The sequence below is a fragment of the Bacillus sp. FSL E2-0195 genome (genome assembly GCF_038003645.1).
In the GTDB taxonomy this organism is placed as follows: Bacteria; Bacillota; Bacilli; order Bacillales; family Bacillaceae_G; genus Bacillus_A; species Bacillus_A mycoides.
This window is the reverse complement of the sequence record NZ_JBBOPN010000001.1, coordinates 305,001-362,671: the sequence shown is the minus strand read 5'-3', so window position 1 is coordinate 362,671 and position 57,671 is coordinate 305,001. Positions and strand designations below refer to the sequence as shown.

Genomic DNA, 57,671 nt, shown 5'->3' with positions numbered 1-57,671 from the left:
GGAGAGAATAGACGATACTTTCACTGTGAAGTTTGGACGATAATCTATGTACAAAGAGAACCCTAATTCATTAGGGTTCTACTTTATTTCATTCCACAATCTAAAGTAATAACTAAACCGTCATCTTCCAACTAGATAACGCTAACCAGTTTTCCATTTCCTTATAATCAGGCATTATCTTGCCAACAAGACGCCAAAAAGAGCGATCATGATTTAAATGAACCATATGACACATTTCATGAACAACTACATAATCAATTACCCTTTGAGGTGCCATTGCTAGCTTCCAATTAAACGTTAGCTGTAGATTTGAATCACAAGTTCCCCACGTACGACTACTATCTGTAATACGAATAGAACGCGGTTTTGTTTTAAAGTTACTTTGATGCGCTTTAATACTCTTCTCTACTAATGCCTTGCACTGCTTATAGTAAAATCGTTTTAAAGCCTGCTGGATTTTCTCATTCTTAAGCTCATTCACGTAAATGTGTAGCTTATCCCCTTCAAAAACTGCATTGTCTTGCGTAATACTTGCATCTTGAGAAATCTGTATCGGATACGTATTCCCTAAATACAGAAAGCCCTCGCCTTGATCATAATCCTTTTCCTGTGGTCCAAGCGCTCGCTCCTGCATGTCCTTACGTGTTTTCTGAATCCAATCCCATTTCTCCTCTAGCAGCTGGACTAAGTATTCAACAGGTGTTCCCTTTGGAGCCTGCACTTCCACATTTCCGTACGAATCTACAAAAAGACGCACCGACTTTTTCTTCTTATAAGTTATATGAAAATTAATTGTCTCATCTAAATATGTATGTACCATTTCATCACCTAGTGTATTATTTTACAAATAAAAAAGAATAGGACACAAACGCCCTACTCTATCTATTATATCATTTACTGTTTCACCGAACTTATTATCCTCTGTACTTTACACCTAATCCCTTAATGAAATTCCTTGCGTATCTATCGCCGCACTCTTTGTAATGCTTATGGCCTTTCTTTCTTAATAAAGCGCCTAACTCTCCTTTTGTTACGATAACTCCTACGCTGTCTAATATATCAAGCACATCTTCACTCGTTAAAGATAGTGCTATTTTCATTTTCTTTAAAAGAAGGTTATTGGCACTCTCCTTGCTCTGTACAGGTGCCGGTTGCCCTGGTTTCGGATCTTGCTTCCCTCTTTTTAAAGTAATAAATCCATTTAAAAATGCCTCTAGCATCATCATGTCGCATGTTAATACGTACTCATCTTCGATTACATCATCATTTTCAGCTTCATGTTGTGGACTTCTCTTTACTTTTGTAAGCATATCAAGTACGTCCTCTTTCGTTACTTCCATCCCGCCAAGTTCAAAGATTTCTACCATATCTATATCTCTTATATCTAAAGCGTACCTTACTCTTTTTAATATATCGTTGTTGCTCATTGCCATTGTATTTCCTCCTGAAATGTTGATTATAGTAATGCTTTTAGCATGTATAAATTAATATCGTTAAGTTACTACTTTAACATTTTAGAGGTAGGTTTTGTAGTCTTAGGTGGATTAATGCTTTTGGGGATGATTTTAAAACAGCAAAAAAGGATGGGATAATCGCGCAAAATTACGGATGGGGATTTACTATTAATTAACACACTTAAAAATGGACTAACCTGATATAGGTTAGTCCATTTCTTTTTATGCAACTCTAATTTAGTGGGCAACTCAAACATGAATGTTACGCAAAATTCAGGTGAAATATATTGATTGTGTTTACTTAGGTTTTCCTTTTTATTTGTGGTACGGTTCACCGTAACTAATCTAAATGAGGTTATTGTTTATTATTTTCATAATTAAATTTAACAAAAAAGGTAGTGCCTTCCGAGCCTGTTTGAATTTCTATTTTCGCATTATGCCGGGTAGCAATAGCATAACATACGCCTAATCCCAATCCAGTTCCATTATCTTTGGTCGTGTAAAATGGAGTACCCAGTTTCTCTAATACTTCAGGCCTGATACCTTTTCCTTGATCCCGCACTGCAAGCACCACACAATTTTGACATTCCTTGTAGGTGCTAATGGTTAGAATTTTCCCCGTGCTCATCGCTTCTAAGCCATTACGGTATAGGTTTATTAATAATTGCCGTATCTCATTACGATTTAAAAGTAATTCTGGAATGTCATTTGTATCGACTTGAATATATTTATTTTGATTATACGTATCAATCTTTATTAAAGGAATAATATCGTGGATAATTGAATTTAAATCTAACATCTGCAAATCCGATTTCTTTGTATTACCCATTGAGAGAAATTCAGTAATAATAGAATTGGCACGGTCAAGTTCTTCAATCATTAATTTAAAGTACTTATTATGTTTCTCATAGGTGTGCTCTTCTTTTAATAACTGCAAAAACCCTCGTACTGTTGTCATTGGATTTCTGATCTCATGGCTGATACCTGCTGCCATTTGTCCTATTAAATCTATGTTGGATAACCTTTTCAATTCCTGCTCATATTGCTTTTTTTCCGTTATGTTTTTAAAAATACAACAAATACCATCATCATACGGGTATGCAATAACTTCGTGCCAATATTCATCAGAGATAGAAAAAAATTCGAAATGAACTGTAACTCGCTCTGACATTGCACGATGAAATTCCTTATACATAACTGCGTCGACGCTACTCGGGAAGACCTCCCATATATTCTTACCTAATACATCTTTTGCTGTTTTTCTTTGTGGAAAATATTGATGCTTATTTACGTACGTGAATTCCCATTTATTATTCAAAGTAAAGAATCCATCCGTAATAATTTCAATCACACTTGTAACTTTTTCATTAGCAGCAGCTAGTTCTCTCGTTCGCTCTTCCACCATGCTTTCAAGTTGATCCATATATAACAAGTTTGAAAACGTAGGAGCTGTGGCATCAACGATAGATTTTGCCAGTTGAATTTGGGAATTATCGTAATTGTGAGCTTTTCCCTCTTTGCCCACGACGATTACCCCTAATACTTCTCCCATTGAAACCAATGGAATCATCAGTAGACCCTTACTATCTATATTTTTTGTTTGAATAACCTCTTGGATCTTGGCTTCATAGCTTTTCTCCATCCAATCCGCTTCTGTCCAATCACAGTCCTTGCTTAACTTCGTTGTTTTAATCGTTGTTTTGTCTAGCGGGTCTAAAAGGTGGGCAGCCATGTTTTTACTCTCTAAAATCTGTCCTAAGTAAAAAAAACATTTATCAAAACTCTCCTGTATCGAGGAACACATTGATAAATCACAGGTAACATCTAGTAACAGCTGCTTCTCGGCAATAAGGTTTTCCTTTTGTGTTAAATTATTTGCGTTTTGAATTGCGACCGCAGCCATATTTACATAAGCTTCAACACTTTGAATCTCTGAATCTGTTAAGTTCATTGGAACTCCATAATCAAATAAAAAAACCAGACCAAATAACTCTTGTCCAAATGAGATAGGCAGGGCTAATAAGGACTTAATTTTGAACGCATCAACTGGTCTTGGATCCGGCCGATGATCCTTTGAGGTATCAGGGATATAGATGGTTTTTTTTGTTTCAATAACTTCTTTTGCCAGTAAGTCTATTTCAGGATCAATTACCTGAGTATCGAGCGTTACGCCATTTATGGTCTCTGGTTTCCCTGCAAACCCTCTAAATGTTCCATCTTCCTGGGGTAAATAAATTCCAACAGCGTTGCACCTAACAATCTCCTCTGATATCGCCATTGTTACACGCTGCAATACTTCACGTAGTTCTAATTTTGTATTTATTATTTTTGTTATATTCGCGAGCCTAGAATATCTCGTCTGATCACTTAACATTCACATAGCCTCCAAGTTATAGGCATAATAAAATAAACATGATAATATCAGTGAAAATCAAGACCAACCTGCCATTTTCAATTTTCTCCTGTATTCTTTTCTTACCCTTGTTTTACATAGAATACCTCACTTACTTATGATACGGTTCACCTTAATTAAAATGGAACAAACACTCATAAAATCGCTACACCCTATCCCCTCTAACTTTCAAAAGTTACACTGTTTCACTATCTCCATCCTTATCAACACTCGCCTCAAACTTATCAAGCAACGCGCGCACTTCATCAGTTGATTTCGTGTTCATCAATTGATTTCTTAGTTCAGCAGCTCCAGGGAATCCTTTTACATAAATTTTGAAGAAGCGATGAAGCCCTGTGATTGAACGTGGTAGTACTTCTGCATATTGATCTTGAAGGTCAAGCTGCAGTCTTAAAAGGTCAAGGTGTTCTTGACTGCTATGCTCTCTCGGTTCTTTTTCAAAGGCAAACGGATTTTTAAAGATTCCTCGTCCAATCATAACGCCATCAATACCGTATTTTTCAGCAAGTTCCATTCCAGTTTGACGGTCAGGAATGTCTCCATTGATTGTTATTAACGTATTTGGTGCGATACGGTCACGTAACTTTTTAATTTCCGGAATTAGTTCCCAGTGCGCATCTACTTGGCTCATTTCTTCTCTTGTACGTAAGTGAATAGAAAGGTTCGCAATATCTTGTTTGAAAATGTGCGTTAACCACTCTTCCCACTCACTTAACTCTTTAAAGCCAAGTCGTGTTTTTACGCTGACAGGTAGTCCGCCTGCTTTTGCTGCTTGAATAAGTTCTGCCGCAACGTCTGGACGTAGAATAAGACCACTACCTTTTCCTCTTGATGCTACGTTCGGTACAGGGCAGCCCATATTAATATCAATACCTTTAAATCCTAACTCTGCCATACCAATACTCATTTGACGGAAATATTCAGGATTATCTCCCCAAATATGCGCCACTATCGGTTGCTCATCTTCTGTAAAAATTAAACGGCCACGTACACTTTTCATACCTTCTGGATGACAATAGCTATCCGAGTTTGTAAACTCTGTGAAGAATACATCTGGGCTACCAGCTTCACTTACTACGTGACGGAAAACAACGTCTGTCACATCTTCCATGGGTGCAAGTACGAAAAATGGTCGTGGTAAATCATTCCAAAAATTATCTATCATTTCAAATTCAAATCCTCTCAATATGAATACAATTTCAAACTCTCAATTTAAAAATATAAAGCCAAATAGCAAAAGTACATTTGGACATTTATATTTTGTGAAAATCAGCAATATTCATTTTAACTAAAATCGTTGCTGAATGGTATTTTTATAAACCAAAAAGCAGATGGTATAGATTTTTCTATATCAACTGCTTTTTTATTATACCAACTTAAGCCAAGTCACACACTCTACATGAGTCGTATGCGGGAACATATCAACAGGCTGTACTTCCTGTGTTTTATATCCGCCTTCTTCTAGCACTTTTAAGTCGCGTGCTAATGTTGCTGGGTTACACGATACATATACGACGCGCTTTGGCTTCATGTCGATGATTGTGTTTAGTAATGCTTCATCACAGCCTTTACGCGGTGGGTCTACGACCATTGTGTCGGCGATTACGCCTTCTTTGTACCATTTTGGAATGACTACTTCTGCTTCTCCTACGCCAAATTCAGCGTTTGTCATGTTGTTTAGTGCTGCGTTTCGGTTTGCGTCTTCGATTGCTTCTGGGACGATTTCAACGCCGTACACTTTTTTCGCTTTTTGTGCTAGGAATAAGGAGATTGATCCAATTCCGCAATAGGCATCAATTACTGTTTCGTTACCATTTAATTTTGCGTATTCTAACGTTTTATCGTATAGCACTTTCGTTTGTTCTGGGTTTACTTGATAGAATGAACGTGCTGAAATCGCGAATTTAATGTCACCGATAAAGTCATAAATATATTCTGATCCGTACAGTACTGTCGTTTTGTCTCCGAAAATAACGTTTGTACGTTTCGTGTTTACGTTTTGAACGATTGATTTTACTTCTGGGAATTTCGCTGCGATTTCTTCAATGATTGCTTCTTTATTTGGCAATTCAGCTGTACGTGTAATAAAGACAAGCATAATTTCCCCTGTTACTTGTCCGTAGCGAGCCATTACGTGGCGAAGTGTTCCTTTGTTACGCTCTTCATTGTAAGCCGAAATACCGTGCTTTTCACAAATACGTTTTACTTCTTGAATTAATGTATCGTTTTCTTCCGCCTGAATTAAGCATGATTCCATATTAATGATGTCATGCGTTCCTTGACGATAGAAACCAGCTACAAGCCCACCTTCACGTTCTCCAATTGGCACTTGTGCTTTATTGCGGTATACCCACGGGTTTTTCATTCCAAGTACAGGATGAACAGGAACATCACTTAATCCACCGATGCGCTGCATAACGTCACGTACTTGTTTTTCTTTCGCTTTTAATTGTCCTTCATATGTTAAGTGCTGAAGCTGACAACCGCCGCACTCGTTGTACACGGGGCATTCTGCATCTTTACGATATGGACTTTCTTGATGAAGCTTCATTAAACGACCAAACGCGAAGTTTTTCTTCACTTTAATAATTTTAATTTGTGCTTCCTCACCTGGTAATCCGTTTTTTACGAAAATAGGATATCCCTTCACTTTCGCAACACCGGCACCATCATGTGTTAAATCTTCAAACACTACATCTATAAACTCGTTTTTTTCAACTGGTGGCGTCATTTTTGTACTCATTTTCCGACCTCTCTTTTTCATAACACTGCGTTACATTTTATCATACTTATATGGTCTATTTCTATTGGAAGAAAAAAAGCTATTGACGATAGTTCTCTAGTAATGTTACGCTACTACTAATTTAATACGGACGATGTTACCTCATATATAGTCGATAATATGGATCGAGAGTTTCTACCCGGCAACCTTAAATTGCTGGACTATGGGGAAAACTAATGAATATTAGCCTATGTATAAAAAAGACTCCTATTGATTAGCTTTCTCTCATAGATGAAAGTGAATCCATAGGAGTCTTTTTTTATTTTTATTTTTCTAAAAGGTCAGACATCTTACGTATGACATAAAACCTCTATTACTTTATTTTTAGTAATATAACGAGCGTTTTATGTAAAAACTTTATACGAACTTCTGAAAGGGGCAACTACATGCAATATGTAATGAGCATTATCGGTATTCTTGTCGTTTTAGGTTTATGCTTTGCTTTGTCAAACAACAAAAGTAAAATCAACTTCCGTGCAATTGCTATTATGATTGGTTTCCAAATTTTAATCGGTTGGTTTATGTTTGGCACAAAAATTGGTCAACAAATTATCATCTTCATTAGTAAAGTTTTCAACAAACTAATTAAACTTGGTACGACAGGTGTCGATTTTCTCTTTAATGGAATTCAAAGAGATTTTGTCTTTTTCTTAAATGTATTATTAATTATCGTATTTTTCTCAGCACTACTTTCTATCTTTAGTTATTTAGGTGTTTTACCATTCATCGTTCGCGTTGTCGGCGGTGCAATTTCAAAAATTACTGGTTTACCACGCGTTGAATCATTCCACGCAGTAAACTCTGTATTCTTCGGTTCAAGTGAAGCGTTAATCGTTATTAAAAACGATTTACAGCATTTTAATAAAAACCGTATGTTTATCATTTGTTGTTCTGCGATGAGCTCAGTTTCTGCTTCTGTTACAGCATCATACGTAATGATGTTAGATGCGAAATATGTACTAGCAGCTCTTCCACTAAACTTATTCTCAAGCTTAATCGTTTGTTCGTTATTAACACCAGTTGATACGAAAAAGGAAGATGAAGTGATTCAAAAATTTGATAGAACTCTATTCGGAGACAGCTTTATCGGCGCAATGATTAACGGTGCGCTTGATGGTTTAAAAGTAGCTGGTATCGTTGCCGCATTAATGATCGCCTTTATCGGTGTTATGGAAGTTGTAAACTACGTAATTAGCGCTGCTTCAGGTGCAATGGGATATGCTGTTACTTTACAACAAATCTTCGGTTATATACTTGCTCCATTCGCATTCTTAATGGGTATCCCAACTCATGATATTATCCCAGCTGGTGGTATTATGGGTACGAAGATTGTATTAAACGAGTTTGTAGCAATCCTTGATTTAAAAGGCGCTGCTGCAACATTAGATCCACGTACAGTTGGAATCGTTACTGTATTCTTAATTAGCTTTGCAAGTATTAGCCAAATTGGTGCAATCGTTGGTACAATCCGTGCCCTTTCTGAAAAGCAAGGAAGCATCGTATCAAAATTCGGTTGGAAAATGCTATTTGCATCAACACTTGCTTCTATTTTATCTGCAACAATCGCTGGATTGTTTATTTAATAAAAAATCACCTTACTTGTTTAAGTAAGGTGATTTTTTGATTCCTTATGAAATAGAACGGAATTCAATTACTTCCTCTTTACTAATAAGTTTTCCTTCGTGTATACCTTTTACTGAAATATCAATAATGGATTTATCCTCCCCTTCAAGCTTACCCAAAGAAAATATATAAATTAAATTTTGTTCTTTTAGTATCCATTGCTTGCCATGCCAAGGCCCCGTTATCTTTTGTTCCAAAGATGTTTTTTCTTCTCCAACATACTGACATTCTCCAAACGAAGTTTTTACTATATTTTTCTCCGTATCAATTACTATATTTCGAAATAGCTCTAAGTTTTTGCTTGAAACAATTTCTATCTCATGGTTACTTTTTTGTTTAAATTGCAGTTTTCCATCACTTGTATTAGATAAACTACTATTCTCAACGGCGTTCCTAAAAAAGTTATATTCTTCTTCTGTAATACCAAAATTAGGATGATATGACTTCACCTGTTGATCTATATGTCCCGATATGTAGTTTACATACCACTCTTTATCATTTTTCACATGATCACTCATTTTTTTAGTAATAGCCTCTACTTTTTTACGAGTATCACGATCCATCTCAATCGTCATAATATCCGCCGTCACTTCCGCATTCATAAGATGCGGTGGAATATACTCCTCCACACTATTCGCTTTACTCACTTCACTTTGACAACCGACTATGAATAGCGATATGAAAAGGATATATACTAGTTTTTTATATTTCATTTCTGTTCTCCACTCCGTACATCATTCTTACTTACATTTATAGCGGTTCTTATTATAGTCCAAGATCCTGATATTTTAATAGAAACTACTCTATATATGCAAAATTGCATATTAATAAACCTTTCTCTTACTTTAAAATTAACTTAAATTATTTACCAAAATATACAAATTACAAATGAACAATGTTATAATTTGTAAAAAATATATTGGAGGATATTATGAAAGCTCACGCCCTTTTCGACTTCTTACACTTACTAGTTTTAAGCATGAAAAGCTATTATGTATGGGGAATGCCAATCTATGTATTCATTATCCCTCTTATTTTTGTAGTAGGTTATATCATTATCAAATCAAATAAGAAACGCAAGAATACCTCTATTCAAAGTCACTAACCTACCATTCACCTAAAAATGATATGATGAACAAGGGTATATCCCCACCTCTCTTATAGCGGTGGGGATTTTAATGCAAGCATGCAACATAATACACAATAGAAGGTGATTTTATGAGAAAATACGCAGCGATTGCTTTATGTACATCTGCTATTCTAGTAAGCTGTAATACTAGCAATGTAAGCCAAGAACCTAAAAAAGAGAAAAAGGTACAAGAGGTCAAAAAACAAGAAGAGACGGTGCGGGAACAAGGTAAAATTTCTTATAATCCAATTACGCACGAATCTACAAACGCAAATATTCATATTACAGACATAAAAGATTCTTTAACCGAAGTACAATATAAAATTTGGCGCACTGCTGATGGAAAGGAAAGTGCTAAATCCTTTTCTTCTAAAGAGAAAAATCAACAATTTACACTTCCCTTTGATATAAAAGAATTTGAAGGAAAACGCGGTGAATATCAAATTGAAGCTACAGGAACAACAGAGGGCGGAAAAACTATTCCACTTACGAAATCTACTATTACTTTCGAGCAAAAAGTTCCTGTTCTTATGTACCACGCAATTGATGATTATCACGGACAAGGTATTAAAGATTTATTCGTATCGCCTGCTAACTTTGAAGCACAAATGAAGTATTTAAAAGAAAATGGTTATACTTTTTTAACGTTTGAACGCTGGAGCGATATAAATAAAGTAAACAAGCCGATTTTCGTTACATTTGATGACGGTATGAAAAATAATATGAATGCATTTCGCATTTTACAAAAGCTAAAAGATGATACTTTTAAACCAGCAGCAACGGAATATATGATTGTTGATAACGTTGATGTAGAAGGCGCCCTTTCTACATCTGAAATAAAAGAAATGGTTGATTCAGGTATTTTTTCTGTACAATCTCACACAGCAACACACGCAGACTTGCCGAAAATTACAAACTATGATGAAGAGTTAAAAGGATCAAAAGAAAAGCTAGAGAAAATAACAGGTAAGCCTGTTATCGCAATTGCTTATCCTTTCGGTCATGTAGATGATAAAGTTGTCGCAGAAACAAAGAAACACTATCAGTTTGCAACAACAACGAAGCCTGGACAATTCATTACGAAGGGTGAACCTGATGAGTTGTTAAAAATGAAGCGTGTTCGCATACACCATACAACGACTGTAGAACAATTTGCTTCTTCGATTAAATAACTATTAGAGCTCAATACATTTTGAGCTCTCTTTTTACGTTATATTTATATATATTTTTAGAATTTTCTTGTATTATATATAGTAAGAAATCTTTCAAACTAAAGGAGATTATACATATGTCATTTGAACAAACGTTAGAGAAATATGCTGCCCTTGCAGTCAATGTTGGTGTTAATATTCAACCCGGACAAACTTTATCAATCAGTGCACCTCTTGAGGCTGTACAGTTTGTACGCCTAGTTACAGAAAAAGCATATAAATCTGGTGCAAAACACGTATATGTTGATTGGAATGATGAGACGTTAACACGCTTAAAGTTCGATCTAGCTCCTGAAGAAGCTTTCTCTGAATTCCCTTCTTGGAAAGCACATGCTCGTGAAGAATTAGCAAAAGAAGGCGCTGCATTTATGTCCATCTATGCAGAGAATCCTGATCTATTAAAAGGTGTAGAACCAAAGAAAATTGCAACAGCTCATAAAGTAGCTGGAGAAGCGATGAAAGTATACCGTGATTATGTACAAGCAGATAAAGTAAGCTGGTGCGTAATTTCTGTTCCTACGAAAGAATGGGCTGCAAAAGTATTCCCTGACGTAGCGCCAGAAGAACAAGAAACAAAGCTATGGGATGCTATCTTCAAAGCTACTCGTGCTGATTTAGAAAATCCTGTGGAAGCATGGAAAGAACATGATGAAACACTACATACAAAAGTAGATTACTTAAACGAAAAACATTATAAAGCTCTTCACTATACAGGCCCTGGAACAGACTTAACAATCGAACTTCCAGAGAAGCATGTATGGGCTGGTGCTGGTAGCTTAAATGAAAAGAACGTAGCATTTATGGCTAACATTCCAACTGAAGAGGTATTTACAATGCCTCTTAAAACAGGTGTGAACGGCCAAGTATCTAGCACAAAACCGTTAGCATTTGCAGGTAATATTATTGATAACTTTACATTAACATTCGAAAACGGACGTATCGTAGACTATAAAGCTGAATCTGGTGAAGAGGCTTTAAAACATTTAGTAGAAACAGATGAAGGTTCTCACTTCTTAGGCGAAGTAGCTTTAGTACCTCATGATTCACCAATTTCAAACACAAATATTTTATTCTACAATACGCTATTTGATGAAAATGCATCTTGCCACCTTGCAATCGGAAATGCTTATGCATTTAACTTAGTTGGCGGAAAAACAATGTCTAAAGAAGAACTTGCTGAAAATGGCGCAAACGCTAGTATTACACACGAAGACTTCATGATTGGATCAGCTGAGCTTGATATCGACGGCATTACAGCTGATGGAAGACATGAGCCGATCTTCCGTAAAGGTAACTGGGCGTTTTAATAAAAATAAAAGGCTATCTTCCACGCCGGAAGATAGCCTTTTATGATGCCGATGACACTTTCAGTCCAATTACTCCTAAAACAATAAAGAGAATACAAAATGCTTGGAATAAATTAATATGCTCTTTAAAAAAGTACACACTAATGATTGTAATAAGTAGCGTTCCCACACCAGACCAAATTGCATAAGCAATGCTTAAATGAATCTTTTTAACAACGATAGCAAACACGCTGAAACAAATTCCATAGAATACGAAAATAAGTACACTTGGAACAAGCTTTGTTAAACCGTTCGATAACTTCATCGCAATCGTTCCAGCTACTTCAAAAATAATTGTTACGAGTAATAATAGCCAATATACCATACTAGAATCTCCTTCTCTGTTACCTTATAGAGATTCTAGTATACTACTTATAGTCCTAACGAAATATATTTAATTTCTAAATATTCCTCGATACCGAAATGGCCTCCTTCACGGCCGATACCACTTTCTTTAAAGCCTCCAAATGGTGCTTGTGCAACTGATGGAAGGCCATCGTTTAAGCCGATAATTCCGTACTCTAACGCTTCACTAATTTGGAATGCTTGGCTAATATCTTTTGTGAAAATATAAGCAGCCAAGCCATATGGTGTATTATTTGCTCGTTCGATTACTTCTTCAACTGTTTTAAATTTCGCAACTGGTGCAACCGGTCCAAATGTTTCTTCATTCATACAAAGCATCGTGTCATTTGCCAATCCAATTACTGTTGGCTGAATGAAATAACCATCTAACTCTGCAAATTTATGGCCACCGTATAAAACTTCTCCGCCCTTTTGAATTGCATCTTCAATATGTTCTTGTACTTTCGAAACTGCATTCGCATCAATAAGTGGACCTACAGTTGTTCCTTCGCCGAATCCATCTCCGACTTTAAGCTGCTCTACAGCTGTTGTGAACTTCCCTGCAAATTCTTCATACACTTCTTCTTGAACAAAGATGCGGTTTGTACATATACACGTTTGTCCTGCGTTACGGAATTTCGAACCAATTACCGCTTCTACCGCCTTATCTAAATCAGCATCATTCATAACAATAAATGGAGCGTGACCACCTAATTCAAGCGAAACCTTTTTCATCGTTTGCGCAGCGCTAGCCATTAATTCTTTTCCAATTTCAGTTGATCCTGTAAAGGAAACTTTTCGAACGCGCTCATCTTCCATCCACGTATCAGCAATTGCTTTTGCACTACCTGTTACAATATTTATTACACCTTTTGGAATATCTGCTTCATGTGCTAATTCAACTAACTTCAATGCAGTTAATGGCGTTTGACTCGCTGGTTTCACAACTGCCGTACAGCCTGCTGCAAGTGCTGGAGCTACCTTTCTCGTAATCATAGCAGCCGGGAAATTCCAAGGCGTAATAGCTGCCATAACCCCAACTGGTTGCTTCATAACTAAAATACGCTTATTCGGATGAGAAGCAGGAATCATTTCACCGTATATTCGCTTTCCTTCTTCTGCGTACCATTCAACAAAACTATTTGCATAATTCACTTCACCAAGTGCTTCTGCAAACGGCTTCCCTTGCTCTCTCGTCATGATTGCTGCAATTTCTTCTTTATTTTCATCAATGAGCGTGAACCATTTTTTTAACTTTACTGCGCGATCCGCTGCCGTTAATTTTGACCATAATTTAAAAGCCTCATGTGCAGCATCAACTGCTTGCTTTGCCTCTGTAATCCCGCCCTTTGGTACAGTTGCAAATACTTCCTTTGTCGCTGGATTATTCACTTCGATTTGTTCTTGCAGTGTAATCCACTCACCATTTATATACATCGCTTTTTTATCTAAGTTTACGAACGTCGCTTTTTTATCCAATGTTTTCTTCCTCCTCTATAAACTTCTTAATTTTCCTAGTAGCAGCAGATTGACTTATTTGCAAAAACTCAGCCACTTTATAACTTGATCCATACGTTTTATACGCTTTAAGAATAATATTTCTCTCTACCTCTTCCAGCATTCTATAAAGACTTTGTCCAGATTGTTCAACTGTTGCCTCTTGCATAGATAGTGGCAAATCTTCTACCGTTACAAAATCATCAGCAGTGATAACAATTCGTTCAATTACATTTTCAATCTCTCTATTATTTCCTTCCCAAGGGTACCCTACAAACATTTGTAACGTACTAGGTGCTAACTTCACATCACGTCCGTACTTTTTATTAAAATGCTGTAAATAATGATAGATGAGCGGCAAAATGTCTTCTGTTCTCTCCCGAAGTGGCGGAATTGAAATTGGAATGACATTCAGACGATAGTATAAATCTTTCCGGAATTTTCCTTGTTTCACCATCGTACTTAAATCTCTATTTGTTGCCGCTACAATTCTAACGTCCACCTTTTTTAATTCTCTTCCGCCTATAGGACGAAACGTTTTTTCTTGCAATACTTGCAAAAGCTTCGCTTGAATTTCAAGCGGCATTTCACCAATTTCATCTAAGAAAAGAGTTCCTCTATGCGCTGATTCTAATAGCCCCTTTTTCCCTTCACGATTTGCACCTGTAAAAGACCCACCTGAATATCCAAAAAGCTCAGATTCGATTAAATTCGTCGGCAATGCCGCACAATTAATTTCATAGAAACTTTCATTCTTCCGGTGACTCACTTCATGCAAATGGCGTACTAATCGGCTTTTCCCCACTCCAGTCTCACCTAATACGAGAACAGTACTATCTACTACTGATACTTTTTTTATTGTTTCGATTATTTTTTGCATAGCGATACTTTTAAAAATAAGTCCTTCGTGTTCATATGTTTCTCTTAATTCTTTTTTATATGTTTTTAACTGATTATCCATTTCCTCTACCTTTTGACGTAATTGATAGAGTTCTGTAAGATCACGAGAATAACTAATCACTCTTCTTAAATTTCCCTCATCATCAAATACAGGCCTTGTACGAACATGCAAATACTCTCCTGATTTCGTTGTTTGAACAAGTTCAACTGGCCTTTTCTTTTCAATTACTTCTAACGTTGCAGACGGATAAAAAATCCCTTCTTTTTGTAGTTCTTTTACATGCTTTCCTACTAATTCCTTAGCAGAGAGCTGGTAATGTCTTTCACACATGCTATTTACACGTACAACGATTCCTTTATCATCCGTAACAAAAATTTCGTCAAATGCATATTCAAATACATCTTGTAAATCCATCAACACTCGTTCCTTTTCTGCAACCATCCTAGCCACCCCTTACTTTAAATCCATCGATTCACTTCACTACCTTTATTATAAAGTGAATTTTCTGCATTTTATATAGAGTAAGCTAGAATGTTTTCAATTTGTTATTTATACAAATCTATTTATATTTTTCAACACATAATTCGCTGCCTTGAAAAATACAGAATGCCATCGCAACCACACCCTCACTTTGTTTTAGCTTGGCATGGGGCAGGAAAAGGGGCTGATCGATTCTATATATGACCAGATGCTCTCTTCCGCCTAAAAAGAAAAGCTTTATGCCCTTTTTTAAGTTATCCCAATTCTTTAAACACGAGCGATATTTGCTTGCTCATAACAAGCTTGCAATGATTCTTCAATTATTGTTAAACCTTCCTCAAGTTGCTCATCTGTAATCACTAATGGCATTAAAACACGAATAACATTTCCATATGTTCCTGCTGATAGTAGAAGTAATCCATGCTTATTTGCTTCTGCACATAAATTAGACGCTAGTGTTTTATCAGGCGCTTTCGTCTTGCGATCTTGAACGAGCTCGAATGCACACATTGCCCCTAAGCCGCGCACATCACCGATGCAATTATATTTGTTTTTCATCTCTTGGAATCGGTTCATTACGACTTTCCCTACTTCTATCGCTCTATCATTTAATTTCTCTTTTTCTATTACATCAAGCACAGCTAATGCAGCCGCACATCCTAGTGGGCTTCCTGCATATGTTCCGCCCAGTTCTCCCGGTGCAGACTCATTCATAATTTCTTTACGCCCAATGACACCACTTATCGGTACACCAGCACCTAATGATTTAGATACCGTAATTAAGTCTGGAACGACATCATAATGATCAATTGCAAAGTATTTTCCGGTACGACTAAAGCCTGTTTGAATTTCATCAGCTACAAATAAAATACCGTGCTCTGAACAAATGCTGCGTACTTCTTGAACGAATTTCTTACTTGGAACGATAAATCCGCCTTCCCCTTGAACAGGTTCCATTACAACTGCTGCAATTGTTTCTGGTGCTACTTCTGATATGAAGAAGTTCTTAAACTCTTCAATGATAAAATCATCATACTGCTCTTCTGTTAAACCTTCTGGGCGACGGTATTCATATGGGAATGGTGCTTTATATACTTCTGGAGCAAATGGGCCAAATCCAAATTTATATGGTTTTACTTTACTTGTCATCGTCATTGTCATTAATGTACGCCCATGAAATCCTTTAGAAAATGCGATAATTCCAGGTCTCTTCGTATATTTACGAGCAATCTTCACTGCATTTTCAACCGCTTCTGCCCCACTATTTAAAAACAGCACTTGTTTATCGAAATTACCTGGCGCTAATGCGGCCAGCTTTTCTGCCAATTCAATATACGGCTCATACATCATCACATTAAATCCAGTATGAATATATTGATCTACTTGTTTATGAAGCGCTTCTTTAACAGCTGGATGACAGTGTCCTACATTAATTGTCCCAATTGCTCCTGCGAAATCAATGTACTGATTTCCATCCACATCTGTTACGAGTGCACCATTTGCAGACTGTACAAATGTTGGAATACCATTACTTACTCCTTTTGGTACTATATTTTGGCGGCGTTCTAATAAAGACGCTGCTTTCGGTCCTGGAATTTGTTCATTTACTTTAGCAAATTTTTTTGTGTTCACTGTGTACCCCATCCTTTTCTATACAATGTTTTCTCTTTATATTGCAAGATGTATGCCAACTTCCTCTTTCTAGTATTCATCCCATTCTCTTACTATCTCGGCATAAAAAATAAGTCTATAAAGACTCATATAGAGTCCTTATAGACTTATTCATTTATACATTAGACTTTCCTTGTTCCCAAATAAACTCACCTGAATGAGAAATTAAATCTTCAACAGATTGTAATACTAAATCTGCAAGTGGTTCTAGCGTTTGACGATCACCCGTACCAGATAGTACGCCAATCGCATAACAGTCGCCACCATTTTTCGCTAAATATAAATCCGTCGGTGTATCCCCGATGACTGCTACTTCACATGTCTCTAAATTAAATCTCTCACAAAACGATTCTACAATTTTTTTATCTGGCTTCTGTGCTGGAAACGTATCTGAAGCTACAACATAATCAAAAAAAGACTCTAATTGATACTGTTTTAAAAATAATTCTGTCGGTGCGAAATCATCAGCTGTAACAACACCTAAAATAAATCCTTTATCCTTTAAACCTTGTAAAATTCTCGGTAAATCCGCAGTCATTTTCATATAGGAACGATGCTCGTACATAAGAGCAAACAACTTTTCACTCACCCATTGATGCATCTCTTCTTCTCTAGATGATGCAATATACTTACAAAGCCCCTTGGCCACATCAAGACTCGTTCCAGCAGCGAGCGCACTACGCGGATGAACAAATGCTCCATCTACGCCAATCTCTTTTAATAAAGCCTGCTGCATTGATTCTGGTAATTGATATAAATTTATACATTCTGCAACAAGCTCTTCAGCTACTTTTATCCAAATTGAATGAAAATCCATTAATGTCCCATCTTTATCAAATAATATTGCTTTTACCTTCTCCATAGCACCCTACCTCTCATTTCTTATCTCTTCCAGTGTATCAATAAAATATGGATATAAAATAAACGGATTGTAAAAATACCATAAAAATCAAACTAACTTACAATTTACAATTCATCTGCACATAGAGAAACTTTAATCAGTGGGGGAATCTTATTGCTCGCAAATAGTGAGGTGAAAGCAAAAAAAAGATGCCTTTACAGGGCATCCTCTTGATGTTCAGGAACAAATAGTTCCAGACAATGATATATATTTTCAAATTCCATTGGTGCATCTCCGCCATATTCACCATCTAAGTTGATCATTAATTTATCAGGTGAATGCACTTTAATACGATTCGCTTGTGTATATAGCACTTTCGGATTGTTAATATGTTCCCCACGCTGTGCTTGTGTTGCTGCTTTAATTAAATCAGCGATAGAACCTTTTTTCAGTACTAATAAATCAAATAATCCATCGTTAATAGATGCATATGGTGCTACTTTTTCGAATCCACCAACTGAACGAGTATTCGTAATTAAAAACATCGTAATTTCTTCTTGTAGCAACTTCCCATCATACTCAATTTCAACATATGTTGGATGTAATGATGGTAACATTTCGATTCCTTTTAAATAGTAAGCAAGTTGGCCTAATACCGTTTTTAGCTTGCTTGGTACTTCATATGTTAATTCTGTAATACGGCCACCACCAGCGATATTAATGAAATATGTATCATTTGCTCTACCAAGATCTAACGGTACCGTTGTTCCTTCACAAATAATATCCGCAGCCTCTTCAATAACACGAGGTACACCGATCGCACGCGCAAAATCATTTGTCGTTCCAACTGGAATAATTCCAAACTTTGGACGATGCTCATGTCCTACTAAACCGTTCACTACTTCATTTAACGTACCATCACCACCAGCTGCGATAACAACATCAAACTTACGATCCGCAGCTTGCCTCGCTGCCACAGTCGCATCTCCAGGACCAGTTGTCGCATGACAAGACGCTTCATATCCAGCTTGTTCTAATTTTTGTAATACTTCTGGTAAGCTCTTCTTAAATAGCTCGCGCCCAGAAGTAGGATTATAAATAATTCTTGCTCGCTTCATCATTTATTAGCACAGGAAATTCCTTATTCATTGAAAAACGAATACACCGAACCCTTATTCAGTATCCCTATGCTTACCTCCTCTCATCTTCCTATCCTTCTTTAATTCCGCTCAAACAGGCAGTAAGAACCCGATTCGTGTAGCTCATCAAAAGTAACTATTCACTCCTGATAGTTTTGCTTTATTTAACCAAGAAATTTATCCCGCTATTTGCAGGCAGTAAAACTCCCACTGATTAAAGTTTCACTTTATGTCTATCCATTCTCTCACATCAATTTACATATAATGAATAATAATTATCTATTATTTCATGAGATGAAAAACTCTCTATGTCTAGATTTATCATTATTCCCACCTTTTTGCAACTATCATACCATAGTTGCTATACAAACATTTTTTCACTTTTGACAGTTAATCAAACGTTTGTTTAAATTATTTTTCACCATTTAAACAAACGTTTGATTAACTCAGAAAAAACACCCAAATACGGGTGTTTTTTCTGTTTAATCTTTAAGAATCTATACTATTTTAGCGTTCAAAAATAAGAATTCTTCTCTTTTTTTAGCGCTTATTAATCTCTTCAAGTAAGATTTTATTAACAAGCGGTGGATTTGCTTGTCCTTTTGTAGCTTTCATAATTTGACCAACTAAGAAGCCAATTGCACGGTCTTTACCGTTTTTAAAGTCTTCAATAGATTGCTCATTATTATCAAGAATTTCTGTTACAACCTTACGAAGTGTTCCTTCGTCAGAAATTTGAACCAGACCTTTCGCTTTAACGATTTCTTCTGGGTCTCCACCTTTTTCAATTAATTCATTAAATACTTTCTTCGCGATTTTAGAAGAAATTGTACCTTTTTCAATTAATTGAACCATTTTAGCTAAGCCAGCTGGCGTTAATGCAACGTCTTTTAATTCTTTTTGTTGTTTGTTTAAGTATGCAAGTACTTCACCCATTAACCAGTTTGATGTTAATTTCGCATCAGCACCGTCTGCAACTGTTGCTTCAAAGAAATCAGACATCTCTTTCGTTAATGTCAATACATGCGCATCATAAGCTGGTAAGCCAACTTCTTCAACATAGCGAGCTTTACGTGCATCTGGAAGTTCTGGAATAGAAGCACGAATTTCTTCTTTCCACTCATCGTCGATGTAAAGTTCAACTAAGTCTGGCTCTGGGAAGTAACGGTAATCGTCAGATCCTTCTTTTATACGCATTAAGATTGTTTTCTTCGTTGCTTCGTCATAACGACGTGTTTCTTGTTGGATGATACCACCAGATAATAATTCTTTTTCTTGGCGCACTTGCTCATGCTCAAGACCTTTTTGCACGTAAGTGAAAGAGTTTAAGTTTTTCAGTTCTGCTTTTGTACCGAACTTCTCTTGTCCAACTGGACGAAGTGAAATATTCGCATCACAACGAAGAGAACCTTCTTCCATCTTACAATCAGATACACCTGTATATTGAATGATTGATTTTAACTTCTCTAAGTACGCATATGCTTCTTCTGGAGTACGCATATCTGGCTCAGATACGATCTCGATTAAAGGCATCCCTTGACGGTTGTAGTCTACTAATGAACCGTCAGCTGCATGCGTTGATTTACCAGCATCTTCTTCTAAATGAAGACGTGTAATACCGATACGTTTCTTTTTACCGTCTACTTCGATTTCAATCCAACCATTTTCACCAATTGGCTTATCAAATTGAGAGATTTGGTAAGCTTTCGGATTATCTGGGTAGAAATAGTTTTTACGGTCGAACTTCGTTTCCGTTGCGATTTCACAGTTTAATGCCATTGCGGCTTTCATTGCAAAGTTAACTGCTTCCTTATTTAAAGTAGGAAGTACCCCTGGGTATCCTAAGTCAATTACACTTGTTTGTGTATTTGGCTCCGCTCCGAATTCTGTTGGACTCGCAGAGAAAATTTTCGAATTTGTTTTTAACTCAACGTGAACCTCTAAACCAATAATTGTTTCTAAATTCATCTATGCTCGCCTCCTTACAGACTTGCTTTTTTTGTATGATAGTCTGTTGCTTGCTCAAACGCATGTGCAACGCGGTAAATCGTCGTTTCATCGAAGTGTTTACCAATGATTTGTAGACCAAGTGGCATGTTGTTAGCACCGAATCCACATGGAACAGAAATCGCTGGAACACCCGCTAAGTTTACTGGAATTGTTAAAATGTCATTTGCATACATTGTCATTGGATCGTCCACTTTTTCGCCCACTTTAAATGCTGGAGTTGGCGTTGTTGGTCCAATAATAACATCGTAGTTAGCAAATACATTTTCAAAGTCATTTTTAATTAATGTACGTACTTGTTGTGCTTTTTTGTAATATGCATCATAGTAACCAGAGCTAAGAGCAAATGTACCAAGCATAATACGACGTTTTACTTCATCACCGAAACCTTCGCTACGTGTGTTTTTGTAAAGATCTAATAAGTTATTTACATTATCAGAACGAACACCGTAACGTACGCCATCAAAGCGTGAAAGGTTCGCAGATGCTTCAGAAGAAGATAATAAGTAATACGTTGCTAGAGCGTATTTAGAGTGCGGAAGAGATACTTCCTCCCAAGTTGCGCCCATACCTTCTAATACTTTTAAAGCAGCTAGTACTGACTCACGAGCTTCTTCGCCAACACCTTCGCCTAAGTATTCTTTCGGTACAGCAATACGTAAACCTTTAACATCACCTGTTAAACCAGCTAAGTAGTTTCCTACTTCAACGTTTGCAGAAGTTGCATCCATACGGTCAATACCTGAAATAGCTTGTAATAAGTATGCATTGTCTTCTACTGTACGTGTAATCGGTCCGATTTGGTCAAGTGAAGATGCGAATGCTACTAATCCGTAACGAGATACGCGTCCGTAAGTTGGTTTTAAACCTACAACGCCACAATATGCAGCTGGCTGACGGATAGAACCACCCGTATCAGAACCTAGAGAGAATAATACTTCTCCTGCTGCTACTGCTGCTGCAGAACCACCACTAGATCCGCCTGGAACGTAATCTAAGTTCCATGGATTTTTTGTAGCGTAGAAGCCTGAGTTTTCATTTGAAGAACCCATTGCGAACTCGTCCATATTTAATTTACCGATTGTAACTGTGTCAGCAGCTTTTAGCTTTTGTACAACTGTCGCATCGTAAATTGGATCGAAGTTTGCTAATATTTTGCTCGCACAAGTTGTACGAAGACCGTTAGTTACAATGTTATCTTTTACACCAATTGGCATACCGAATAATAAACCATTATCCTCAGCACCAATCTTTGCATCTAATTCTTTCGCTTTCGCGCGTGCATTTTCTTCATCTAATGTAAGAAAAGCTTTTACGTTATCTTCAACATCCGAAATACGTTTGTAAGATTCTTCTACTAAATCCGTAACGGAAATTTCTTTGTTGTTTAACTTCTTATGTAACTCTGATACAGAATGATCAAATAATGACATCGAAATTCCCTCCTCTATTCTAATACTGCTGGAACACGGATTTGATTATCTTTGTGATCCGGTGCATTTTTTAATACTTCTTCTACTGGTAAACCTTTTTCTGGCACATCTTCACGCATAACATTTTTCATAGTTAATACATGAGTTGTTGGTTTTACATCAGTTGTATCTAATTCATTTAACTGTTCTGCAAATGTAACAATTGCATCTAGTTGTTTTTGAAATTTTTCTGCTTCTTGATCAGTAATTGCAAGACGTGCTAAATGTGCTACGTGCTTTACATTCTCAACGGAAATTCTTGACACGGCTAGGCCACCTCCATAATATATCGTTCAATCTACAATACTATTGATGATACCAAATTTTCAGTACTTCAAGCAAGTCAACACACGGCACTTACGGCATTTTTACATAAAAAAAGAAAGGCAAGTGCCTTTCTTTACAATTTACTCTTTATCTAACGATTTATTTTTCGGAAATCTTTCATTATCTTCCTCATTATCACGAATTGTTTTTTGTAATACAAAACAAGACATCGTTAAAAATAATGTTCCGATTAAATAGTACCCTTTTACACTAAGCGTTTCATCTAACGTGTAAATCCCAATTAGCATTCCTGAAAGCGCACAAACAAATGAAGTCCATGCTAAAAACGTGAACGCTTGCGTATTTCGTCTTCTCATCGTTCTCCCCCTCGTTAGCTGTACACCTATTATAGATAAATATATTTATCACAATGGTTTTTTATGTAAAATCATTTTTCTATTTATTAATCTATCACAAAAAATTTCTATTTTGAAGATAATTTTCTTTCTAATCTGAAAAAACAGTTAAAAACATTGACATTTATTTCAATTCCACATAAAATAAAAACAAATATTACGAACCTCGAAATATACGGGAGTGGAAATAATTGTTACAATATGAACATTTTTTAGACTTACTGCTAGATAACGCCAAGAAACTTTTCTATCCTGAAGAATGGGTAAGTCTTGATTTAACACTTTCCAAGACAGAAGTATTTTGTTTACTTTGGATGGAGCGAAATACGGATATTACAATGACAAAAATTGCTGATCTTCTTGATATACCGATGAGTACAACAACGGGCGTTGTAAATCGCCTTGTAAAAAAGGGATATATTGAACGCTACCGGAATGAAAGCGATCGACGCATTGTATTAATTCGTTTAACAGAAAACGGCGTAATGCTCGTTCAAGAAGTAAAACAAAATGCGGCCCATTACTTTAGCCTAGTGACAGATGCATTGTCAGAAGAAGAAAAAGCATTCTTACTACAAATATTCCAAAAGATCATGAATCACATTGCTACGTCACAGCAAAAAACAGAAGAAAAGGTTTCTACACCTAAAATGAAAAACATTCCGATTGAATAAGACCCTAGTTGGGTTTTTATTCAATTAAATATTTCGACACTCGTAATATTCGACATTCGAAACAAAGGGGATATTAATGATGAGAATTATTCTGTATACAGGTAAAGGCGGCGTTGGAAAAACTAGCATTTCAGCAGCAACAGCAATCCAAAGTGCAAAACAAGGATTAAAAACATTAGTAATGAGTACAGATCCTGCTCATAGTTTAGGGGATTCATTTGGCATAAAACTATCTTCTGAGCCACTAGAAATTCGCGAAAACTTGTGGGCACAAGAAATTAACACTATTTATGAAATGGAAAAAGGCTGGGGGAAATTGCAGAAATATATTACACTACTCTTCACTTCCAAAGCAGCTGATGATATTACAACAGAAGAATTAACGATGTTCCCTGGTATGGAAGATTTAATTAGCTTACTTCGAGTACTCGATTACTATAAACACAACACTTACGACGTCATCATTATTGATTGCGCACCGACTGGAGAAACTTTAGCAATGCTTAGCTTTCCAGACATGCTCGGCTGGTGGATGGAAAAACTCTTTCCTATTAAAAGGAAGATTTTAAAAGTTGTTCGTCCTGTAGCTCAACCACTTCTTGGTGTCCCCCTTCCAACTGATGATATTATGGACGAATTAACGAATACGCTTGAACAACTTGGAGAAATGAGAGATATTTTATCAAACCGAGAAGTAACGAGTATTCGCGTTGTTGTAAATCCTGAAAAAATGGTCATTAAAGAAGCTCAGCGTAGTTTTACTTATTTAAACTTATACGATTATAACGTAGATGCCATTATGATTAACCGCGTCATCCCTAACACTGTTACCGACCCTTACTTTCAGGCATGGAAAGATACACAAAAGAAATATAAGGCGTTAATTAAAGATAGTTTTCAGCCACTTCCTATTTACGAAGCTCCCATGTTTGAACAAGAAGTTGTTGGTTTACCTATGTTAGAGCGTGTAGGAAATGCTTTATTTAAATCAGACCCCTCTCCTACTGAAGTGAAATTTAATGGCCGCACACAATATGTAAAAAAAGATGGCGATGAGTATATTTTCGTTCTGTCCATTCCCTTCTCAAACAAAAGTGAACTTTCATTAAATCAAAAAGGTGATGAACTTATTATTCGAGCCGGCTCTATGAAGCGAAATATCACCTTACCAAAAACATTAACACACCTTTCTATTCAAGGCGCTAAGTTTGAAGATGATGTACTAAACATTCGGTTTGGAGGTGTAGTACATGCATGATGAATTACTAAGAAAGGTAATTCGTACAAAAATAAAAATCGGTATGCGTATATTAGAAGAGCTACCGAATCCGATTCAGCAATCAGCTAAGCACGCACTAAATATTTTGCAAGAGGAGCTCTCCTCTTATGCTGAAGAACAACCGCAACCTGAGAGTAATTTAAAAAGCATCATAATTGAATAACTATACCCTTGTAGAAAGCCTTTTCTTATAGGCTTTCTATCCCTTTATTGGAGCTGATATAAGTTGATAAAAACATCTTCAACAAGACATTTCACCACTAATACAATCTGGCTAATCCCCCTTCTATTCTTTTTTCATAACCTTGAAGAAGCTTTCCAAATGCCACAATATATCGCTAATCGATTTTCGATCCATTTTATAACTAACAAACAATTTTTCATTGCAATTTCCATATTAACAACCTTCGTCTTACTCATAGTCATTCTATATCAATTAAGCATCATATCTTCTATTTATTTGATCATTTTTATACAGGGCTGTATCTTCTTTAACGCCGTTCAGCATATTATCTTGTATTTCATTTATCGTTCTTATAATCCAGGAGTAATCTCAGCATCTATCATTATCCTATTTTCTCTTTTCTTATTTTCATCAAAGAAACTATTAATCCCTAAAAAGAAATTAGCAAGTACACTCATTTTTAGTTTAATCTCTTATCCAATCATAATTTGGATTTCCTTATTATTAGCCAGCTGCTTTAATTAAAAAAAGACCAGGAAAACTCCTGGTCCATCACTCTACTTAACAAACATTGGATTCTATGTTATACAAAATTAGAAGGTACAGAATTAGGGTTTTGTTTGTTAAGTAGATTATATGTTGAACGAGCTAACAGCGGAGGGATTCCTACTGTTAGTCGTTAAACTCAATAATTATTTTACGATTTTTTCAAGCTCATCAAGTGAAAGATCTACTGAAATTGAACCATCATTTGTTTCTTTCTTAATTGCATCTGTTACTTCTTTTGAATGGTATAACTCAATTACTTTTTTCAGTGTTGGATCATTTTTATCTTTCGTACGAGCTGCGAAAATATTAATATAAGCCTTTGCATTTTCATTATTTGGATCTTCTAAGAAAATTGGATCCTTCGCTGGGTCTAGTCCAGCTTGACCAGCAACACCGTTATTAATAACTGAAGCCGCTACATCTTTTAACACACGAGGTGTTTGCTGTGCGATAACCGGTGTAACTTTTAGCTTCTTCGGATTTTCAGCGATACCGCTTGGATCCCCAAATAGACCAAAATCTTTCTTAAGCTTTAATAAGCCAGCTGCATCAAGAAGTTTTAATGCACGTGCTTGGTTCGTTGGATCATTCGGAATAGCAATTTCCGAACCATCTGGGATTTCATTTGCTTTCTTATATTTTTCAGAGTATAAGCCCATCGGTGCAATTTGCGTTGTACCAACAGCTGTAATATCTAACTTATGCTCCTTTTTAAATTGCTCTAAGAAAGCAATGTGCTGGAATGAGTTTAGTTCAATATCTCCATCAGCTAACGCTTTGTTGGGTGTTGTGTAATCAGAGAACTCAACCAGTTTAATTTTAATCCCTTCTTTTTCAGCTTTTTTCTTTAAAATTTCCCAAACGTCTCCATCTGTTCCAGTTACACCGACGCGAACTACTTTCTCTTTCGCTCCTGCACCTGTGTCTCCACCTGAGCAGCCGCTTAATGCTGTAATTCCTACGATCGCTGATAATGCAAATGCTAAAATTTTCTTCATTTTCTTTTCCCCTCTTCCTTTTTATGATCTGCGTAAAAAGACTTTCGCAAAGTAGTTCCCTAAATTTTGAGCCACCTGTACAAGAATAATAAGTAAAACGACCGTTACAAACATAACTGACGTATCAAAGCGTTGATAACCATATGTCATTGCTAAGTCACCAAGACCGCCACCACCGACAAGTCCTGCGACTGCAGAAAATTCAATTAAACCGACCGTCATAAACGTGACACCTAGGATCAATGGTGCTAAAGCTTCTGGTACGAGGATTTCAAAAACAATTCTAAGTGGTGAAGCGCCCATTGCTTGTGCTGCTTCAATTACTCCTTTCGGAACAGAAACAAGATTGGTTTCAACCATTCTAGCAATACCAATTGATGCAACTAACGTCATTGGGAAGATTGCTGCAGCCGTTCCAATCGTCGTTCCAATAACACTTCTTGTTAGTGGGCTTAAAGCTACTAAAAAGATAATGAATGGAACCGGACGAATTGTATTAATTATGATATTAAGAATAGAAAAGACCCATTTATTTTCTAAAAAATTCCCTTTTCTCGTTACATACAATAGTAAACCTAGAGGTATACCAAGAATTATAGCGAATATAAGGGTTACAATTACCATTAAGAGGGTATCCCCCGTCGCATCTAATATGCGAGGCCAAAATATACTCCAATCAACTCGCATGAGCTTCTACCTCCTTCAGCTGCACTTGCAGTCTTAGATGTTGTAATGCTTTTTGAATTTCTTTCTGTTCACCTTGTAGTTCTACAAGAAGATTTCCAAATAGCACATTTTGGAGTTCAATAATATTTCCATAAAGAACATTTACATCGACGTTATAGTTTTTCGCAATATATGATAGTACAGGCTGTCCTGTCTCTTCCCCAGTAAAAGTCAGGCGATAAATCTGACCTCCGTTTTGAATTTTCGCTAGAACACTTTCTGGTAAGTGATCATTAATAACAGAGCGTACAAAATTTTGAGTGGTCTTTGTTTTTGGTTGTGTGAAAACGTCAAACAGTTTTCCTTCCTCAATTACTTTTCCTTTTTCCATAACGGCTACACGGTGACAAATTTCTTTCACAACGTGCATTTCATGTGTAATAAGTAGAATCGTTAAATTGTACTCTCTATTTACTTTCTTTAATAAATTTAAGATTTCTGTTGTTGTTTCCGGATCTAAAGCTGATGTTGCCTCATCACATATGAGAATATCAGGTGATGTCGCAAGTGCTCTTGCAATCCCAACACGCTGCTTTTGTCCACCTGATAACTGTTCTGGATAATAGTTCGCTTTATCTTCTAAACCAACAAATTTTAGTAGTTCATTCACTCTTTCTTTTATCTCATTCTTCGGCAATTTCGCTAACCTTAATGGATAAGCAATGTTCCCAAACACCGTTCTTGAATTAAATAGATTGAAACTTTGGAAAATCATCCCAATTCTTTGTCTTAGTTTCCGTAATTCTTTCGCCGATAATGATGTAATATCTTTATCATCTATTGAAATTGTTCCTGCAGTTGGTCTTTCTAACATATTTACTAAACGTAATAACGTACTCTTTCCAGCACCACTAAATCCGATAATGCCAAAAATTTCGCCCTTTTCAACTGACAGCGTTACATCCTCAACCGCATGAACAGATTGCCCACCTGATTCATATACTTTACTTACATTGTTAAAAGAAATCATTTTCTTCCCTCCTATATGCTGTAAAAACTTGAAGTAGAGCTTTCGAGGTAAAATAAAAAGTGCTCTCCTTCTTATCAGTAATAAAAGATAAGAAGGAGAGCACTTCTATATGTACTCATTCACATCTTCTCATCTTCCAAGCCTTTATAGGCTTGCTGGAGTTAGCACGGTATTAAAAAACCCGTTGCTGAGGTATCGTAGGGCCAGTCCCTCCACCTCTCTGGATAAGAGTGTATCGATTTAATTGTCGTTTAATTAAGTCTTATTATAGAACTCAGAATAATGAGAGTCAATACATTTTTCGGAAAAATATTAATTATTTCTCTATTTGAATTTTAAAATAAGAAGTAACAATACAATAGTGATTTTTAAAGTTATGTAAAATCCTTCTCACTCATACTTTTAAAAAGGAGAATCTTCTCTATTCATTGAATAACATTATTTGAATATGAAATCGGAGGAAGATAGATATATGAAAACAGCTCTTTTGCTCGTCGACATTCAAAATGATTATTTTCCAAGCGGAATGATGGAATTACGTAATCCAGTAGAAGCAAGTGAATATGCTAGTCAGCTACTACAACATTTTAGAATAAGAAACGAACCTATTTTTCATATCCAACATGTAGCTATAAAAGATAGCGCTACTTTTTTCCTACCCAATACAGAAGGTGTCCATATTCACGAAAATGTCCGTCCACTTAGAGAGGAAACCGTTATCCTTAAACATTATCCAAATAGCTTCCGAGAAACTGATCTTCTAGAACAATTACAACGTTCAGGAATTGAGCATGTCGTAATATGCGGGATGATGACCCATATGTGTATTGATGCTACAGTAAGAGCTGCTTTTGATTTTGGCCTTCACTGTACCGTAATACACGATGCTTGTGCTACAAAAGATCTTTCATTTAAGAATGTTACTATACCAGCTGTTTATATTCATAATACAATTTTGGCGAGTTTAAATGGAGTATACGCAAATATAATGAGTACAGAAGAATTTTTAGCGACCTAAAAAAGCACTCCTTTCAGTTAGCAAAGCCGAAAGGAGTGTTCTCTTGTCTAACCATAGATTTTCTTTCAAATTGTATTATACAGGAAATCCTCAAAATGAATACTAAAAAATATGACTAATAAGTCAATTTTTCTCGCTGTTTTGTTTCTATTTTCATGTTTATCCCGATATTAATAGGGTTTAACTAATTCAAAAGAACAAATAGTAATATTTGGAAACCTTTTCTTGATTGAAATTAACTAGCTTCTATAAAATCGATTGCTTCTGCTATAGAGAGTTTCTCAAAAAGAAAAGATCTTCACAGTCTGTGAAGATCTTTTCTACTATTTCTTATAAAGTTTCAGAAGTAGTTTTTGCTTGCATGTGAAGCGCTAAGTAATCAGGGCCACCAGCTTTAGAGTCTGTACCAGACATGTTAAAGCCACCGAATGGTTGGTAACCTACGATTGCACCAGTACATCCACGGTTGAAGTATAAGTTACCAACGTGGAAGTCTTCACGTGCTTTTTCAATATGGTCACGGTTGTTAGTAACAACTGCTCCTGTTAAACCGTATTCTGTATTGTTTGCAATTGCAAGTGCATGATCAAAGTCTTTTGCTTTACAGAATGCTACTACTGGTCCGAAGATTTCTTCTTTCATTAAGCGAGCATCTTCTGCAACGTCAGCAACGATTGTTGGTTGGATGAACCAGCCTTTAGAATCGTCTCCTTCGCCACCTGATACGATTTTACCTTCTTCTTTACCAATTGCAACATAGCTCATTACTTTATCGAATGCAGCTTGGTCATTAACAGGTCCCATGTTAATATCTTTTGCATCTGGGTTACCTACTGTTAATTCTTTTGTTAATTCAACAGCACGATTTAATACATGATCGTATACATCTTCATGGATTACTGCACGAGAACATGCAGAACATTTTTGTCCTGAGAATCCGAATGCTGATGCAACGATAGATTTAGCTGCTAATTCAAGATCTGCCTCTTTATCAACAACGATTGTATCTTTACCGCCCATTTCAGCGATAACACGTTTTAACCAAATTTGTCCTGGGTTTACTTTTGCTGCACGTTCGTAAATACGAATACCTACATCGCGAGATCCAGTGAAGCTAACGAAACGTGTACGAGGGTGATCTACTAAATAGTCACCAACTTCAGAACCATTACCTGGAACGAAGTTTACTACGCCAGCTGGTAAACCAGCTTCTTCTAATACTTCCATAAATTTCGCTGCTACTACAGGAGTTGTACTAGCTGGTTTTAGTAATACTGTGTTACCAGAAACTACAGCAGCTGTTGTCATACCTGCCATAATTGCGAATGGGAAATTCCAAGGAGAAATGATAACACCTACTCCTAATGGAATGTAAGAGAAACGATTATATTCAATTGGACGGCTTTCTACTGGAATACCGTCTTTTAATTTCAACATTTGACGAGCATAATATTCCATAAAGTCGATTGCTTCTGCTGTATCAGCATCTGCCTCATTCCATGGTTTACCTGCTTCTTTTACAAGAATAGCAGAGAACTCATGTTTTCTACGACGAACGATTGCTGCAGCACGGAATAAAATATCTGCACGCATTTCTGGTTTTGACTTTCTCCAAGTTTGGAATGTTGCATCCGCTACTTGCATTGCTTTTTCAGCTAATTCACGGCTTGCTTTTGAAACACGACCAACAAGTTCCTCTTTATTTGCAGGGTTTACAGAAACAATTTTGTCTTCTGTAGTGATTTTTTCTCCCCCGATAATTAATGGATAGTCTTGTCCAAGATAAGATTCTACTTTCTTTAAACCCTCTTCAAACGCTAATTTGTTAGCCTCTACTGAAAAATCTGTAAATGGCTCATGTTTGTATGCTACTACCATCTTTTTAGCCTCCCCTTAGAAAAACGTTTACATTTTACAACATTATTCTACACGATAATTTAGATTTATTCAAATATTCCTAGACTTATATTTTAAAAATTAATAAATTTTTAAAATATAATAAAAAAAAGAGATTCATACATACGTATGAATCTACAAAATATGAGTATATTCCAAAACATTTTTCCCGATTAATAAAATAGTAACTAATAAAAATAAAGTCCTTACATATCCAACACCTTTTTGAACCGCAAACTTCGATCCAAAATAAGCACCTAAAATCATTGATAATCCCATAATTATACCGTATTCAAAATGAATCACATCTAAAAATAAAAAAGTAATTAAAGATACGATATTACTAACGAAGTTCAAAAGTTTTCCAGATGCTGCCGCTTGAATAAAATCCAAGCCAATTAATAAAAATGCAAAAATTAAAAAGGATCCTGTCCCTGGTCCAAAAAATCCATCATAAAATCCTATCATTAAAATAACAAAGAAAAACATTAATGTTTTTCCTTTTGTCATCTTTTTATAGGTAGATGCACTTCCCCAATCTTTTTTCGCAATAATATAAATGGCAATAAAAACCAACATTACGAGCACTAGTGGACGCAAAATATCAGGTGGAATAAACTTTACTACTAAAGCCCCTGCGACTGCTCCAATAATAGTTAACGGGATTAACTTTCCTACAATCCGAAAATCCACCTTGCCTGATCGAATAAAATAAATTGTACTCGTAAGCGTCCCCATCGTTGCAGCTAATTTATTCGTTGCGATTGCCGAAGCTGGTGATAAACCAACAAACATAAGTGCAGGAAGCGAAATTAACCCCCCTCCTCCAACAACCGAATCAATAAAAGCAGCTAAAAACCCGAATGCAATTAATAAAATAATGACTTGAAAGCTTAGTTCTTCCATGACTTTGCCCCTTACCCCTTTATTTGTAACATTTAAAATTATAACAAAATTTTTCAAGAAAAAAAGCTGTTCCTTTATGGAACAGCTCTCATCTTTAATCTAAAATTTTCACAAACGGTTCATCTTGCTTTGCTTCACGTATAATAATTGCTTCTGGACGTTCTACAGATTTAATTGTTACTTGTACTTTCATATAATTCGGGAAGTATTCCATAACAAGTCCAGCTACATATTGTGTAAAACCAATTACTTCAGCTTTCCCATTGAATTGGACAGGAATATCGAGCTTCATTTCTTTTAATTCATCATCTCTATACATTCCAGTACCGATAACAGCTGTATAATCGCCTTGGAAATACTCGCTTAACTTCGCTTTAAAGTTTGAAACCCTCGCAAGGTCTTCACGTTTATTATCCGCTTTCGCTTGTTCAGACGGGAACAAATAATATTTCTCATTGATTGGTTTCCAATCCTCAACCGTTTCACTGCCTTTTTCTACCTTAGCATAAGAAACAAAATTCCCTGGTACAAGCGAAGACTTTGGACTTTGACGATAAATTGCAAATGTTATCGGAACATTTTTTGTCGCAGCGTCGTTTTGATGCATGAATTTCAAGATTTCTTGGGCCATTCTTTTCCCTTCAGCTAACATTTTTTCATCTGGGATTGCAGCCTCACGCGGATAACCATGCTCTTCCTCATAATATTGAACAGAATTCATCGCTAATCCAACTACAATGCCACCACGTTCAACATCGTTCTCACCTTTTTGCACGTAGTAATCATGCTCTAAAATATTTGAGATATACATTGGATGTTTTTTATTTTTCACTTCTAGTGACTCCGAACCTTCACTTAAGGCTGGATTCAGTCCGATATTCGGAAATTTAACTGCATCTTTTTTCAACTTATCCTCTAGCTCTTTTTGTTCAGCATCTGTACGCTTCCTTTTTACAAGCATTTGTATATTTTGAGCCTCTAGAACCTTTCCGCCTTTAAAGAAATAATCTTTCGTACTAAATGATTCTTTGGCAATGCGCATTAATCCTGTTTCAAATTCATCTACATCTAGACGACTATTTAAACCTTGTACAACTAAACCACGTGCCTCACCTGGATCAAATTTAACCGTTGTCTTATAATATTCATCCGAAATCGAGTATTTCGGGATAACTGCTTGTTCTTTCGCTTTCCCCGATTTCTCAACTGCTTTTTCATCTTTATTGGAACCCATACTACACCCACTTACAAGTAGGCTAAGACTTAATACCGCTAACGCTATTTTTTTCATCGTAAGTTTGCACCTCTTACTTATTCAGCTCTTGTAAGAACCTCTCTTCATTCCAAACTTCAACATTGTGCTTCTCTGCTTGCGCTAATTTCGAGCCTGCAGCTTCACCAGCAACAAGTAAATCCGTACTTTTACTAACACTTCCTGTTACTTTTCCACCTAATGCCTCAATTTTCTTCTTCGCTTCACTGCGGCCCATAACTTCTAATTTCCCTGTTAAGACGACAGTTTTTCCTGCGAAGTACGATTCAACATTTTGTAAATCAGCAAATTTTATACCTTTGTATGCCATGTTCACGCCATACTCTTTAAATTGTTGTAATAGCTCTAATACGTCTTCATTATCGAAATACGTTACAACGGATTGAGCCATTTTTTCACCAATCTCATTAATTGTTTTTAATTCTTCTTCCGTCGCTTTCACAAGCTCATCCATCGTTTCGAAATGCTCAGCAAATGTACGTGCCGCTTTCGCACCGACATGACGAATACCAAGACCGAATAATAATCGCTCTAATGAGTTTTCCTTAGAATTCTCAATTGCTTGGACTAAATTTGTTGCTGATTTTTCACCGAAACGTTCTAGTTCTAATAATTGCTCTTTCGTCAATGAATATAAATCAGCAAACGTACGAATATAATCCGCATCAAAGAGTTGTGTAATTACACGTTCTCCAAGTCCATCAATATTCATTGCATTTCTTGAAACGAAATGGATTAATCCTTCACGAATTTGAGCTGGGCAAGTCGGATTTATACATCGAAGTGCTACTTCTTCTTCTAAACGAACAAGTTCACTCTCACATGCTGGACAATGCGTTGGCATATGATATTCTTCTTCCTCACCAGTACGCTTATCAAAAATAACGTTCACAACTTCAGGAATAATATCTCCAGCCTTTTTCACAACAACGTAGTCACCAATTCGAATATCCTTTTCACGAATTAAATCTTCGTTATGTAAAGAAGCACGACGGACAATAGTTCCGGCTACTCGCACTGGCTCCAGCTCTGCAGTTGGTGTTACAACTCCTGTGCGGCCGACACTTAATTCAATCCCTGTTAATCTCGTCACAACTTCTTCAGCTGGGAATTTATAAGCTATTGCCCATCTTGGACTCTTTGCTGTAGTTCCTAAGCTTTCTTGAATAGCAACATCGTCTACTTTTATAACGATTCCGTCAATCTCATAATCAAGATGCGGGCGTTTTTCTTGCCACTCTTCTACATAGGCTATTACGTCTTCAATTGTTTCACATGTACGACGATTTGGATTCGTCTTAAATCCAAGCTCACCTAAGAAATCCAGTGATTCACTGTGGGATGGAATTGTTTTTTCTTCTACATTAGCAAGACCATACACAAACATAGATAAGTTACGCTTCGCTGCAATTTTCGGATCAAGTTGGCGTATCGATCCTGCTGCCGCATTACGTGGATTCGCAAATACATCTTCACCATTTTGCTCTTTTTCTTCATTTAATTTAACGAACGAACGCTTCGGCATATAAGCCTCGCCTCGTGCTTCTAACGTTACTTCTTCATTTAAACGCAGCGGGATAGCTTTAATCGTTTTTAAGTTTTGGGTAATATCTTCACCCGTTATACCATCACCACGTGTTGCTCCTTGAATGAAGCGTCCTTTTTCATAATGAAGTGAAACAGCAAGTCCGTCAATTTTTAATTCGCATATATATCTTACATTCGCATCATCAATTCCCTGATGTACTCTTCGATCAAAATCACGCAAATCTCCTTCATTAAACGCATTTCCTAAACTTAACATTGGTGATTTATGCGTTACCTTTTCAAATATATCAAGAACAGTCCCCCCAACGCGAATGGAGGGAGAGTCTTCACTCATAAACTCTGGGTTCTCTGCTTCTAATTTTATAAGCTCCTGCATATCACGGTCATATTCCGCATCAGAAACAGAAGGATTGTCTAATACGTGATATTGATAGTTAAATGTATTTAACAAATCACGCAGTTCTTCTATACGTTTTTTGGCTATCTCTTTTGACATATCCTCAGTCCTTTCCTATTGTTTCGTCACAGGTGCAAATTTTGCTAATAAACGTTTAATACCAATTGGGCTTGGGAACGCAATATCTAATTCTTTTGAATCTCCTTCACCCTTTACACTTACAACTGTACCGACTCCCCACTTCTGGTGAGCAGCTTTATCGCCTATTCCCCAGCCAATTTGCTCGCCACCTGTCGTCTTAACAGCCGGACGCGCGAAAGCTGAACGAGAGCGTGTTGTAGTTACGCTTGTCGTTCTTCCTTTTGCACCAAACGAAGTTTCACGCTTCGGTGCTGTTTCGTTTAATGGTTCTACTAATTCTGCCGGAATTTCTGTAATAAATCGAGATGCTGCATTCATACTTGTTCTACCAAATAAAGTACGCATTTGAGCATTAGATAAGTATAGCTCTTCTTCTGCACGAGTAATACCTACATAGGCAAGACGACGCTCTTCTTGCATTTCATCCTCTTCCATAAGAGAACGAGTATGCGGGAATATCCCTTCCTCTAAGCCAACAATAAAGACAACTGGGAACTCTAATCCTTTTGCTGAGTGCATCGTCATTAAAATAACTTCTTCACCAGCAGTTGGATCTTCATCTACACGATCAATATCCGCAACAAGAGCTAAGTCTGTTAAGAATGCAACAAGGCTCTTATCTTCGCTTTGGGATTCAAATGTTTGTGTAACAGATAAAAACTCGTCTAAGTTTTCTAAACGACCTTCTGCTTCTAAAGAACGCTCATTTTTCAACATATCGCGATAGCCTGTCTTCTCAATAACTTCTTCTACTAATTCTGTAACAGATAAATACTCTTGCATATTTACCCAGTTGTGTAATAAACTTGCGAATTCTTTTACTGCTTTTGTTATTTTTGCACTTACACCAACATGCTCAATCTCATCAAATACAGCAGTTAATGAGATTCCGTTTTGCACACCATAATTAATAATTTTATCTATAGAAGTCGCACCAATCCCGCGCTTTGGCATGTTTATAATACGTGCAAAACTAATCTCATCATCTGGATTCCCAATTAAACGTAAGTACGCCAAAATGTCTTTAATCTCTTTACGGTCGTAGAACTTAGTACCTCCGACGATCTTGTAAGGGATATTAGATTTCAGGAAAATCTCCTCGACCATACGAGACTGGGCATTTGTACGATATAACACTGCAAAATCAGTATATTTTCGTTTCCCCATTTGAATATCATCACGAATTTTTTTCGCAACAAAATACGCTTCGTCCTTTTCAGTTGCAGCACGATAATACGAGATTTTGCTTCCAATTTGATTGTCTGTCCATAATTTCTTCGGTTTACGGTTTGAATTTTTTTCAATTACAGCATTCGCTGCATTTAAAATATTTTGTGACGAACGATAATTTTGTTCTAACAAGATAACTTGCGCATTCTCATAGTCTTTTTCGAATGACAAAATGTTAGAAATGTCAGCCCCGCGCCAGCGGTAAATAGACTGATCAGAATCACCTACAACGCAAAGATTTTTAAAACGTGCTGCTAAATGTTTAACAAGAAGGTACTGAGCTTTGTTCGTATCTTGATACTCATCAACGTGAATATATTGGAACTTACGCTGATAAAACTCTAGTACTTCTGGAACACGTTCAAATAGCTGAATCGTTGTCATAATTAAATCATCAAAGTCTAATGAGTTATTTTTCAAAAGACGTTTTTGATATTCTGTATATACATCGCTCGTTAATTTTTCATATGGGTCAGCGATTGTAATTTTTTTTGCATATTTATCTGCAGATAACAGTTCATTTTTCGCATTACTAATACCGGCTAAAATAGAGCGCGGCTCAAATTTCTTCGGATCAATATTGCGCTCTTTCATAATTTTTTTGACTACAGTTAACTGATCGCCTGAATCTAAGATTGTAAAGTTACGATTAATACCAATACGATCGATATCACGTCGTAAAATACGTACACACATAGAGTGGAACGTAGAAATCCAAATATCTTCTGCTTCTGGTCCAACAAGTTTATCAATACGCTCACGCATTTCACGAGCAGCTTTATTTGTAAAGGTAATTGCTAGTACATTCCATGGCGCCACACCTTTTTCACCAAGTAAATATGCAATACGGTGTGTTAACACACGTGTTTTCCCACTACCTGCGCCTGCCATTAATAGAAGTGGTCCATTTGTTGTTTGTACTGCTTTTTGTTGCTGCGGATTTAAACCATTTAATAACTTATCTGTCGTACTCATATGCGCCTGCACCTACTCTCCTTTTACTGCTTTAACTGTTTTTAATGCCGATTTTATATCATCATAAATAATATTTCCAACAACTACTGTATCAGCATACTGCGCCATTTCTTTCGCTTGTTCTGCATTAGAAATACCACCGCCATAATATAGCTTAGCTTGTTTCAATTCTGCTTTTACATTTTTAACAAGCTCAATGTCTCCATACGTCCCGCTATATTCTAAATAGAATATCGGTAAATGTAATAGCTTGTCTGCTAAACGCGCATATGCAATAACATCATCTTCTGTTAAATCACATTTTGCATCTGTAAGCTGGGCTACTTTCGCTTCTGGGTTTAAAACACAATACCCTTCCATGTAAATTTCGTCCCAGTCCATAATATCCCCAAATTCTTTCAATGCCTCATGATGAACACCTGTTACCCATTCTACTTTTCGGCTATTTAAAACACTTGGGATGTAATAAAAATCAAATCCTGGTGTAATTGCCTCCACATCAGAAACCTCTAACACACAAGGCACTGCATATCTACGAATGCTAACTAGCATGTGTAATACGTTATCAATTGTCACTCCATCACTTCCGCCTACAATAACAGCATCCGTTCCAGATTCACAAATCATTTCTAAATGTTCGTCACTTAACTCCTTATTTGGATCAAGCTTAAATACATGTTTCCATTTGGAAATATCGTACATGAAAACACCCTTTCTTTTCTCTAGTTATATAATTTCTGTTCAAAATAACAGTTAATTTTTATCAAGATTTTTTACATTCCTTGCTATATCTTTACCGGACTGGCGTATGCAACGATGAAATGCGACAGCTATCTTTACCGGACTTTTTGAACTTCCTTTTACGCATTCTTTCATTATAACAAAAAAAGCTACCTACACACACGCCCAATCCAACATCTTTTTCAACGTCAAATGTTGGATTACATATCAAAAAACTTATACGGAATACTAACAAATGAAATAGTATTTTCTATTTTGAAGTTAATTAAAAAGGAGTGTTTTTCTAATGAAGCAAAACATCGGCACAATTAGTGCTCTAATTCGAATTACACTCGGACTCATCCTCTTCGGTTGTAGTACAGCTAAACTCGTACGTAAACCTTGGTGCACTTGGTCTAAAGTTTTGCTATGGATTGGTGCCATGAAAATTGCGGAGGGAATCGTTCGTTTCTGCCCTATTGTTGAAGCCTGTAAGTTTGGAAAATATATGAATATGAGCGCATTTAAAATGCCTAGCATGAATTTCACTGAAAAAGGACATAATAAAGAAGAAGTTAATTCAGCTTCCAGTCATGACAAGCCAAAGTCAAAGTCAGATGGAAGTTATGACACTTCTGACAAAGAGATTGAGTCAGCGATTGAAGAATTAATCCTGGCAAAACCGCTTTGAATCATTTGTCACGATGCAAGATGCTCTCAAAGGGACTTAGCTGCTGCAGTGGGCAGCTAAGTCTTCTTTATTTTACCACGAAACAGAACGTACATTCTTGTTTTCACCCTTAAAACGTACATAAAAGATATCAAACAATAAAATTCAGAAAATTAGGTGTAACCCTCTTGCATGTAATGATATAAAAGTGATATCATTTTTATATCAAGGAGGCGATCATATGAAAGAAAAACAAGTATTTTATGTTAATGGATTTCTCGGCGTTATTGGAATTTTAGTTTTAGCCGCTATCGGTGTATTTTGCCTTGTACAAGAAATGTTTGTAATAGCTATTTTAGCTCTCATATTAGCATCTGTTTTAGCTACAGGTATCGGTATCGTTCAACCGAATCAAGCGAAAGTTATTACGTTCTTCGGTAGTTATTTAGGAACAATTCGTCAAAATGGTTTATTTTTAACAATTCCATTCGCGTTTCGTCAAACTGTATCTTTACGTGTTGAAAACTTTAACAGTAAGAAATTAAAAGTAAACGATGTTGAGGGCAATCCAATTGAAATTGCAGCCGTTATCGTATATAAAGTTGTTGATTCCGCAAAAGCAATGTTTGGTGTTGAGCATTACGATCGATTCGTAGAAATTCAAAGCGAAACAGCAATCCGCCACGTTGCTACAAAATATCCTTATGATAATTTCCAAGATGAAACTTGTATCACGTTACGAGGAAATACTGAAGAAATCTCTGAAGAATTAAAGCGTGAGTTAGAAGCACGCCTTGAAATCGCTGGCGTAGAAGTATTAGAAACTCGTTTAACGCATTTAGCTTACGCAACAGAAATTGCCCATGCAATGCTCCAACGTCAACAAGCAAAAGCAGTATTAGCTGCTAGAAAAGAGATTGTTGAAGGTGCTGTGAAGATGGCGAAAGATTCAATCCATATGTTAGATGAAGAAGGCGTACTGGAACTCGATGACGAGCGTAAAGCAAATATGGTGAACAATTTATTAGTTGCCATCGTTTCAGATAAAGGTGCGCAACCAGTTATTAATACAGGAAGCCTATACTAAAGGTTGTAAGTGATTATGGCCAAAAAGAAAAGCTTTCCATTACGTATTGATCCTGAATTACACGCAGTCATCGAAAAATGGGCGAATGATGAGTTTCGTAGCGTCAATGCACACATCGAGTATTTACTTCGAGAAATGGCAAAGCAAAAAGGGAAATTAAAAAAAAATAAAGATGCATAAAAATCCCGCTGAGAAATCAGCGGGATTTTTATATATTAGCTTTTCGTCATCTCATGCCCAATTGCACGATATCCTATATCACTTCGGTAAAATAAACCATCACTCTCAATTTTACCGATTTCTTTATAGACCTTATCTTTCGCTTCTAGTAAACTATTCGCCTTACAAGCAACAAATAATACACGGCCACCGTTTGTTACAAAGTCACCATGTTTCATCGCTGTACCCGCATGGAAAACTATTACATCTTGCAGTGCATCTAATCCGTTAATAATTTCACCTTTTTTATATGCTTCTGGATATCCTTTCGAAGCAAGTACGACACCAATAACTGCTTCCTTTGACCATTGTAACGTTAATTCACTTTCATCTAATACAGCGTTACATACATCAACTAAATCATTTTCTAAGCGTGGTAATACAACTTCCGTTTCAGGATCGCCAAAGCGTGCATTGAACTCAATTACCTTTGGACCATCATTCGTTAAAATAAGCCCCGCATATAAAATTCCTGTAAACGAACGATTTTCTTGGATCATCGCTTTAGCAGTTGGATGTAATACTGTTTGAATCGCTTCTTGAACCGCTGATTCCGGAATTTGTGGTACTGGGGAATATGCACCCATTCCGCCTGTATTAGGACCTTTATCACCATCAAAAGCTCGTTTATGATCTTGAGCAATTACCATTGGATGCACAGTTGTTCCATTTACAAATGCCATTAATGAAAATTCTTGTCCATCTAAAAACTCTTCAATAACGACCTTCTTGCTTGCTGGGCCGAATTTCACATCTTGTAGCATTTCTTTCACAGCTTGCAATGCCTCTTCAAGCGTCATTGCTACGGTTACACCTTTACCAGCAGCTAACCCATCTGCCTTAATTACGATCGGTGCACCAACTTTCTGAATGTACTTTACTGCCTCTTCATAGTCTGTAAAAGTTTCATATGCCGCAGTTGGAATATCATACTTTTTCATCAATTCTTTTGTAAAAGCTTTACTACCTTCAATAACAGCAGCCGCTTTATTAGGTCCAAATACACGAAGTCCCTCTTCCTTAAAGCGATCAACGATTCCATTCATAAGTGGAATTTCTGGTCCAACGAAAGTTAAGCCTACATTGTTTTCTTTTGCGAATAAGACTAATGCATCAAAATCATTCTCATCAATATCAACTGGTGTTGCAACGTCTCGCAAACCTTCATTACCTGGCGCTACATATATTTTTTCTACCTTTTCAGATTGTGCAAACTTCCAAGCTAAAGCATGCTCACGTCCACCACGGCCAATTACTAAAACATTCATATTTCATCCCCCAATAATTAAATAAGTACAAACTAGAAGCTATGCTCCTAGTTTGTTTTCATATCAATAAAAGTTTAAAAAGGAGGATCAAGAGAACCGAGCAGGTCGAGGCGCATTTGCCAGGAGGACACGGAGTGTAGCTTTCCTACATGAGTACCGCACTGGCTATGCAACGACGACATGCGACAGTTATCTTGACCGGACTTTTTTAACATCCTCTATTAGTGTTTGAAATGACGTACGCCAGTGAACACCATAGTAATCCCATACGCATCTGCCATTTTAATAGAATCTTCATCACGAATCGATCCGCCTGGTTGGATGATTGCTGTAATTCCAGCTTTTGCTGCTTCTTCTACTGTATCTGGCATTGGGAAGAAAGCATCAGATGCAAGTGCGCTACCTTGTGCTTTTTCGCCAGCTTGTGTAATTGCGATTTTTGCAGAACCTACACGGTTCATCTGTCCCGCGCCTACACCAACTGTCATGTTATCATTCGCTAAAACAATTGCATTTGATTTCACATGCTTTACAACTTTCCAAGCTAGTTTTAAATCTTTCCATTCTTGCTCTGATGGTTCACGTTTCGTTGGAATTGAAATTGCGTCCTCATCTAATGATAACGTATCTTCTTCTTGAATAAGAAGACCACCTTGTACAGAAGTTAGTTTTTTGCTTGCACTTGTCGCTTTTTCAATATTTACAGTTAGTAAGCGTAAGTTCTTCTTACTTTGCAACACTTCTAAAGCTTCTTGCGAGAACGAAGGAGCGATAACAATTTCTAAGAAAATTTCGTGTAACTTTTCTGCTGTAGCTTTATCAATTTCACGATTTGCTGCAATAATACCGCCGAAGATTGATACTGGATCCGCTTCATAAGCACGAGTATATGCTTCGTGAATATCAGTTCCTACTCCAACACCACATGGATTCATATGTTTTACCGCTACTACTGCTGGTTCTGTAAATTCTTTCACGATGCTAAGTGCCGCATCCGCATCGTTGATATTGTTATAAGATAATTCTTTACCATGTAATTGTTCTGCGTATGCAACAGAAGACGTTGCTGCGAATGGCGCTTTATAGAATGTCGCTTTTTGATGTGGATTTTCGCCATAGCGTAAATCTTGTTTTTTCTCAAATGTCACCGTTACTGTTTCAGGGCTTTCTTCGCCCATTTGCTCTGTTAAGTAGTTAGAAATTAATGCATCATATGCTGCTGTATGACGGAATACTTTCGCTGCTAATTTACGTTTCGTTTCCTCTGTTACTTCACCGTTCTCTTTCAGTTCTGCTAATACAACATCATAATCTACTGGATCTACAATTACCGACACAAATTTATGATTTTTCGCAGCAGAGCGAATCATTGTTGGGCCACCGATATCAATATTTTCAATTGCATCAGCAAATGTTACATCAGGCTTAGCGATTGTTTCTTTAAATGGGTATAAGTTAACAACAACAAAGTCAATTGGTTGAATACCTAATTCATTCATTTGCGCTACATGCATTTCATTATCACGAACTGCTAATAGACCACCATGAATATTTGGATGTAATGTTTTTACACGACCATCCATAATTTCTGGGAAACCAGTTACTTCAGAAATACCAATTACTTGCAAGCCGTTTTCTTCTAATAATTTTTTCGTACCACCTGTTGAAATAACTTCAATCCCTTGTTCAAGTAAACCTTTAACAAATTCTACTACTCCTGTTTTATCTGAAACACTTACTAATGCACGCTTTTTCATTTATCCTTCACCCCTAGTTGTATGTTAGTTAACAGTTGGTTTTTTCACAGACTGAACAATTTGATTCACTGTATTTACGTATAATTTATGTTCAACTTGTTGAATTTTCTTTTGTAAGCTTTCTCTCGTATCCCCTTCAGAAACAACTACTGCTTCTTGCGCAATAATTGGACCTGTATCCATACCTGCATCTACATAGTGAATCGTTACTCCGGTTACTTTCACACCCGCTTCTAACGCTTGACCAACAGCATCTTTCCCTGGAAAACTCGGTAGTAGTGATGGATGAATATTAATAATTTTCCCGCCGTACGCTTCTAGTAAAGTCGTTCCAATTAAACGCATATATCCAGCTAAAATAACATAATCAATTTCATACTCTTCTAGCTTTTTTAATATCTCTTTTTCAAATGCTTCTTTTGACTCATATGCTTTCGCTGAAAAGGAAAAACACGGAATATGGTGATAGTGTGCCCGTCCAATAGCGCGTGCCTCTGGTTTATCACATACTAATAAACTAATATTTGCATCCAATATTTTGTCTTCTACCGCATTAATGAGAGATTGAAAGTTAGAGCCGCTCCCAGAAGCAAAAACTGCTAATCTACTCATATTTCTGTTCCCTCAATAAAGGTAACACCAGACCCTTGTACAGTGTGTCCAATAATATGAGCTTTCTCGCCTTGTTCCTCAAGAAGACGAACAATATCTTTTGCCTCTTCTTCCTTTACTGCTACTACCATACCAATACCCATGTTAAAAATATTGAACATTTCTTTCTCTTCTAGTTTTCCAACTTCTTGAAGTAAACTGAAGATCGGTTGAACTTGCCAAGATCCTAATTCAATTTCCGCACCGATTCCTTCTGGCAACATACGTGGAATATTTTCAATGAACCCGCCACCTGTAATATGCGCCATACCGTATACTTCATGTTTCTTCAATAGTTCTAAAATAGGTTTGACATAAATTTTCGTTGGTTTTAATAATTCTTCACCAAGAGGTAGTTCTAGGCGGCCGTAAATACGGTCTAAAGATAGTTCTCCATCTTCTAGTAATACTTTTCGTACTAAAGAATAACCGTTACTATGAATACCGCTAGATGCTAAGCCAATTAATACGTGACCAGCTTCAATTTTTTCACCTGTTATAATTTTCTTTTTATCAACAATTCCAACTGTAAAACCAGCTAAATCGTATTCTTCCGTAGAATACATTCCTGGCATTTCAGCTGTTTCTCCACCAATTAATGCACAACCAGCTTGGCGACAGCCCTCTGATATACCTTTGACGATGTTTTCAATTTTACTAGGTTCAGCTTTACCACAAGCAATATAATCAAGGAAGAAAAGCGGCTCTGCTCCTTGGACAACAATATCATTTACACACATTGCTACTGCATCAATACCAATTGTGTCATGTTTATCTGCCATAAAAGCGAGCATCAATTTCGTTCCCACGCCATCTGTTCCAGATACTAATACAGGTTCTTCTAATGCAAATTTTGATAGATCAAACATACCTCCAAAACCGCCTAAACCGCCTAGCACTTCTTTTCTCATTGTTGTTTGTACGTGTTTTTTCATGCGAGATACCGCTTCATATCCAGCTTCAATATCTACTCCTGCTTGCTTATATGCATTCGCCATCGTTATTTACACCTCGTCTTTTAATTTCTCCCCATCCAGGGCGGCCGTTTTAAGAAAGAAGCTAGCTTCTACATCAAAAGAAGTAGAAGCTTTTTTCTTCTTATTTCATACTTTCTAAAAGCTCTTGCTCATAATCATAAAGAGCTGTTGGATAGTCTCCATTGAAGTAAGCCATACATAGACCACCGTATTTCCCTTCATATGGGCGTCCAATTGCATCTACTAATCCATCTTCACTTAAAAATGTTAGTGAATCTGCTCCGATGATTTGACGGATTTCTTCTATTGAATTATTTGCTGCGATTAATTCTTTTCTCGTTTGAATATCAATGCCATAGAAGCATGGATACTTAAGAGGTGGTGAAGCAATTCTTACATGGACTTCTGTCGCTCCAGCCTCGCGAAGCATACGAACAATTCGTTTACTTGTCGTCCCTCTTACGATAGAATCGTCAATCATAACAACTCGTTTTCCTTCAACTACGCCTCTTACTGCTGAAAGCTTCATCTTAACCCCTTGCTCACGCAGTTCTTGAGAAGGTTGAATAAACGTACGTCCAACGTAACGATTTTTAATTAACCCTAACTCATACGGAATTCCTGTCGCCTCCGCATAACCAATTGCTGCTGAAATACTAGAGTCTGGTACACCAGTAACAACATCAGCTTCAATAGGAGCTTCCGCCGCTAAACGTTTCCCCATGTTTTTACGTGCTGCATGAACATTAATACCAGCGATATTAGAATCTGGACGTGCAAAGTAAATGTATTCCATACTGCAAATCGCATGGTCTACTTCATTTGTAAAACGATCTACGTGAATTCCTTCATCATTGATAATAAGCAATTCACCAGGTTCTACATCACGAATGTATGTTGCACCAACTACATCGAAAGCACATGTTTCCGATGCTACAACGTAAGCATCCCCCATCTTTCCAATTGAAAGAGGACGGAATCCATTTGGATCTAGCGCAACGATCATTTCATTTCCAGTTAGTAAAAGATATGCAAACGCACCTTTCACTTTATTTAGAGCCTCTTTTACACTATCAATTAAAGAATCTTTTGTACTACGCTTAATGAGGTGTAAAAGTACTTCTGTATCTGAACTTGTTTGAAAAATACTTCCCTCTGCCTCTAATTCACGACGAAGCATTTTTGCATTAATTAAATTTCCGTTATGAGCTAACGCCATGCTATGATCGGAAAAACGGAATAATAATGGTTGAACGTTAGCAACTTCACTTCCACCAGCTGTTGCATATCGTACGTGTCCAATTGCTGATTTCCCGTTTAATCCCTCTAGCTCACCTCTTGAAAACACTTCTGATATTAAACCTAACCCCTTGTGACCGATGATTTTTTCCCCATTATTTACAACAATGCCTGCGCCCTCTTGCCCACGGTGCTGCAAACTGTGCAATCCGTAGTACGAAACTTGTGCTGCATTTTCATGCCCCCAAATTCCAAAAACGCCACATTCTTCATTTAACCCCTTTATTTCAGCAAGCATGGGATTGCCCCTTTCCAAGCCTTTCTCATTTCATCTACATTTGCTGTAAGTAATACTTCATTTTCTTCATTATGAATTGTTACTTCATTTGTATTTGTCACTTCTCCAACTTGAATTGCTTCAACCACTTTCTCAAATGCTTCTTTATTTTCACGTTTTACGGTTATAACGAAGCGCGATTGTGATTCTGCAAATAATACTGCTGTTGCTTCTCCGTCTAATTTCACAGTAGCACCTAAACCGTTAGCACCAATTGCACTTTCAGTAATTGCAACTGCTAAACCACCTTCTGCAACATCATGTGCAGATTGAACAAGGCCAGCTTGAATTGCTGCTAGTACTTGCTTTTGGCGTTTTAATTCTACATCTAGATCGATGCTTGGTGATTGACCGAAAATTTTTCCGTAGATCATTTTCTGTAATTCACTTCCACCAAACTCAGCTTTCGTCTCTCCAATTACATAAACTAAATCGCCAGCTTGTTTAAATTCTTGTGTTGTTACGTGTTTTAAATCGTGTACAAGTCCAACCATCCCAACAGTTGGTGTTGGATATACAGCTTCACCACTACGCTCGTTATACATTGATACATTCCCGCCGATAACTGGCGTTTGTAACTTGCGGCAAGCTTCACTCATACCGTCTACTGATTTCTCAATTTGCCAGAAGATCTCTGGTTTTTCTGGGTTACCGAAGTTTAAGCAATCTGTAATTGCAAGTGGCTCCCCGCCAGAACATACGATATTACGTGCTGCCTCTGCTACTGCAATTTTACCGCCCACTTCTGGATCTAAATAAATGTAGCGAGAGTTACAATCTGTCGTCATTGCTAATCCTTTTTCTGTGCCGCGTACGCGTATAACCGCTGCATCTGAACCTGGTGTAACGATTGTGCTAGTGCGCACTTGATAATCATATTGATCATATACCCACTCTTTACTTGCAATCGTTGGTTGTTGTAATAAAGATAATAACGTTTCTTTATAATCTTCTACTTTTGGTGTTTCCATTTTCATCTGCTGGAACTCAGCAAAGTATGCTGCTTCTTTTGACGGTTTATGATAAATTGGTGCTTCTTCTGCAAGAGCATCCGCCGGTACTTCAGCTACCATTTCGTCTTTATGGAATAGGCGAAGCATTTTATCTTCAGTTACTTTCCCCATCGTAACTGCTGCAAGACCATACTTTTCAAATAAATCTACTATTTCTTGCTCTCTACCTTTTTTCACAACGATTAACATACGCTCTTGTGATTCAGATAACATCATTTCATATGGAGTCATTCCAGTTTCACGCTGCGGTACATCATCTAAGTACATTTCAATACCCATACCTGCTTTACTTGCCATTTCTGCAGAAGATGATGTTAAACCAGCAGCTCCCATATCTTGAATTCCAACAAGTGCATCAGACTGAATAAGTTCTAAACATGCTTCAATAAGAAGTTTCTCCATAAATGGATCCCCTACTTGAACTGCCGGACGCTTCGCTTCTGAGCTTTCAGATAACTCTTCAGATGCGAATGTTGCACCGTGAATACCATCACGACCAGTTGATGCTCCTACGTACATTACTGTATTACCAGCACCATGTGCTTGCCCTTTTTTTATATCTTCATGATTAATTAGGCCTACACACATTGCATTTACAAGTGGATTTCCTTCATAACATGGATCAAACTGTACTTCTCCACCAACAGTAGGAATACCGATGCAGTTACCGTATCCTGCGATTCCTGCTACTACTTCTTCGAATAAATATTTCACACGTGGTGATTGTAATTCACCGAAACGAAGTGAGTTTAATAGAGCTACCGGACGTGCGCCCATAGAGAATACATCGCGAATAATACCACCGACACCTGTTGCTGCCCCTTGATATGGCTCAATTGCAGAAGGATGGTTATGACTTTCCATTTTAAATACCACCGCTTGATTATCACCGATATCTACAATTCCAGCGCCTTCTCCAGGTCCTTGTAAGACACGCTCACCTGTCGTTGGAAACTTACGAAGAACTGGCTTTGAATTTTTATAACTACAATGTTCAGACCACATAACAGAGAATAGTCCCGTTTCTGTATAATTCGGCAAACGGCCTAAAATCTTTTCAACCATGGCAAACTCTTCGTCTGTTAGCCCCATTTCCGCATATATACGCTCTTCTTTAATTTGTGTTGGATTTGGCTCAAGCATTAACGACATATGTTTCCCTCCACTGTTTTAAGATAGATTGAAAGACTTTTAAACCTTCAGCACCGCCAAGTAATTCATCTACAGCACGCTCTGGGTGTGGCATCATACCAAGAACATTTCCTTTTTCATTTACAATACCCGCAATATCTGAAACGCTTCCATTCGGATTTTCTACGTAACGGAATGCGATTTGATTATTCTCTTCTAATTGTTTAAGAGTCGCTTCATCACAATAGTAATTTCCTTCGCCATGTGCAATTGGAATATTAATTACTTCATCTTTTTCATATTGTGATGTAAACATCGTTTCATTATTTTCAACACGTAACTGAACCGTACGGCACATAAATTTCAAGTTTTCGTTTCTCATTAATGCTCCTGGTAGTAATCCTGATTCAACAAGAATCTGGAATCCATTACATACACCTAAAATTGGCTTTCCTTGCTCAGCAGCTTTTTGCACTGCTTTCATTGCGTTAGCAAAGCGAGAAATAGCACCACAACGTAAATAGTCACCGTAAGAGAATCCACCTGGTAGTAAAATTGCATCATATTCATCTAAATTCTCTCTATCGTGCCAAACGTAATCTACTTCTTCACCAAGCTCATCTTTAATTGCATGGAACATATCGACATCACAGTTCGAACCTGGGAATACTATGACTGCAAATTTCACTGTGCGACAACCTCCTCAACTTCATAACGGAAGTCTTCCATTACAACGTTTGCTAATAATTTTTCACACATTTCTTTTACCTTGCTATCCAGATCAGATACTGATTTATCAATTGTTAATTCCATATATTTTCCGATTCGAACGTCTTGTACTTCTGTAAATGAAAGACTATGAAGTGCTCCCTTTACCGCAGTTCCTTGTGGATCTAATACACTTTCTCTTAACGTTACATATACCTTAACTTTATACATGTGAAGCTCCCCCTAAACGTTTTAAAATTTCTTCATATGCTTCTGTTAAATTCCCAAGATCACGACGGAATACATCTTTATCAAATTTTTCATTGCTCGTTTCATCCCATAAACGGCAAGTATCTGGTGAAATTTCATCTGCTAATATGATTTCCCCTTCTTCTGTTACGCCAAACTCTAATTTAAAATCTACTAATCTTACACGACAGCTTGCGAAATGCTCAATCAACACTTGATTGATTTGTAGAGCTGCATCTCGTAATACGCTTACTTGCTCTGGTGTTGCAACATTTAACAAACGAATATGATCTTCCGTTACAAGTGGATCTCCTAAATCATCATCTTTGTAGTAAAATTCTACGATTGGTGTTGTAAGAGCAGTTCCTTCTTCCATTCCTAGTCTTTTTGAAAGACTGCCTGCAATTACGTTTCTTGTGACAACTTCTAATGGAATAATACTCACCTTTTTGACAAGTTGTTCTGTATCAGATAACTTCTCCACAAAGTGTGTTTTAATTCCAACTTCTTGTAACTTTCTGAACAATAAAGTTGTAATCTCATTGTTCAAACGACCTTTTCCTGTAATTGTCGCTTTTTTCTCCCCATTGAAAGCAGTCGCACTATCTTTGTACTCTACCCAAACCATATCTGCTGCTTCTGTACGATAAATTCTTTTTGCCTTACCTTCATACAGCAATTCTAGCTTTTGCATTTCGCAAGCCCCCTGTAGTTTGAAAAATGTGAATAATATTTTTATAAAGAATGGCACAGAATGACTCTATTCTATGCCATATGAAATTTTACGCTTCGTTTAATCCAAGGCGTTCAAAGATTGTATCAACGTGTTGCATATGATGTTCATAATTGAAACATTCGTTAATTTCTTCTTGCGTTAACTTACTTGTAATACGCTCGTCAGATTCTACAAGCTCTTTAAATTGTACTTGTGTTTCCCAAGCTTCCATTGCTTTAGGCTGTACGATATCATAAGCTTCTTCACGTACCAGACCTTTGTCAATTAGTGTAAGCATTACGCGTTGAGAGTAAATTAAGCCGTATGTTCTTGTCATATTGCGTTTCATATTCTCTGGGAATACAGTTAAGTTTTTAACGATATTACCAAAGCGATTTAACATGTAATTTAACGCGATTGTAGCATCTGGTAAAATTACGCGTTCTGCAGAAGAGTGAGAGATATCACGCTCATGCCATAACGGAACATTCTCGTAAGCTGTCATCATATAACCGCGGATAACACGAGCTAAACCAGTCATATTTTCAGATCCAATTGGATTACGTTTATGCGGCATTGCAGAAGAACCTTTTTGACCTTTTGCGAAAGCCTCTTCAACTTCACGTGTTTCACTCTTTTGTAAACCACGAATCTCAACTGCCATCTTTTCAACAGATGTTGCGATTAGTGCAAGTGTTGACATGTAATGTGCATGACGATCACGTTGCAATGTTTGTGTTGAAATTGGTGCTGCTTCTAATCCTAAGTTTTCACAAACATACTTTTCTACGAATGGATCAATATTTGCATATGTACCAACCGCACCAGATAACTTACCAACGCGAACTGTATCAGCAGCTTGTTTGAAACGCTCTACGTTACGTTTCATTTCTTCATACCAAAGACCAAGTTTTAAACCAAATGTTGTTGGCTCTGCATGTACACCGTGTGTTCTTCCCATCATAATCGTGTATTTATGCTCTTTCGCTTTATTAGCTAAAATGCTAACAAAGTTTTCTAAGTCTTTTAACAAGATTTCATTTGCTTGTTTTAAGATATAAGATAACGCTGTATCTACTACGTCTGTAGATGTTAAACCGTAATGAACCCATTTACGTTCCTCGCCTAATGTTGGTGTTTCTGATACAGCACGAGTGAAAGCAACTACGTCATGACGTGTTTCTTTTTCAATTTCATAAATACGATCAATATCAAATGTTGCATGTTCACGAATTTTTTTCACATCTTCTTTTGGAATATCGCCAAGCTCAGCCCATGCTTCACACGCTAAAATCTCAACTTCTAACCACGCTTTAAATTTGTTCTCTTCCGTCCAAATCGCACCCATTTCAGGGCGTGTATAACGATTAATCATCTTTTTCCCTCCAACAGTTGTTCTTGATGGTCCCAAATATGCAAACTCTTCGCTTTTTCTAGAGCGACTTCAATATTATCATTTAAAATATTAACATGCCCCATTTTTCGCTGCGCTTTTGCTTCTTCTTTTCCATACAAGTGTAAATAGCACCCGGTTAGTCTATTCACTTGTCCTAGGACCCCTTCTATATGTTCGCCTAAAATGTTTACCATGACAACTGGTTTTAACAAATTTGTTTCTCCAAGAGGTAAATTACAGATTGCTCGAATATGTTGACCAAATTGACTCGTTTCACATGCATCCTGTGTATAGTGTCCTGAATTGTGAGGTCTTGGTGCTAATTCATTAATGTAAATCTCACCGTCAGCTGTAGCAAACATCTCTACCGCTAGTGTTCCCACAAGTTCTAGTTCATCCGCAAGTACCTTTGCGTAAGCAATTGCTTTTTGAGAAAGTTCTTCTGTAATGCGGGCTGGAACGATAGATTCATGCAAAATATTATTTACATGAATATTTTCCGCTACCGGAAATACTTTAGTTTCACCACTTACACTACGAATTACAATAACTGATACTTCTTTTTCAAAAGGCACCCATTTTTCTAGAATGCACTCTGCTTTATTAGTAAGTTCTTTTGCTCTCACAACATCAGCTTCACTCTTTAAAACCACTTGCCCTTTACCATCGTATCCACCTGTCGTTGTTTTTAAGACAGAAGGGAAAGATAACTCTTTAATTGCTTCTGTAAGTTGATCTTGATTTTGAACCAATCTATACGATGCTACTGGTAACCCAGCTTTTTCAATTGCATTCTTTTCTGTAAAACGATTTTGCGTTTTATTTAACAACTGACTACCTTGTGGTAAGTAAGCATGTTTTTCAAGCCATTGTAAACATCTATAATCAATATTCTCAAATTCATATGTGACAACGTCGCTTATCTCTGCTAAATGCTGAATTGCTTTTAAATCGTCATATGGTGCAACGACTTCAACATCAGCAACTTGTGCACATGGTGAATGCTTTGTAGGATCTAAAACAGCAATTTTATAACCCATTTCCTTAGCTGCCAACGCCATCATTCTTCCAAGCTGGCCGCCTCCAATAATGCCGATTGTTTTTCCAGGTAAAATGATTCTCGTCATACTAGCTCACTACCTTCACGCACAGTTTTCTCAATAGCTTCTCGTCTGAACTCTAATGCATCATGTATATCATCATGAAATGATCCAAGTATTTGTGCAGCAAGTAATCCAGCATTCGTTGAACCAGCCTTACCAATTGCAACAGTTGCAACTGGAACCCCTCCTGGCATTTGGACAATGGATAATAACGAATCTAGGCCGTTTAACGCCTTTGATTGAACTGGAACACCAATTACAGGAAGATTTGTCTTCGCTGCAACCATTCCTGGTAAATGCGCTGCTCCACCGGCTCCAGCAATAATAACTTTTAATCCACGTTCACGAGCTGTTTCTGCATATTCAAACATATAATCCGGAGTCCGATGAGCGGATACAACTTTTTTCTCATACGGTATATTTAATTCATCTAAAATGTCACAAGCATATTTCATTGTTTCCCAGTCTGACGTGCTTCCCATTATGACTCCAACTAGTGATTTCATATTAGAATCCCCCCGATTCAAATAAAAAAAGCCTGAAATAGAACAGTTTCTCTTTTACTATGAGAGAAAGTGCTCTACTCAGGCATACGTATCCCTTGTGAATAGAAAAATACCGAGTGACTTTCCCTCATAGTCTAACGAATAACGGTCGTTAGGTAGAGACTTGCAGGCCATATCCCCGCGATTATATGAGGTCTTATATATTATTGTTTCTATGGCTATATTAACAATATTTCATAAACAATGTCAATAAATAATCGAATGTTTTTTTATTAGTCATCGATAACGTTCGTGTTTTAGTTATATTCAAAAGAAGAATTGCAACTATATGCAAGAAGGAAAGGGAATTAGAATATATATTTCTAGAGATCTATTTTATGTATAACTATTTATATAATACTTCAGTATGTTTTAATCAATATATATACTCTCTTGTGTTCTATACATCGATAGAACCTATATTATAACGATTTAATTTCAAAGGAGGAATAACCGTGAAAAAAATAACTGTGCTATTATCCTATTTATTTTTCTCTATCGCAGTAATTGCTGTAATTATTGAATGCTTATTTATATCATCCCATTTTTTCTACTCTCATTATTATGATAGAAATAATCTTTCCTATTCTTAGGGATTATTTTAGGAGCATTCGAAAAATCCGGAGCACAAAAAATCATTACCATTATTTTAAACTGCCTCTATTTTATTCTTTTTTCGTCTTTAGGGTTATTAAATTTATGGATTTTAACCTTCGGTAAATAAAAATAAACACAAAAAAACCTAAGTCGAAACGACTTAGGTTTTTGCTTGGCGACGTCCTACTCTCACAGGGACAAGGTCCCAACTACCATCGGCGCTAGAGAGCTTAACTTCCGTGTTCGGTATGGGAACGGGTGTGACCTCTCTGCCATCATCACCAAACTGATGAAGGTATATTCCTTCAAAACTAGATAACATTGCTTCATATTATATGGTTAAGTCCTCGATCTATTAGTATTCGTCAGCTCCACATGTCACCATGCTTCCACCTCGAACCTATCAACCTGATCATCTTTCAGGGATCTTACTAGCTTACGCTATGGGAAATCTCATCTTGAGGGGGGCTTCATGCTTAGATGCTTTCAGCACTTATCCCTTCCGCACATAGCTACCCAGCTATGCCCTTGGCAGAACAACTGGTACACCAGCGGTGCGTCCATCCCGGTCCTCTCGTACTAAGGACAGCTCCTCTCAAATTTCCTGCGCCCACGACGGATAGGGACCGAACTGTCTCACGACGTTCTGAACCCAGCTCGCGTACCGCTTTAATGGGCGAACAGCCCAACCCTTGGGACCGACTACAGCCCCAGGATGCGATGAGCCGACATCGAGGTGCCAAACCTCCCCGTCGATGTGGACTCTTGGGGGAGATAAGCCTGTTATCCCCGGGGTAGCTTTTATCCGTTGAGCGATGGCCCTTCCATGCGGAACCACCGGATCACTAAGCCCGACTTTCGTCCCTGCTCGACTTGTAGGTCTCGCAGTCAAGCTCCCTTATGCCTTTGCACTCTACGAATGATTTCCAACCATTCTGAGGGAACCTTTGGGCGCCTCCGTTACACTTTAGGAGGCGACCGCCCCAGTCAAACTGCCCACCTGACACTGTCTCCCGGGTCGATAAGACCCGTAGGTTAGAATTTCAATACAGTCAGGGCGGTATCCCACCAGCGCCTCCACCGAAGCTAGCGCTCCGGTTTCAATGGCTCCCGCCTATCCTGTACAAACTGTACCAAAATTCAATATCAGGCTACAGTAAAGCTCCACGGGGTCTTTCCGTCCTGTCGCGGGTAACCTGCATCTTCACAGGTACTATAATTTCACCGAGTCTCTGGTTGAGACAGTGCCCAAATCGTTACACCTTTCGTGCGGGTCGGAACTTACCCGACAAGGAATTTCGCTACCTTAGGACCGTTATAGTTACGGCCGCCGTTTACTGGGGCTTCAGTTCAGAGCTTCGCTTACGCTAACCCCTCTCCTTAACCTTCCAGCACCGGGCAGGTGTCAGCCCCTATACTTCGCCTTACGGCTTCGCAGAGACCTGTGTTTTTGCTAAACAGTCGCTTGGGCCTATTCACTGCGGCTTTCCGTTAAGAAAGCACCCCTTCTCCCGAAGTTACGGGGTCATTTTGCCGAGTTCCTTAACCAGAGTTCTCTCGCACACCTTAGGATTCTCTCCTCGCCTACCTGTGTCGGTTTGCGGTACAGGCACCTTTTATCTCGCTAGAAGCTTTTCTTGGCAGCGGGGAATCAAAGACTTCGCTCCATAAGGAGCTTCCCCATCACAGCTCAGCCTTCACGATAAGCGGATTTGCCTACTTATCAGCCTAACTGCTTGGACGTGCACAACCAATCGCACGCTTCTTCTATCCTTCTGCGTCCCTCCATTGCTCAAACGATAAAGAGGTGGTACAGGAATATCAACCTGTTGTCCATCGCCTACGCCTGTCGGCCTCGGCTTAGGTCCTGACTAACCCTGAGCGGACGAGCCTTCCTCAGGAAACCTTAGGCATTCGGTGGACGGGATTCTCACCCGTCTTTCGCTACTCATACCGGCATTCTCACTTCTAAGCGCTCCACCAGTCCTTCCGGTCTGACTTCACTGCACTTAGAACGCTCCCCTACCACTGATACCATTGGTATCAATTCGCAGCTTCGGTGGTGTATTTAGCCCCGGTACATTTTCGGCGCAGAGTCACTCGACTAGTGAGCTATTACGCACTCTTTAAATGGTGGCTGCTTCTGAGCCAACATCCTAGTTGTCTAAGCAACTCCACATCCTTTTCCACTTAATACACACTTTGGGACCTTAGCTGGCGATCTGGGCTGTTTCCCTCTTGACTACGGATCTTATCACTCGCAGTCTGACTCCTAAGGATAAGTCATTGGCATTCGGAGTTTGACTGAATTCGGTAATCCGATGAGGACCCCTAGTTCAATCAGTGCTCTACCTCCAAGACTCTTACACTTAAGGCTAGCCCTAAAGCTATTTCGGGGAGAACCAGCTATCTCCAGGTTCGATTGGAATTTCTCCGCTACCCACACCTCATCCCCGCACTTTTCAACGTGCGTGGGTTCGGGCCTCCATTCAGTGTTACCTGAACTTCACCCTGGACATGGGTAGATCACCTGGTTTCGGGTCTACGACCACGTACTAAACGCCCTATTCAGACTCGCTTTCGCTGCGGCTCCGCCTCTTCAGCTTAACCTCGCACGGGATCGTAACTCGCCGGTTCATTCTACAAAAGGCACGCCATCACCCATTAACGGGCTCTGACTATTTGTAGGCACACGGTTTCAGGATCTCTTTCACTCCCCTTCCGGGGTGCTTTTCACCTTTCCCTCACGGTACTGGTTCACTATCGATCACTAGGGAGTATTTAGCCTTGGGAGATGGTCCTCCCAGATTCCGACGGAATTTCACGTGTTCCGCCGTACTCAGGATACATTCAAGAGAGAACGAAGTTTCGACTACGGGGTTATTACCCTCTGTGACGGACCTTTCCAGGTCGCTTCGTCTACCTCGTTCCTTTGTAACTCCGTATAGAATGTCCTACAACCCCAAGAGGCAAGCCTCTTGGTTTGGGCTAGATTCCGTTTCGCTCGCCGCTACTCAGGAAATCGCATTTGCTTTCTCTTCCTCCAGGTACTTAGATGTTTCAGTTCCCTGGGTCTGTCTTCCATACCCTATGTATTCAGGTAAGGATACCATACCATTACGTATAGTGGGTTTCCCCATTCGGAAATCTTCGGATCAAAGCTTACTTACAGCTCCCCGAAGCATATCGGCGTTAGTCCCGTCCTTCATCGACTCCTAGTGTCAAGGCATCCACCGTGCGCCCTTTCTAACTTAACCAAACTAAAATTAAAAAAATATGAGCTACACTGTTATCTAGTTTTCAAAGAACATACATTTAAACTTGAGAGATAGTTCTCTCAAAACTGAACGAAACAAAACAAGTCAACGTTTATTGATGAACTGCGTTCATCAATTCTCCATAGAAAGGAGGTGATCCAGCCGCACCTTCCGATACGGCTACCTTGTTACGACTTCACCCCAATCATCTGTCCCACCTTAGGCGGCTGGCTCCATAAAGGTTACCCCACCGACTTCGGGTGTTACAAACTCT

General features: G+C 37.6%; 49 protein-coding genes, 3 rRNA genes, 1 pseudogene and 3 riboswitches (2 of these 56 cut by a window edge). Of the genes and pseudogenes, 13 read left to right on the top strand and 40 right to left on the bottom strand.

Annotation, left to right across the window (positions count from 1 at the left end; translation table 11 throughout):
* Nucleotides 1–43, top strand: partial view of a hypothetical protein gene (locus MHH59_RS01935; RefSeq protein WP_002124919.1) — the end only. 653 nt of this gene lie to the left of the window's left edge; only the last 43 of its 696 coding nucleotides appear in the window; its start codon lies off the left edge, out of view; it ends in the stop codon at nt 41–43.
* 69 nt (nt 44–112) lie between these two features.
* Here the strand turns inward: MHH59_RS01935 and MHH59_RS01930 are convergent, their stop codons facing one another.
* The 5 genes from MHH59_RS01930 to rlmD form a co-directional block, all read right to left on the bottom strand.
* Nucleotides 113–820 (bottom strand): M48 family metallopeptidase, encoded by a 708-nt coding sequence (locus MHH59_RS01930; protein ID WP_002124917.1) that lies wholly within the window; start codon nt 818–820, stop codon nt 113–115.
* 94 nt (nt 821–914) lie between these two features.
* Nucleotides 915–1,433 (bottom strand): YehS family protein, encoded by a 519-nt coding sequence (locus MHH59_RS01925; protein ID WP_002124916.1) that lies wholly within the window; start codon nt 1,431–1,433, stop codon nt 915–917.
* Nucleotides 1,434–1,809: 376 nt separating this feature from the next.
* On the bottom strand, nt 1,810–3,828 hold the full coding sequence (locus tag MHH59_RS01920) for a GAF domain-containing sensor histidine kinase (RefSeq protein WP_340850778.1): 2,019 nt from the start codon (nt 3,826–3,828) through the stop codon (nt 1,810–1,812).
* Between the two features lie 214 nt (nt 3,829–4,042).
* Nucleotides 4,043–5,032 (bottom strand): tRNA dihydrouridine synthase, encoded by a 990-nt coding sequence (locus MHH59_RS01915; protein ID WP_340850777.1) that lies wholly within the window; start codon nt 5,030–5,032, stop codon nt 4,043–4,045.
* Between the two features lie 201 nt (nt 5,033–5,233).
* The gene (gene rlmD, locus MHH59_RS01910; RefSeq protein WP_340850776.1) at nt 5,234–6,610 is read right to left on the bottom strand and encodes a 23S rRNA (uracil(1939)-C(5))-methyltransferase RlmD; all 1,377 of its coding nucleotides are present in this window, start codon (nt 6,608–6,610) and stop codon (nt 5,234–5,236) included.
* Between the two features lie 121 nt (nt 6,611–6,731).
* A riboswitch (purine riboswitch) is annotated at nt 6,732–6,833 on the top strand.
* A gap of 202 nt (nt 6,834–7,035) precedes the next feature.
* Between rlmD and MHH59_RS01905 the strand changes: the two genes are divergently transcribed.
* Nucleotides 7,036–8,232 carry a NupC/NupG family nucleoside CNT transporter gene (locus MHH59_RS01905; protein ID WP_002063580.1) on the top strand — a complete coding sequence of 399 codons (1,197 nt, stop codon included), beginning with the start codon at nt 7,036–7,038 and terminating at the stop codon, nt 8,230–8,232.
* A 45-nt stretch (nt 8,233–8,277) separates the two neighbouring features.
* Here the strand turns inward: MHH59_RS01905 and MHH59_RS01900 are convergent, their stop codons facing one another.
* The gene (locus MHH59_RS01900; RefSeq protein WP_340850775.1) at nt 8,278–8,985 is read right to left on the bottom strand and encodes a hypothetical protein; all 708 of its coding nucleotides are present in this window, start codon (nt 8,983–8,985) and stop codon (nt 8,278–8,280) included.
* A 505-nt stretch (nt 8,986–9,490) separates the two neighbouring features.
* On the opposite strand from MHH59_RS01900, the gene MHH59_RS01895 reads away from it, so the two are divergent.
* Together MHH59_RS01895 and MHH59_RS01890 are read left to right on the top strand one after the other, a co-directional pair.
* Nucleotides 9,491–10,573, top strand: coding sequence for a polysaccharide deacetylase family protein (locus MHH59_RS01895; RefSeq protein WP_340850774.1), 1,083 nt, complete (start codon nt 9,491–9,493; stop codon nt 10,571–10,573).
* 116 nt (nt 10,574–10,689) lie between these two features.
* A complete protein-coding gene (locus MHH59_RS01890; protein WP_002010058.1) occupies nt 10,690–11,919 on the top strand; it encodes an aminopeptidase in 1,230 nt (409 codons plus the stop codon).
* 40 nt (nt 11,920–11,959) lie between these two features.
* Here the strand turns inward: MHH59_RS01890 and MHH59_RS01885 are convergent, their stop codons facing one another.
* From MHH59_RS01885 to MHH59_RS01840, 10 genes are all read right to left on the bottom strand, one after another.
* Complete coding sequence (locus tag MHH59_RS01885; protein WP_000263259.1) at nt 11,960–12,283, bottom strand: DMT family transporter; 324 nt, start codon at nt 12,281–12,283, stop codon at nt 11,960–11,962.
* Between the two features lie 47 nt (nt 12,284–12,330).
* Nucleotides 12,331–13,782 (bottom strand): NADP-dependent succinate-semialdehyde dehydrogenase, encoded by a 1,452-nt coding sequence (gene gabD, locus MHH59_RS01880; RefSeq protein ID WP_002139416.1) that lies wholly within the window; start codon nt 13,780–13,782, stop codon nt 12,331–12,333.
* The gene (locus MHH59_RS01875) at nt 13,775–15,142 is read right to left on the bottom strand and encodes a sigma-54 interaction domain-containing protein (RefSeq protein ID WP_002124902.1); all 1,368 of its coding nucleotides are present in this window, start codon (nt 15,140–15,142) and stop codon (nt 13,775–13,777) included. The genes gabD and MHH59_RS01875 overlap by 8 nt, the downstream gene beginning before the upstream one ends.
* Before the next feature lie 306 nt (nt 15,143–15,448).
* Nucleotides 15,449–16,813, bottom strand: coding sequence for a 4-aminobutyrate--2-oxoglutarate transaminase (gabT, locus tag MHH59_RS01870; protein ID WP_002124901.1), 1,365 nt, complete (start codon nt 16,811–16,813; stop codon nt 15,449–15,451).
* 154 nt (nt 16,814–16,967) lie between these two features.
* Nucleotides 16,968–17,714: an HAD family hydrolase gene (locus MHH59_RS01865; RefSeq protein WP_078178030.1), complete on the bottom strand. Its 747-nt coding sequence runs from the start codon at nt 17,712–17,714 to the stop codon at nt 16,968–16,970.
* Between the two features lie 194 nt (nt 17,715–17,908).
* Nucleotides 17,909–18,814, bottom strand: coding sequence for a diacylglycerol kinase (locus MHH59_RS01860; protein ID WP_002010051.1), 906 nt, complete (start codon nt 18,812–18,814; stop codon nt 17,909–17,911).
* 558 nt (nt 18,815–19,372) lie between these two features.
* Nucleotides 19,373–20,800, bottom strand: a complete 1,428-nt coding sequence (gene gatB, locus MHH59_RS01855) for an Asp-tRNA(Asn)/Glu-tRNA(Gln) amidotransferase subunit GatB (protein WP_002010050.1) — start codon at nt 20,798–20,800, stop codon at nt 19,373–19,375.
* A 14-nt stretch (nt 20,801–20,814) separates the two neighbouring features.
* Nucleotides 20,815–22,272: an Asp-tRNA(Asn)/Glu-tRNA(Gln) amidotransferase subunit GatA gene (gatA, locus tag MHH59_RS01850; RefSeq protein WP_002010048.1), complete on the bottom strand. Its 1,458-nt coding sequence runs from the start codon at nt 22,270–22,272 to the stop codon at nt 20,815–20,817.
* A gap of 14 nt (nt 22,273–22,286) precedes the next feature.
* Nucleotides 22,287–22,577, bottom strand: coding sequence for an Asp-tRNA(Asn)/Glu-tRNA(Gln) amidotransferase subunit GatC (gene gatC / locus MHH59_RS01845; RefSeq protein WP_000086999.1), 291 nt, complete (start codon nt 22,575–22,577; stop codon nt 22,287–22,289).
* Nucleotides 22,578–22,718: 141 nt separating this feature from the next.
* Complete coding sequence (locus MHH59_RS01840; RefSeq protein WP_002029490.1) at nt 22,719–22,955, bottom strand: YiaA/YiaB family inner membrane protein; 237 nt, start codon at nt 22,953–22,955, stop codon at nt 22,719–22,721.
* Nucleotides 22,956–23,185: 230 nt separating this feature from the next.
* On the opposite strand from MHH59_RS01840, the gene MHH59_RS01835 reads away from it, so the two are divergent.
* The 4 genes from MHH59_RS01835 to MHH59_RS01820 all read left to right on the top strand — a co-directional run bounded on the left by MHH59_RS01835 (nt 23,186) and on the right by MHH59_RS01820 (nt 25,656).
* Entirely contained in the window at nt 23,186–23,668 is a 483-nt protein-coding gene (locus MHH59_RS01835; protein WP_000942491.1) for a MarR family winged helix-turn-helix transcriptional regulator, read from the top strand.
* Between the two features lie 76 nt (nt 23,669–23,744).
* The gene (locus MHH59_RS01830) at nt 23,745–24,926 is read left to right on the top strand and encodes an ArsA family ATPase (protein WP_002124897.1); all 1,182 of its coding nucleotides are present in this window, start codon (nt 23,745–23,747) and stop codon (nt 24,924–24,926) included.
* Nucleotides 24,919–25,110, top strand: a complete 192-nt coding sequence (locus MHH59_RS01825; protein ID WP_002091335.1) for a DUF3926 domain-containing protein — start codon at nt 24,919–24,921, stop codon at nt 25,108–25,110. The genes MHH59_RS01830 and MHH59_RS01825 overlap by 8 nt, the downstream gene beginning before the upstream one ends.
* A gap of 63 nt (nt 25,111–25,173) precedes the next feature.
* Nucleotides 25,174–25,656 carry an HXXEE domain-containing protein gene (locus MHH59_RS01820; protein ID WP_002091337.1) on the top strand — a complete coding sequence of 161 codons (483 nt, stop codon included), beginning with the start codon at nt 25,174–25,176 and terminating at the stop codon, nt 25,654–25,656.
* A 167-nt stretch (nt 25,657–25,823) separates the two neighbouring features.
* Here MHH59_RS01820 and MHH59_RS01815 read toward each other — a convergent pair whose 3' ends face one another.
* From MHH59_RS01815 to MHH59_RS01805, 3 genes are read right to left on the bottom strand one after another with little or no spacing between them, the layout of a single operon-like run.
* Nucleotides 25,824–26,678 (bottom strand): MetQ/NlpA family ABC transporter substrate-binding protein, encoded by an 855-nt coding sequence (locus MHH59_RS01815; protein WP_002029488.1) that lies wholly within the window; start codon nt 26,676–26,678, stop codon nt 25,824–25,826.
* 21 nt (nt 26,679–26,699) lie between these two features.
* Nucleotides 26,700–27,365 carry a methionine ABC transporter permease gene (locus tag MHH59_RS01810; RefSeq protein WP_044444273.1) on the bottom strand — a complete coding sequence of 222 codons (666 nt, stop codon included), beginning with the start codon at nt 27,363–27,365 and terminating at the stop codon, nt 26,700–26,702.
* Nucleotides 27,355–28,374, bottom strand: coding sequence for a methionine ABC transporter ATP-binding protein (locus MHH59_RS01805; RefSeq protein ID WP_002029486.1), 1,020 nt, complete (start codon nt 28,372–28,374; stop codon nt 27,355–27,357). The genes MHH59_RS01810 and MHH59_RS01805 overlap by 11 nt, the downstream gene beginning before the upstream one ends.
* Nucleotides 28,375–28,500: 126 nt before the next feature.
* A riboswitch (SAM riboswitch) is annotated at nt 28,501–28,605 on the bottom strand.
* 241 nt (nt 28,606–28,846) lie between these two features.
* Between MHH59_RS01805 and MHH59_RS01800 the strand changes: the two genes are divergently transcribed.
* The gene (locus MHH59_RS01800; protein ID WP_215574309.1) at nt 28,847–29,392 is read left to right on the top strand and encodes a cysteine hydrolase family protein; all 546 of its coding nucleotides are present in this window, start codon (nt 28,847–28,849) and stop codon (nt 29,390–29,392) included.
* 330 nt (nt 29,393–29,722) lie between these two features.
* On the opposite strand, the gene pruA is transcribed toward MHH59_RS01800, so the two are convergent.
* The 6 genes from pruA to MHH59_RS01770 all read right to left on the bottom strand — a co-directional run bounded on the left by pruA (nt 29,723) and on the right by MHH59_RS01770 (nt 38,460).
* On the bottom strand, nt 29,723–31,270 hold the full coding sequence (pruA, locus tag MHH59_RS01795) for an L-glutamate gamma-semialdehyde dehydrogenase (RefSeq protein WP_002124887.1): 1,548 nt from the start codon (nt 31,268–31,270) through the stop codon (nt 29,723–29,725).
* Between the two features lie 153 nt (nt 31,271–31,423).
* Nucleotides 31,424–32,194 (bottom strand): TSUP family transporter, encoded by a 771-nt coding sequence (locus tag MHH59_RS01790; protein WP_016128243.1) that lies wholly within the window; start codon nt 32,192–32,194, stop codon nt 31,424–31,426.
* Between the two features lie 94 nt (nt 32,195–32,288).
* A complete protein-coding gene (locus tag MHH59_RS01785) occupies nt 32,289–33,485 on the bottom strand; it encodes a CamS family sex pheromone protein (protein ID WP_340850773.1) in 1,197 nt (398 codons plus the stop codon).
* Between the two features lie 16 nt (nt 33,486–33,501).
* Nucleotides 33,502–35,511 carry an NAD-dependent DNA ligase LigA gene (ligA, locus tag MHH59_RS01780; RefSeq protein ID WP_340850772.1) on the bottom strand — a complete coding sequence of 670 codons (2,010 nt, stop codon included), beginning with the start codon at nt 35,509–35,511 and terminating at the stop codon, nt 33,502–33,504.
* Nucleotides 35,512–35,526: 15 nt separating this feature from the next.
* Nucleotides 35,527–37,758 (bottom strand): DNA helicase PcrA, encoded by a 2,232-nt coding sequence (pcrA, locus tag MHH59_RS01775; protein ID WP_340850771.1) that lies wholly within the window; start codon nt 37,756–37,758, stop codon nt 35,527–35,529.
* Nucleotides 37,759–37,770: 12 nt separating this feature from the next.
* Nucleotides 37,771–38,460 (bottom strand): heptaprenylglyceryl phosphate synthase, encoded by a 690-nt coding sequence (locus MHH59_RS01770; RefSeq protein ID WP_002124878.1) that lies wholly within the window; start codon nt 38,458–38,460, stop codon nt 37,771–37,773.
* Between the two features lie 325 nt (nt 38,461–38,785).
* On the opposite strand from MHH59_RS01770, the gene MHH59_RS01765 reads away from it, so the two are divergent.
* From MHH59_RS01765 to MHH59_RS01755, 3 genes are all read left to right on the top strand, one after another.
* Nucleotides 38,786–39,169: a YgaP family membrane protein gene (locus tag MHH59_RS01765; protein WP_002124877.1), complete on the top strand. Its 384-nt coding sequence runs from the start codon at nt 38,786–38,788 to the stop codon at nt 39,167–39,169.
* A gap of 220 nt (nt 39,170–39,389) precedes the next feature.
* On the top strand, nt 39,390–40,235 hold the full coding sequence (locus MHH59_RS01760; protein WP_002063557.1) for an SPFH domain-containing protein: 846 nt from the start codon (nt 39,390–39,392) through the stop codon (nt 40,233–40,235).
* Nucleotides 40,236–40,250: 15 nt separating this feature from the next.
* Nucleotides 40,251–40,415: a toxin-antitoxin system HicB family antitoxin gene (locus MHH59_RS01755; RefSeq protein WP_002063556.1), complete on the top strand. Its 165-nt coding sequence runs from the start codon at nt 40,251–40,253 to the stop codon at nt 40,413–40,415.
* A gap of 35 nt (nt 40,416–40,450) precedes the next feature.
* On the opposite strand, the gene purD is transcribed toward MHH59_RS01755, so the two are convergent.
* From purD to purE, 12 genes are all read right to left on the bottom strand, one after another.
* Nucleotides 40,451–41,722, bottom strand: a complete 1,272-nt coding sequence (purD, locus tag MHH59_RS01750; protein WP_340850770.1) for a phosphoribosylamine--glycine ligase — start codon at nt 41,720–41,722, stop codon at nt 40,451–40,453.
* 221 nt (nt 41,723–41,943) lie between these two features.
* A complete protein-coding gene (gene purH / locus MHH59_RS01745) occupies nt 41,944–43,479 on the bottom strand; it encodes a bifunctional phosphoribosylaminoimidazolecarboxamide formyltransferase/IMP cyclohydrolase (protein ID WP_088044744.1) in 1,536 nt (511 codons plus the stop codon).
* A gap of 24 nt (nt 43,480–43,503) precedes the next feature.
* Nucleotides 43,504–44,091, bottom strand: coding sequence for a phosphoribosylglycinamide formyltransferase (gene purN / locus MHH59_RS01740; RefSeq protein ID WP_002186802.1), 588 nt, complete (start codon nt 44,089–44,091; stop codon nt 43,504–43,506).
* On the bottom strand, nt 44,088–45,128 hold the full coding sequence (gene purM, locus MHH59_RS01735) for a phosphoribosylformylglycinamidine cyclo-ligase (protein ID WP_340850769.1): 1,041 nt from the start codon (nt 45,126–45,128) through the stop codon (nt 44,088–44,090). The genes purN and purM overlap by 4 nt, the downstream gene beginning before the upstream one ends.
* 100 nt (nt 45,129–45,228) lie before the next feature.
* Complete coding sequence (gene purF, locus MHH59_RS01730; protein WP_002124870.1) at nt 45,229–46,644, bottom strand: amidophosphoribosyltransferase; 1,416 nt, start codon at nt 46,642–46,644, stop codon at nt 45,229–45,231.
* Nucleotides 46,629–48,848, bottom strand: coding sequence for a phosphoribosylformylglycinamidine synthase II (gene purL / locus MHH59_RS01725; RefSeq protein ID WP_002124868.1), 2,220 nt, complete (start codon nt 48,846–48,848; stop codon nt 46,629–46,631). The genes purF and purL overlap by 16 nt, the downstream gene beginning before the upstream one ends.
* A complete protein-coding gene (gene purQ, locus MHH59_RS01720) occupies nt 48,832–49,515 on the bottom strand; it encodes a phosphoribosylformylglycinamidine synthase subunit PurQ (RefSeq protein WP_000666771.1) in 684 nt (227 codons plus the stop codon). The genes purL and purQ overlap by 17 nt, the downstream gene beginning before the upstream one ends.
* Nucleotides 49,512–49,766, bottom strand: a complete 255-nt coding sequence (gene purS, locus MHH59_RS01715) for a phosphoribosylformylglycinamidine synthase subunit PurS (protein WP_000278823.1) — start codon at nt 49,764–49,766, stop codon at nt 49,512–49,514. Before purS ends, purQ begins: the two co-directional genes overlap by 4 nt.
* Entirely contained in the window at nt 49,759–50,478 is a 720-nt protein-coding gene (gene purC / locus MHH59_RS01710; protein ID WP_002010014.1) for a phosphoribosylaminoimidazolesuccinocarboxamide synthase, read from the bottom strand. The genes purS and purC overlap by 8 nt, the downstream gene beginning before the upstream one ends.
* 88 nt (nt 50,479–50,566) lie before the next feature.
* Entirely contained in the window at nt 50,567–51,874 is a 1,308-nt protein-coding gene (gene purB / locus MHH59_RS01705; RefSeq protein WP_002124866.1) for an adenylosuccinate lyase, read from the bottom strand.
* Complete coding sequence (gene purK, locus MHH59_RS01700; RefSeq protein ID WP_002140188.1) at nt 51,871–53,022, bottom strand: 5-(carboxyamino)imidazole ribonucleotide synthase; 1,152 nt, start codon at nt 53,020–53,022, stop codon at nt 51,871–51,873. The genes purB and purK overlap by 4 nt, the downstream gene beginning before the upstream one ends.
* Nucleotides 53,019–53,504, bottom strand: a complete 486-nt coding sequence (gene purE, locus MHH59_RS01695) for a 5-(carboxyamino)imidazole ribonucleotide mutase (RefSeq protein ID WP_340850768.1) — start codon at nt 53,502–53,504, stop codon at nt 53,019–53,021. The genes purK and purE overlap by 4 nt, the downstream gene beginning before the upstream one ends.
* A 110-nt stretch (nt 53,505–53,614) precedes the next feature.
* A riboswitch (purine riboswitch) is annotated at nt 53,615–53,716 on the bottom strand.
* A gap of 282 nt (nt 53,717–53,998) precedes the next feature.
* Between purE and MHH59_RS01690 the strand changes: the two are divergent.
* Nucleotides 53,999–54,267: pseudogene (locus MHH59_RS01690) on the top strand (hypothetical protein).
* Nucleotides 54,268–54,310: 43 nt separating this feature from the next.
* Here MHH59_RS01690 and rrf read toward each other — a convergent pair.
* From rrf to MHH59_RS01675, 3 genes are all read right to left on the bottom strand, one after another.
* Nucleotides 54,311–54,426: ribosomal RNA gene (rrf, locus tag MHH59_RS01685) — 5S ribosomal RNA — on the bottom strand.
* Nucleotides 54,427–54,475: 49 nt separating this feature from the next.
* Nucleotides 54,476–57,397: ribosomal RNA gene (locus tag MHH59_RS01680) — 23S ribosomal RNA — on the bottom strand.
* 146 nt (nt 57,398–57,543) lie between these two features.
* Nucleotides 57,544–57,671, bottom strand: a 16S ribosomal RNA gene (locus MHH59_RS01675) (it continues 1,424 nt past the right edge of the window).
* The 16S, 23S and 5S rRNA genes sit together here, the layout of an rRNA operon.

Bases quoted from the DNA above. Each gene is read 5' to 3' on its own strand.
- MHH59_RS01930 (WP_002124917.1), bottom strand. From the start codon at position 820: ATGGTACATACATATTTAGATGAGACAATTAATTTTCATATAACTTAT.
- MHH59_RS01925 (WP_002124916.1), bottom strand. From the start codon at position 1,433: ATGGCAATGAGCAACAACGATATATTAAAAAGAGTAAGGTACGCTTTA.
- MHH59_RS01920 (WP_340850778.1), bottom strand. From the start codon at position 3,828: ATGTTAAGTGATCAGACGAGATATTCTAGGCTCGCGAATATAACAAAA.
- MHH59_RS01915 (WP_340850777.1), bottom strand. From the start codon at position 5,032: ATGATAGATAATTTTTGGAATGATTTACCACGACCATTTTTCGTACTT.
- rlmD (WP_340850776.1), bottom strand. From the start codon at position 6,610: ATGAGTACAAAAATGACGCCACCAGTTGAAAAAAACGAGTTTATAGAT.
- MHH59_RS01905 (WP_002063580.1), top strand. From the start codon at position 7,036: ATGCAATATGTAATGAGCATTATCGGTATTCTTGTCGTTTTAGGTTTA.
- MHH59_RS01900 (WP_340850775.1), bottom strand. From the start codon at position 8,985: ATGAAATATAAAAAACTAGTATATATCCTTTTCATATCGCTATTCATA.
- MHH59_RS01895 (WP_340850774.1), top strand. From the start codon at position 9,491: ATGAGAAAATACGCAGCGATTGCTTTATGTACATCTGCTATTCTAGTA.
- MHH59_RS01890 (WP_002010058.1), top strand. From the start codon at position 10,690: ATGTCATTTGAACAAACGTTAGAGAAATATGCTGCCCTTGCAGTCAAT.
- MHH59_RS01885 (WP_000263259.1), bottom strand. From the start codon at position 12,283: ATGGTATATTGGCTATTATTACTCGTAACAATTATTTTTGAAGTAGCT.
- MHH59_RS01875 (WP_002124902.1), bottom strand. From the start codon at position 15,142: ATGGTTGCAGAAAAGGAACGAGTGTTGATGGATTTACAAGATGTATTT.
- MHH59_RS01865 (WP_078178030.1), bottom strand. From the start codon at position 17,714: ATGGAGAAGGTAAAAGCAATATTATTTGATAAAGATGGGACATTAATG.
- MHH59_RS01860 (WP_002010051.1), bottom strand. From the start codon at position 18,814: ATGATGAAGCGAGCAAGAATTATTTATAATCCTACTTCTGGGCGCGAG.
- gatB (WP_002010050.1), bottom strand. From the start codon at position 20,800: ATGAATTTAGAAACAATTATTGGTTTAGAGGTTCACGTTGAGTTAAAA.
- gatA (WP_002010048.1), bottom strand. From the start codon at position 22,272: ATGTCATTATTTGATCATTCTGTATCAGAGTTACATAAGAAGTTAAAC.
- MHH59_RS01840 (WP_002029490.1), bottom strand. From the start codon at position 22,955: ATGAGAAGACGAAATACGCAAGCGTTCACGTTTTTAGCATGGACTTCA.
- MHH59_RS01830 (WP_002124897.1), top strand. From the start codon at position 23,745: ATGATGAGAATTATTCTGTATACAGGTAAAGGCGGCGTTGGAAAAACT.
- MHH59_RS01825 (WP_002091335.1), top strand. From the start codon at position 24,919: ATGCATGATGAATTACTAAGAAAGGTAATTCGTACAAAAATAAAAATC.
- MHH59_RS01815 (WP_002029488.1), bottom strand. From the start codon at position 26,678: ATGAAGAAAATTTTAGCATTTGCATTATCAGCGATCGTAGGAATTACA.
- MHH59_RS01810 (WP_044444273.1), bottom strand. From the start codon at position 27,365: ATGCGAGTTGATTGGAGTATATTTTGGCCTCGCATATTAGATGCGACG.
- MHH59_RS01805 (WP_002029486.1), bottom strand. From the start codon at position 28,374: ATGATTTCTTTTAACAATGTAAGTAAAGTATATGAATCAGGTGGGCAA.
- MHH59_RS01800 (WP_215574309.1), top strand. From the start codon at position 28,847: ATGAAAACAGCTCTTTTGCTCGTCGACATTCAAAATGATTATTTTCCA.
- pruA (WP_002124887.1), bottom strand. From the start codon at position 31,270: ATGGTAGTAGCATACAAACATGAGCCATTTACAGATTTTTCAGTAGAG.
- MHH59_RS01790 (WP_016128243.1), bottom strand. From the start codon at position 32,194: ATGGAAGAACTAAGCTTTCAAGTCATTATTTTATTAATTGCATTCGGG.
- MHH59_RS01785 (WP_340850773.1), bottom strand. From the start codon at position 33,485: ATGAAAAAAATAGCGTTAGCGGTATTAAGTCTTAGCCTACTTGTAAGT.
- ligA (WP_340850772.1), bottom strand. From the start codon at position 35,511: ATGTCAAAAGAGATAGCCAAAAAACGTATAGAAGAACTGCGTGATTTG.
- pcrA (WP_340850771.1), bottom strand. From the start codon at position 37,758: ATGAGTACGACAGATAAGTTATTAAATGGTTTAAATCCGCAGCAACAA.
- MHH59_RS01770 (WP_002124878.1), bottom strand. From the start codon at position 38,460: ATGTACGATATTTCCAAATGGAAACATGTATTTAAGCTTGATCCAAAT.
- MHH59_RS01765 (WP_002124877.1), top strand. From the start codon at position 38,786: ATGAAGCAAAACATCGGCACAATTAGTGCTCTAATTCGAATTACACTC.
- MHH59_RS01760 (WP_002063557.1), top strand. From the start codon at position 39,390: ATGAAAGAAAAACAAGTATTTTATGTTAATGGATTTCTCGGCGTTATT.
- MHH59_RS01755 (WP_002063556.1), top strand. From the start codon at position 40,251: ATGGCCAAAAAGAAAAGCTTTCCATTACGTATTGATCCTGAATTACAC.
- purD (WP_340850770.1), bottom strand. From the start codon at position 41,722: ATGAATGTTTTAGTAATTGGCCGTGGTGGACGTGAGCATGCTTTAGCT.
- purH (WP_088044744.1), bottom strand. From the start codon at position 43,479: ATGAAAAAGCGTGCATTAGTAAGTGTTTCAGATAAAACAGGAGTAGTA.
- purN (WP_002186802.1), bottom strand. From the start codon at position 44,091: ATGAGTAGATTAGCAGTTTTTGCTTCTGGGAGCGGCTCTAACTTTCAA.
- purM (WP_340850769.1), bottom strand. From the start codon at position 45,128: ATGGCGAATGCATATAAGCAAGCAGGAGTAGATATTGAAGCTGGATAT.
- purF (WP_002124870.1), bottom strand. From the start codon at position 46,644: ATGCTTGCTGAAATAAAGGGGTTAAATGAAGAATGTGGCGTTTTTGGA.
- purL (WP_002124868.1), bottom strand. From the start codon at position 48,848: ATGTCGTTAATGCTTGAGCCAAATCCAACACAAATTAAAGAAGAGCGT.
- purS (WP_000278823.1), bottom strand. From the start codon at position 49,766: ATGTATAAAGTTAAGGTATATGTAACGTTAAGAGAAAGTGTATTAGAT.
- purC (WP_002010014.1), bottom strand. From the start codon at position 50,478: ATGCAAAAGCTAGAATTGCTGTATGAAGGTAAGGCAAAAAGAATTTAT.
- purB (WP_002124866.1), bottom strand. From the start codon at position 51,874: ATGATTAATCGTTATACACGCCCTGAAATGGGTGCGATTTGGACGGAA.
- purK (WP_002140188.1), bottom strand. From the start codon at position 53,022: ATGACGAGAATCATTTTACCTGGAAAAACAATCGGCATTATTGGAGGC.
- purE (WP_340850768.1), bottom strand. From the start codon at position 53,504: ATGAAATCACTAGTTGGAGTCATAATGGGAAGCACGTCAGACTGGGAA.